Origin of the sequence: Paenibacillus senegalimassiliensis (assembly GCF_001486585.1) — a bacterium.
Taxonomy (GTDB): domain Bacteria; phylum Bacillota; class Bacilli; order Paenibacillales; family Paenibacillaceae; genus Fontibacillus; species Fontibacillus senegalimassiliensis.
The window spans coordinates 1038088-1095758 of sequence record NZ_LN909046.1 but is presented as its reverse complement, the minus strand read 5'-3'; the positions used below and the strand labels follow the sequence as shown (position 1 = coordinate 1095758).

The following is a 57671-nucleotide window of genomic DNA, read 5'->3' as shown; positions in this document are numbered from 1 at the left end:
TAATCCTGTCCGGAGACCATATCTATCATATGAACTATCGGCGTATGCTTGATTTCCATCTCACCAGCCAGGCGAAAGCGACCATCTCGGTCATGCCGGTGCCTTGGGAAGAAGCCCATCGCTTTGGTGTGATGTCGATGGATGACCAGCACCGCATTACTGAGTTTGTAGAGAAGCCTGCCCAGCCGGCAAGCAATCTCGCTTCCATGGGAATTTACATGTTCGAGTGGGAGTATTTGAAGCAGCACTTAGCGGCAGATGCTGAGAATGCCCGGTCCAGCCATGACTTCGGCAAGGATGTCATCCCAAGCATGCTGAAGGGCAGCGAGCCGCTTTATGCCTACCAGTTCAATGGTTACTGGCGAGATGTAGGCACAGTACGCAGCCTGTGGGAAGCACATATGGACTTGTTGGAAAATCACTCATCCTCCCTGCTCCATCAAGAGGAATGGCCTATGCTGACCAGAGAATTACCGACTAGTCTTAGTCTGGTTAGAAGACGTAGCCTGCAGCCCTCCTCTACGCTGATTCATGAACAATGCCTGTTTGACGGCCACGCGGAACGTTCGGTTGTATTCGCCGGTACAGAGATTGCCCGTAACGCCTGGGTGAAGGATAGTGTAGTCATGCCAGGCGCGAAGATTGGCAAGCATGCTCTTATCGAAAATGCGATTATAGGCGAAGGTGCCATCATTAAGGACGGAGCCGTAATCAAGGGCATCGACGGCGAGATTGCCGTAGTAGGACCAGGTGAAATTGTAGCGGCTAAACCTGCCTTGCGGCCACAGCCCTCCCGGCTGCTGCAGGAGGTTTATGACAACGCTCCGCGCCTGCGTGCCGAGGGATTACTCTCTTGAGCACCCGGTTTAAATGAACGGATAGTTTGAACGACAAAAAAAGAGCGGTGCAGAACGAATCTGATCTCATGATTCGTTCCTGCACCGCTCTTGTTCATTCTGGCTTGCTCTCGTTTATGAAATTATGGTCACCCTCGGCAAGATCGAGCAGTGGCAACGTGACCGAGACTTTGGTACCAACCCCAAGCTCGCTATGAATCTCCATCTCGCCTTGATGCAACTCAACGAGTTGCTGGCTGATGGCCAACCCCAGCCCCGTGCCACCTCCCTGATGATTAACCTGGAAGAAGCGGTCCCTTACCTTGTCCAAGTATTCCTCACTGATGCCAATCCCGGTATCGATGACCTCCACCAACGCCTTGCCGTCTTCCTTGCGACTGATCACCAGATGAATCCAGCTTTGCTCATGGGAGAACTTGATGGCATTGTCAACCACGTTGAGGAAGACCTGCTTCAACCGATTGCCGTCACCATGGATGATCACTTGACCTTCCGTCTTATCCTCCAGCTTCAACTGAATTTGCTTCTGTTCCGCCTTCGCCCAAACATTAAGCATTGTTTCCTGAAGCAATTCCTTGAGATTAACCTCGCCAATGACCAGCTTCATCTCATTTTGCTGGAGCTTCGAGAAGTCGAGGATTTCCTCAACCAGACCAATCAAACGGTCGGTTTCCTTCGCGATAATGCCTACGCCGATCTTGGTCTCCTCGGGATCAAAGCCACCGGAGGTTAAGGTTTCACTCCAACCCTTGATGCCGGTGAGCGGGGTTCGTAGTTCATGGGAGATCGAAGAAATAAAATCATCCTTGATCTGATTGCTTCGCACGATTTCCTCAGCCATGTAATTAAGCGTGGAAGCCAGTTCACCCAGCTCGTATTTGTAACTGCCCTTAATTCTTGCGTCAAACCTGCCCCGAGCCATCTGCGCCGATACATCACGAATATTATTAATGGGCTTAACAATTGAATTGGCCAAGCCAATGCTGAATAACGTAACCAGGGCGAGAACCGCACTGGCTACCCCAATGGACAGAAGGGTAAGGTTCAACAGCTTGGAGTTCACCTGCTCCATGGAGGTCACATAACGAACGATGTATTGCGTCTCTCCCTGGAACTGGAGCGGGCGCGACACGGCCATAACCGGTTCCCCGGTTGCCGGCTGGCGACCTACCCACTTCCCGACACTGCCGGCTACAGCCTGTGGAACATCGCTCGTCTGGATGGCTTTATCGGCTTGAAACGGATTGGTGCTGGCCTTGACCTCGCCTTTCCGATCCAGAATCATCAGTTCCGTATTGTCCAGTTCGAAGGTACGCAGCATTTGCGTAAAGTAATCAGGATCCCGCTCGGCATTCAAACGCACAAATTTCTCGAAGTAATCCGAGGCCCAGATTGAATGATTCGACATATGATTATAAATCGCGTCGTAATAATACATGCGAATGGCCAGCGTAAAGATGCCTTCGATCATGAACAAAGTAACGAATACGACGATGAAATAATGTAATACGATTTGCCGGCCAATCCCTTTCTTGATCATTGCCCCTCGCCCTTCCACTTATAGCCGTGTCCCCACACGGTTTGCAGGAAGGCCGGCTCGGACGGGTTATTCTCGATTTTTTGCCGCAATCGGCGGATGTTGACGTCCACGATTTTCGGATCGCCCATATATTCCTTGCCCCATACATGATCCAGCAACAGGTCCCGGCTTAGCGGGGTGTTCTCGTTCTCCAAGAAATACTGAATCAATGAAAATTCCGTAGGGGTAAGCTCAATCATCTGCCCCCCGCGTTTAAATTGCTTGGAGATCAAATCCAGGGAGAACGGGCCTGAACTGAACGTCACCTTCGCGGTACCTTCACGGTATACATTCACGCGACGCAACAACGACTGAATTCGGGCAATCAACTCTGTGGGGCTGAACGGCTTGCTAACGTGATCGTCCGCACCTACGGAGAGGGCATACACCTTGTCTTGCTCCTGAACCTTGGCTGTCAGAAAAATAATGCCAATTCGTTCATTGGTCTCCCGGATACGTCGGCAGACCTCGAATCCGTCGATACCCGGCACCATCACATCCAGCAGCGCGATGTCAATATCTGGCACGCTTTGCAGCTTGCTTAGTGCCTCATGGCCGTCTGCGGCCTCCAGAACATCGAACCCGTTGCGTTTCAGATTAATCACGATAAAACTACGGATGGACTCTTCATCCTCCAAGATTAGTACCTTACTCAATGTTAAAGCCCCCTCTTTTCCATTGGACCCAAGTTAACGCTTAATTTCGGTTTCGCCTTTATTCACCTTCAAGTCCGTATGACTGATAAACCCGATAACTCTATCAGCATCTCGTGCCAGCAGTTCCCAATCTGCCTTGTTCCGCTCCCATTCCGCTAAGGAGAAGAAGCGAATCTCTGCCACCGTCTCGTTGGTATCTACCTTGACGAACCAGAGATGTTCGTTCTTGTTCGACTTTGTATCGATCGTAACCGTGCCTCGCCATTCCTTCGGGAAGTTGAAATAGAATCGTCCGGACATATCCATGTACTGCTGCATCATGAATTTAAGACCTTGCGCTTCATCCCACTGATAATATGAGAACAACCAGGGAATTTCATCAAATGAAATATACTCCCACCCCTTAGGCTTCTCCAGCATCCCGATCTCCAGCACTCCGTCGTTGTTCACATCCCCGCTCATAATTGGATATCCCTTCAACGTCATATCCTGGGAAGGCAACAGGTTAACGAGTTGACCGTCCTTCATGACGATAACGGTTGAGAATGCGGAATGGTTACCCACACTAGCATCGAGAATGAGACCTTTCAGGTTCGGCGTAATATTGCCGCTAACGGCATTATAATATTCGCTGACCGGGTCATTTAGCTCCAGGTGGCTGAGCTCCTTAAACGATTCCTCATACTGGTATGTGGTAACTGTCGCCAACTGGTCACGCTTCAGGTTAATGACCGTAAGGTCAAGCTGATTATCCTGGTTAAGGTCATCCACCATAAAATAGCTGTAGGGCAAGGCCAATACCTTCTCTACCTCGTCTCCATCATAGGTATATACGGTCAAGCCCTTCTGAAGTTCCTCCGAGCCACTGGAGAAGCCGGCAATGATATCCAGCTTGCCATCGCCGGTAACATCCAGCAAATCGAAAGTCTCCAGCAACTGGCCTTCCCCGTCAAAGCGCGCCTTAAGCACCCATGAATCACCCTGCTGCTGCAGAATCATGCCGTGGATGCGTACCGCTTCCTCCGGCGTCTCGTAGAACACCACCGCTTCCATAACACCATCATTGTTCAAGTCCAGCGTACGAATAGAACTGTTGTTGCGGATATCGCGCGGCGAAATAATCTCTCCGCCCTTCAGCTCTCCCTTAATGATACTGATTAGCGATGCCTTATCCGAGGAAAGTTGCGGCGTCTCCATCATCGATTTGGGATCACTTATAAAATTGCATCCGCTCAGCACGAGCAGCAATAATAGCCCGGCCAAAGCAGGAAACCATCTTGTTATCATCAATGCTATCACTCATTTCATGCCAAATCGATTTGGCGTTTCTCCTCCGCAGTCAAACGGCGTCCATAAACGTCAAGTTCCAGCTTCCCCTCATGAATACCCCAAATACGTGTACAATACCGTTCGGCCAGCTCCAGTGGTAAAGCCACGACCACCATTTTGTCCTGCGTAGTGCAAAGCTCCTTGAGTGTATTCAGCACATGTTCGGCCGATTTGGGATCAAGCCCGATTACCGGCTCGTCCGCTGCTATGAAGTTGGCTCCATGAGCCATAGCCCGGCAGATGGCCACCCGTTGCCGTTCTCCCCCACTCAGCTTGCTAGCCTTGACATGAGCCTTGTCCAGCAGACCGTATTTCTCCAATTCATCCATGGCGCCCATGTAATCATCCGAGCGGACCATGCCAGTTAGACGGCGAAGAAGTGGCGTTTGGCCCACTTGTCCAATAAGGACATTCTTCAAGGCCGTCTTCTCGGGATACAAAGAAGGCGGTTGTTCCAGATAAGCGCATTGAGAGCGATATTTCGACGTCCCAGTGCCCCCACCCTCCAGTACCTTCTGACCGCTCCAGGTATAATCGCCACGATTCCAACGTTCGCGCAGGGCCAGGCAACGCAGCAGCATACTCTTGCCACTACCGCTGGCTCCCACTACGCCAATCATTTCTCCGGTGCTAAACTGGACGGAAATGTCGCGAAGCACCTTTTTCTTATTCCCATCCACTGATTTGTGTAAGTGGTTAATTCTGATCATAGTCCGATTTCTCCTTTTGAACACGTACTTAGCTTGAAGCTATACGAATCCTTTATCCTCTAGTTTATTGGAAAAACCATTTAAAATCCATTACAGCCTGTTCACATTTGCACTTTTTTTGTCATGTTCCCCCGAAATGCAAAGCCAAGCAGGGAAAATAGAACGTACGCCGCCCCCAAAAATACGAATAATAAAGGGGCTGCTCCCCATTGCATAGCCATTCCGCCCAGGTTAGGCCCGGCGATGCTGCCAAAATTAAAATGAAACGAAGCAATGACATTCGCCACCGGCAACAAGTGCCGGGGCAGCAAATCAGCCGCATAAGCGAGTCCCAGCGAGAAGAAGGAGCCTACCAGGCCTCCTGCGCCCATGAACAGCAGGAGAATGGCGACAAAATCATTCCCAGCCAACGGGACAGCCATAAATAACAGTCCTCCCGTCAGGCCAGCAGTCATCAACACTTTCTTCCGTCCAAATCGGTCACTTAGTAGGCCCAGCGGCAATTGCAGGAGCAGTCCGCCGATACCGAAGAACGGCAACAAGGAAGAGATGTCCTCGCTGCTCAGCCCGGAGCGCAAACCGTAAATAGGAAAATTACTATTCATGGAAGCTTCCATATAGCCATACAAGAGTGCAGGAATGAGAGCAAACCAAGCCAGGCGGTAGATGTGCAGCACTTGCCGCGGAGCCCCGGCCTGTTCTTTAGAGTCCATGCTCTCCGGTGAACGATTAGGCAGGTATACTACTACCAACACGACCATCACGAGAAAGAGCACACTCAGAATGACAAACGGAATGGCATGTCCGTAGGACAGCAGCCTTATTCCGAGCGGTCCGATGCTGAAGCCTAATCCGTAAGACATGCCGTATAACGAAATATTCCGTCCCCGCTTCTCGGGTGGCGATAACAGTAGCATCCACAATTGGGAGGTAAAGTGAATCGCGCTATCTCCAATCCCCACAAGAATACGCAGGACTAACCAAATTCGCACATCCGCCACAAGTGGAAACAACGGCAATGCGACCATCACCAGCACCACCCCGGACAACAGCAGCTTCTTGAACCCGGTGCGGCGCAGCAGGCGCTCAGCTACAAGCGACATGGCAAATGAGCCAACGTAAAGCGCGGCGGCATGTAAGCCATTAACAGAGGAAGATACTCCGCGCTGCTCCATAAAAATAGATAAAACCGGGAGTAATAGCCCTTGGCTAAGCCCGGCAATAATGATGACGCCAATAAGAATGACGGTAGGTGAAAAGATAGGTTTTAAGTAAGACGATGTTGTTTTCAATGATAACGCTCCTTTAATATAACCCTTCACTTGCATAATCCTTCAACATTATAGTGGACAACCCCTCGCCAAACAAGCATAATAAGTCTGAATGCAACGATTATTGGGAGGTTTATGATCATGGCCTATGACGTGAAAGTAGATGTCTCTCCGGTCTACGAACTCATCAGCAGCTTTATGATATATACGACGCGCAAATGGGTGAGCAGCCTGGATGTGGGTGCCGAATGGATTACCGATATTGAACAGCGATTCACACCGGAGCAGCGGCAGCAATTTGCCGAGGCAGCGCAATATCCGCTAACAGATTATGATGTGCTCTTTGCCTGGACCTTGGGTCGGCAGGACGGTGACGAGATAGCTCCTTTTTTGAACGAATTGGCACAAACGGATGCCGAGGCGCTTTACGCACGAACAAATTCCTACATTCCCTCTGTGAGTAATGATACTATTGCCCGGATTCGCAGTAGTTATATTCCGCTCCTGAAGGTATGGGATGAGCTTTATTTTCGGGAAGTAGAGCAGCGGCTTGTATCCTTGCTGCAAGAAGATTTTGACGAAAAAAGTACCCTACTGCAAAAAATGGACGCCGACGCGCTCATCGAATATGCATCCGGGGGGCTCGTGCTTGAACCACTGAAGCCCATTACAGAGGTCGTATTATGCCCTTCTATCCATTTCCGGCCGATTAATACATACGTCTTCTATGAAGGGGTGCTCTTCATTCAGTATCCGCTTGATCTGCCAGAGCTTGACGAAGATGAGCCTCCAATGGTGCTAAAGAGATTAACCAGGGCCTTGGCAGAGCCCCAGCGCTTGCGCTTGCTCCGCTGTGTAGCCGACAAGCCGAAGTCCATGCAGGAAATCATGCAGGACCTGGGACAACCTCAGGAGCAACTTCTGCACGATCTGCTATTGCTTCGCGTAGCCGGCCTTTTACGTATCCATCTGCTAGCCCAGAACACGGAGAAATTCAGCATCCGCCCCGACGGCGCAGCAGAATTGCAGATGTTCCTTGAATCCTATATAAGGTTGTCATGAACTCATGGCAAAGATAGGTAACTTGCTTTAGCCAAGCGCTTCTGCTTATGATAGGAACATACTTTATAGTGCGAGTTCAGCTACCTCTTATAGACAAGCGTGCTTTGGATAAAGGAGTGACCTAATTATGAATACAGCAACAACTCAACAGATTATTTTTGACCTGGATGATACATTGGTGCATTGTAACAAGTATTTTGAACTGATTCTTGAACAATTTGCCGATATGCTTACGGATTGGTTCAAGCCAAGCGGCATTACTATCGCGGAAATCCGTGACAAACAAACGGAAATCGACGTGGCCGGAGTGCATCAGATCGGCTTCGCCAGCATCCACTTTCCCGAGTCGCTGATCGATACGTATCGCTATTTCAGCAAGACTACAGGCCGTCAGCTTCAGTCTGAGGAGGAAGCCCTGCTCATGAAGCTGGGTCTCAGCGTATACGAGCTGCCGATTGAGCCTTATCCTGGCATGGTCGAGACGCTGAACCTGTTGCGTAGCCAAGGCCACGAACTCCACCTTTATACGGGAGGAGAATCGGTGATTCAGCAACGGAAGATTGACCAAATGAAGTTAAGCGACTATTTTCAAGACCGCATTTATATCCGCCGTCATAAGAATACCGAAGCCCTGGAGGACATTTTGCGATCCCGCCCCTTTGATCGTTCTCGGACCTGGATGGTGGGCAACAGCTTGCGTACAGATATCACTCCGGCGCTGACCGCTGGCATCGGAGCCATTCATATTCAAATTCCTAATGAGTGGCTGTACAACATTGTTGAATTGCAACAAGGCGCTAATCTTCAAATCTATACCGTCTCCTCGTTGGAGGAAGTTCCACGCGTTATTTTCGACCATGTTCATCAAGCACAACAGCAACAACAGACCTTGTAGGGTCGGTTGTTGCTGTTTTTTTGCCTAATTGCTTTCCGCTTCAAGTAACTCCAGCTTGCCGGTGATTCGGTCAGACAGCACCATTCGCGCCTTCACCTCTCCATCCGCCTGCTTGAAGGTCAGTAATTGAGTCTGCCCCTTGGCAAGCAAGGCGTTAAGCATCGATTGGGACACCTTCTTACCCTGGAATTCCTTCCAGATGACGAAGCCGCAGCCTTGCTTGTAATGTGTGCACCCGTAGCCCTTACGGCCCTCAATCAATTGACCACCACAACCCTCGCGTGGGCAAGGGGCCAAGGGCTGGAGCGAACCTGCGCTCTTGGCCTTCGCCGCGGTGGCTGTCGCCGTCCGTGAGCCTGCTGAGGCGCCGTCTCCTCCTTGGGTAGTTCTGGCCCTGCCATTTGCACTGCTGCTCTTACCGCCACGACTGGCGCCCTTCTCCGCTTCCTCCGTACCAAACACCGAAGCGTCCGCCTTCTGCTGTGTCCTTACTTTATCAATAATGGAAAGTGTAAAGCGGCGGACATTATCCATGAACTTCTCGCGGGCAGCTTCTCCCTTGGAGATTTGATACAATCGTCGTTCCCACTGTCCGGTCATTTCCGGCGAGGTGAGTAATTCAACCCCGGCACGGCGAATGAGTTCCACTGCGGCTCGTCCCTTTTGAGTCACCGTGATTCTCTTCCCTTGCATCGTAATGTATCCAACCTTCTTCAGCCGTTCGATGGTAGCCGCTCGCGTGGCCGGAGTGCCGAGACCCGCATCCTTCATAACTTCGCGTAGTTCCTCATTCTCAAGCTGTTTGCCTGCACTCTCCATCGCTTTCAGCAAAGTGCCTTCGGTGTAATGCTTGGGCGGCTGCGTTGCCTTCTCCTTCGCCTGAGCGTCGATACATTGCACGGGCAAGCTGCGATTGATATGAAAAGGCACGTCCGTCAGTTCCTCGGCGTCCTCTTCCTCGTCCTTTTTCTTCCCTTTTCCACGGCTCGACTTGGCCCCATCATCGCCAGGCAAGCAGACCTTCCAGCCGAGAGAGAGCAATTCCTTCACATTCGTCTTGAACGTTTCACTCTCGACTTCGGTTAGAACCGTATGCTGCTTGTACTCGGCTGCGGGATAGAAATGAGACAGAAAGCGCCGAATGACCAGATCATAAACGTTCTGCTCCTCCTTGCTCAAAGTTCCCGGTCTTCTCAGCGTAGGGAGAATGGCATGGTGATCCTCGACCCGCGACGGATTGCACACCGCCTTGTTGCCGATATGCACGAGCTTGGGGTTGCCCCCTTCGGCAAGCTGTTTGTAACCGGAAGACTTCAGCATATGAAGCACCTTGTGCATACCATCGATATTTTGCTCGGTGACATAGTTAGAGCTTGTCCGCGGATAAGAGATTACCTTATGCCGCTCATAAAGCGCCTGCGCGATGTCCAGCGTCTTCTTGGCCGAATATCCATACTTGGCGTTCGACTCCCGTTGCAGCAGGGTCAAATCGTACAGTTTGTAAGGGTACTCCTTGGTATCCTTAACCTCGTATTCGGTTATCCGTCCGGGCTTCCCTTTTACCTTCTCGGCAATGGCTGCGGCTTTATCTCCATCTGTCAGCCGATCGCCTTGCCAGCTTCCTGTATATTTGCGGGTCTCCTGCTCAAACTCCGCCTTAATCTCATAGTAAGTAAGAGAATCAAAGTTCTCGATTTCCTTCTGTCGATCATAGATCAAAGCCAGAACCGGGGTCTGTACCCGACCCACTGACAGCAGTGTGCGGTGCTTCGTCGTAAACGCCCGCGTGGCGTTCATACCGATGAGCCAATCCGCCTCACTCCGTGCTCTGGCCGCCATAGTCAAATTGTCGAACTCTGAGGCATCATATAACTCGGCAAAGCCTTTAGCTATACTTTCGCTGGTCAGGTCCGAGATCCACAAGCGTTTGACAGGTTGGGACAACTTCAACTGCTGCTGAATTAAGGCGAAAATATATTGCCCCTCCCTGGCGGCATCACAGGCATTAACAATGGCATCACAGCGTTTGGCCAAGTCACCAATCATTTTCAATTGATCTTTGGTTCTCGGGTTAGGCACAATTTTGAAGCTTTCAGGCAAAATGGGCAAGTCACCGAAATTCCAGCGTTTGTATTTATCATCATAAGCATCCGGCTCAGCTAGCTCCAGCAAATGGCCGATCGCCCAAGTAATGATATACCGTTCCCCCTCCAGGTAAGAGCGGTTATTTTTTGCTTTTGGTTCAATCACCGCAGCAATCGTTCGTCCCATATCCGGTTTCTCGGCAATAACGAGCGTCTTCATGCTTCCCTAGTCCCTCTTTCGTTTGTTGCTATGCTTCCATATCCGAAAAAAAAGAGCCGCGCTCTGCGCAGCTCCAGTAAGCTTTATTTGATTATAACACAATGCCCCAAAATGTTCCTGTAAATTACACCAGCACTGTCGAACCCATCAGATATTTATCTACTTCACGAGCCGCAGCCCGACCCTCATTAATAGCCCATACTACAAGACTTTGTCCCCGGCGCATATCTCCGGCAGCAAACACCTTGTCAACGTTTGTTTTGAACTGGCCGTATTTAGCTTTGACGTTGGTCCGGCGATCACGATCCAGACCTAGCTGGTCAGCCAGGGTTGACTCAGGACCGTCAAATCCGATAGCAATCAAGGCCATCTGAGCCGGGAAGACCCGCTCGGTTCCCGGAATCGGTTGATACACCTTACGTCCGGTTTCATCCACGATCCGCTGAATTTGTACCGTATGCAATTCCTTCAAATTCCCTTGCTCATCCCCAACAAAGCGCGTAGTCATAATGGAGAACTCCCGAGGATCGTTGCCAAACAATGCTTTCGCTTCCTCTTGAGCATAATCCAAAGTATAGACATTCGGAAATTGCGGCCAAGGGTTGTTAAGCGCATCGCGCTCAAGTGGTGCTTGATTATGTGTGCCAAATTGCGTAATGCTGCGGCAACCGTGACGCAGAGCTGTGGCTACGCAGTCGGAGCCGGTATCACCGCCACCAATTACGATCACATCTTTGCCTTCTGCGGACAGATACTGCCCATCGGTAAGATTAGAATCCAAATAGCTCTTGATCGTTCCGTTAAGGAACGGCATGGCGTAATGAACCCCATTCAATTGGCTGCCCTCAATATCAAATTGCCGTGGCTTTGTTGCACCGCCGCATAATACGACCGCATCAAACTCTTCAACCAATTGCTCCGCCTTGATATCTCTACCAATTTCGGTGTTAGTTACAAACTTTACACCTTCTGCCGCAAGCAGATCCACCCGGCGTTGCACTACGTCCTTATCCAGCTTCATCGTTGGAATGCCGTACATCAGAAGGCCGCCGATCCGGTCAGCCCGCTCATAGACAGTGACTTCATGTCCGGCTTTATTCAATTGAGCCGCGCAGGCAAGACCAGCAGGACCAGAACCGACTACAGCCACTTTGTGGCCTGTCCGTTTCTCCGGAGGTTCAGGAACAACCCAGCCCTCTTCAAATCCTTTATCAATGATTGCCTGCTCGATCGTCTTAATGGTTACTGGCTGCCCGATCAGGCCCACAGTACAGGAGCCTTCACATGGCGCAGGACACACCCGACCAGTAAACTCTGGAAAATTATTGGTCTTGTGCAGACGGTCCAGCGCGTCCTTCCAGAGGTCGCGGTAGATCAAATTATTCCACTCCGGAATCAGATTGTGCACTGGACAGCCCGATGTGCCGCCAAGCATATCGACGCCCACATGACAATAGGGTGTACCGCAGTCCATGCAGCGGGCCCCTTGATTACGCAAGTCCTCATCGGACATATGTTTATGAAATTCTTCCCAGTCCTTCACCCGTTCGGACGGGCTCCGGTCACCGGGAAGTTCTCGTTTGAACTCCATGAATCCTGTTGGTGTAGACATTGATCAGTTCCCCCATCCGTAATCTAAGCATCCGTGTATCTAGATGTTAGCATTCGGGAAAACTGTTATTAATGGATTAATAATATGATAATTTGCACTTATCCTCATTTTATTAACGACGCGTGTAAGTTAAAAATCGGTAATTGAAGGGGTTTTTCTCATCTTTGATCCCCTGCTCTTCATGGACTAATTCGAATTTATTCCAGTCAAAATGCGGGAAGAAGACATCTCCCTGAATATCTTCATCGATGCGTGTCACTAGCAAACGGTCTGCTAATGGCAAGAAATGCTTGAAGACCCCCGCTCCGCCGATGACCATCAATTCTTCATCTGCCGCAACCTTGCGAGCTTCCTCAATTGAATGCACAATTTCTGCCCCTTCGGCCACATAAGAGGTATCACCCGTCAATACCACGCTGTGCCGACCTGGAAGTGGCTTACTGCCCATCGATTCCCATGTTTTGCGTCCCATCAGGATCGTCTTTCCTATCGTTTGCGACTTGAAGAACTTGAGATCAGCAGGCAACCTCCATGGCAATTGGTTGTTCAGACCGATAGCGCCATTGCTGGACATAGCCCATATAAGGGTAATTCCCACGTTCACCGCTCCCTTTCCCTTCAGCGCCGTTTTATACAGCTACCGTAGCTTTAATGGTTGGATGATGTTGATAGTCAGTAAACTCAAAATCCTCGTAAACGTAATCAAAGATTGAGTCTGGCTTGCGCTTGATCACCAATTTTGGCAATGCATAAGGCTCTCGTTCCAGTTGGGTCTTGACCTGCTCTACATGATTGTTGTAGATATGGACATCACCGCCGGACCAGATGAACTCTCCGACTCCCAGACCACACTGCTGCGCAATCATGTGCGTTAAGAGCGAATAGCTGGCAATGTTGAACGGCAGACCAAGAAATGTATCTACTGAACGCATCGTCAGCATGCAGGATAATTTGCCATCCGCCACGTAAAACTGAAATACAAAGTGACATGGTGGCAGCTTCATTTGATCTACCTCAGCCACATTCCAGGCGCTAACAAGGTGACGCCGCGAATCAGGATTGTGTTTGATGGCTTCAACTACAGCAGCAATCTGGTCAATCTTCCGGCCGTCCGGAGCCTCCCAGGAACGCCACTGCGAGCCGTAGACCGGACCTAAATCGCCGTTCTCATCTGCCCATTCGTCCCAGATACGGACACCATTCTCTTTGAGATAAGCAATATTCGTATCGCCACGTAAGAACCATAGCAGTTCATGAACCACCGATTTCAAATGAACCCGTTTGGTCGTTACCAGCGGAAATCCTTCATTTAGATCAAAACGCAGTTGTCGTCCAAATACGGAACGTGTTCCGACCCCGGTACGGTCTTCCTTCGAGGTTCCCTTATGAAGCACGTCTTCTAGTAAATCCAAGTAATTTCTCATTGTTCTCGAACACCCCGCTACCTTAATCTATTCCTTCCCTATTATAGCCAGAGTTCTCCATAATGAAAAGGCAAGCCTTAATGAAACAAAATCAAACGTATGTTCTTATTTATATTGACAATGATAGTATGGAAGGTTATAGTAAAAGAACCAAATCCAAATAGATTCGCGAGTGAAGCACCTCGCAAGATAAGCGATATGAATATCGTTTTCTTGCAGGTGCTTTTTTGCGTGTCTACTGGGTTTTATTAAAAGTATTAGGAGTGAGTCTTCATGAAGTATAAGCCAATGATACGCTTGAACGTGCTGTTTCTCAGCATGCTGCTGCTCATGTCTGCACCAGAGGTCCAGGCCGCCAAGGCCGGAGAAGGATGGGATAGCGCCTTGAACAGCATCGACACCCTGTATGACGGACTGACAGCCGTACAAGCCGGTGTCAAGTTGCAAAGCGCCGAAGTTACCGCTTTGCGTAAGAGCAATAATGAGAGACTGTCTGCACTTAAAGCGAGAATCAAGGCTATCGACCAGCCGTTGATTACCCGTTTGACCCAGGAAAGTGAAGGACTGCAACGCAAGCACGCCTCTTTGCTGGATCAGTACAATGCTTTAGGCAAGCAGGCTACAGCCGCCAGGAAGCGAAAGGACAAGAAAGCGGTAGATCTGTTTGAACTGAGGCGCAACAAGCTAAAGCCTTCGGCAACCGCGGCCTCTTCGGAGATCAAAGCGAAGAAAGCTGCGCTTGCGGCCGCCAAGAAAGCCGCTGCAGCCAAAGCCAAGATGGTCAAAGATGCCCTCGTACCAGTTCAAAATCTGAAAAAACAAATCACTGCCGAGAATAAGGTCATCGCCGCCGCTCGCAAACGGCTGGCCGCGGCCGACAAGCGTTATAAAGCTGCCGTCAAATCCGGTGATGCCGTCTCGGCTATCGTTGAATTGAAGACGGTCTATGATCAGACCCGTCAGGTTCATACTTCCCTCAAGACGGTCCATGATTGGGAGAGCAAAATTGCCAAGTCTCTCACCGCAGCTACGGCCAAGCTACCATAGCACCATGAATGATAATAGAGGACGCTCCTGCCGTTATGGCAGGGGCTCTTTTTGTATGCTTTCTGGATTCATGTATAATCGGTAATATAATCCTTAAATCTAGATTGACTCTATAATCCTGAAGGAGTGGTTTTAGTTGAACGAACATATCCGTGTTAATAATGTAGAACGATTTAGCGGGTTTGGCGAGCTATATGACCGTAATCGTCCTAAAGCCCCGGAGGAAGTCATCAAGATATTGACGATGTATCTAGGGCATTCCCCACGCCTCGTCGCCGATGTGGGTTGTGGAACCGGCCTCTCCTCCTTCATATGGCTGAATCAAGCCGAGAAGATCGTTGGTGTTGAGCCCAGTGATGATATGCGTGCCGTCGCTCTGTCGCGATGGGAGCAGCAAGACAAGCCGGAAAGCCTAAGCTTTGTGCAGGCTCTGTCGCACGCCCTGCCTTTTCAGGATGACAGCGTCGATATCATTACCTGCTCTCAGTCCTTTCATTGGATGGAGCCACAGCCGACCTTGCAAGAATTTGCCCGTGTCCTGCGCTCTGGGGGGTTGTTCGCCGCTTACGACTGCGACTGGCCGCCAGTTAGCCTTCCTGAACTGGAACAAGGCTATAAGCGCTTGATTCGGCTTGCCGATGAATGGGCCGTCCAATTGGCCGAGCCTGAGAAGCAGGCCCATAAATGGCCGAAGGAAGGGCACTTACAGCAAATCCGTGAGTCAGGATGGTTTGATTTTACCCGCGAAATTGTGTTCCACAACTGGGAGACTTGCGATGCCGAGCGCTACATCAACATCGCCTTCAGCCAAGGGGGACTCCAAACGGCCTTAAAGCTAGGCACCAGTGAACTTCATTCGGATGCCGAACAGTTTCGCAATCAGGTGCAGGACATCTTTGCGGGAGCTACCAGAGACATTATGTTCAGCTACCGTATGCGTCTGGGAAGAAAAAAAGAGCAGGACCGATAATCGGCCCTGCTTTAAATATGCTTAGGAGTTAAATCCTGCTCTCGAAAGAGCGTTTGAACCGCTATTCGATTAGCGAGAGATTACGTGAATAGGATGACCTTCTACCAGTTCTGCTGTTTCCATAACGATTTCGCCCAAGGTTGGGTGAGCATGTACAGTCAGCGAGATATCTTCCAGAGTTGCACTCATCTCGACCGCAAGACCCAACTCAGCGATCAAGTTAGAAGCTTCAATCCCCACGATTTGCGCACCCAGCACCACGTTGTTTTCTTCGTTAGCAACAATTTTGATGAAGCCATCAGGCTGGTTCAGGGAAGTAGCACGGCCGTTGCCCGCAAACGGGAACTTACCAGCTTTAACCTTGAAGCCTTTTTCCTTCGCTTCCTTCTCCGTGTAACCAACGCTTGCGCATTCAGGATCCGTGAAGCATACCGCAGGCATTCCTTTGTAATCTACAACAGAAGGTAATCCGGAGATGACTTCTGCTGCAACCTTACCTTCGTAAGAAGCTTTATGTGCAAGAGCAAGACCTGGCACAATGTCGCCAATGGCGAAGATTTGTGGGTTAGTTGTGCGTCCTTGATGGTCCACCTTAACCAATCCACGATCAGTCAATTCAACGCCTGCGAGTTCAAGGCCCAAATCGCCATCTGTGTTAGGACGACGACCTACAGTTACTAACAAGTAGTCAGCCGTTACTTCTTTAGCTTCACCATTTACCGAATATTTAACAGTTACGTTTTTATCCGTTTGCTCTGCACTTTCCGCTTTGGCATTCGTGATAATTTCGATACCTGTCTTCTCCATGTTCTTCGCAACCAAACGAGTCATATCCTTGTCGAAGCCAGGAAGAACTGCGTCTGCGCCTTCAATGATCGTTACTTTTGTACCGAACTTGGAATACATTTGACCAAGCTCCGCACCGATGTATCCACCACCGATTACGATCAAGCTGGATGGAACTTCTTGCAAGTCCAATGCTTCTGTTGAAGACAAGATGCGTCCGCCAAATGGGAATGGCTTCAATTCGATTGGGCGAGAACCCGTTGCAAGAATACAGTTCTTGAACCGGTAACGCGGCGATTCATGATCGTTAAATGCACGAGCTTCTGTGTTGTTAATGAACATCACTTCGCCGTGGAAAATTTCGATCTTGTTGCCTTTAAGCAAACCGTTAACACCTTGGGTCATTTTTTTAACGACACCATTTTTGAAATCTTGTGTTTTTGTAAAATCGACTTTTACATTTTCAGCACTAATCCCGAAAGCTTCACCATGAGAAGCATTTTCGAATTGATGCGCCGCAGCAATCAAAGCTTTGGATGGAATACAACCGCGATTCAAACACACGCCACCAAGCTCCGATTTATCTACGATAACAACCTTTTGTCCAAGCTGAGCTGCACGAATTGCAGCTACATAACCACCAGGACCAGCACCTACGACCAATGTATCAATATCAAGAGAAGCGTCTCCTACTACCATTACATTACACCTCCATTACAAGCAGCTCAGGATTAGCGAGCAGTTGTTTGATGTAGTTCATAAAGTTTTGTGCCGTTGCGCCGTCGATCAGACGGTGGTCAAAGCTGAGGGACAGAGCCATTACAGGCGCTACAACAACTTCCCCATCGCGTACAACCGGCTTTTCACTAATCCGGCCTGTACCCAGGATAGCTACTTCAGGGTAGTTAATGATCGGTGTGAAGAACATGCCGCCAGCAGAACCGATGTTGGAGATGGAAATGGTGCTGCCTTTCATTTCGTTAGCGCTAAGCTTACCTTCACGTCCACGAAGAGCCAGGTCAGAGATGGATTCAGCAATCATCCAAATGCTCTTACGATCAGCATCCTTGATGACAGGAACGATCAAGCCATTATCTGTATCTGTAGCAATACCGATATCATAATGCTTCTTGTACACAATTTCGTTGTTCACTTCATCGATGGAAGCATTCAGTGCCGGGAATTTACGGGAAGCAGCTACCAGTGCCTTCACGATAAACGGCAGGTAAGTTACTTTAATGCCCTTCTTCTCAGCGACTGGTTTCATACGAGTACGGAAGGCTACCAGTTCGGTAACATCTACTTCATCCATAATCGTAACATGTGGTGCGGTATAAGCGGATTTAACCATCGCGTTCGAGATCGCTTTACGGATACCCTTAAATGGTACGCGTTCTTCGTACGATCCTTGCGGGATTTCAGTAGGAGCTGCCGCCGGAGCCGATGTTGTCGTAGCAGCCTCTGCTGCTGGAGCTGCCGCGGAAGACGCTGCCGGAGCACCACCGTTCTTGAAGGCTTCTACATCTTCGCGAGTAATTTTGCCCGCTTTACCTGTACCTGCAACCTGCGCAATATCAATGCCTTGCTCGCGAGCAAACTTGCGAACGCTTGGCGTTGCCAATACTTCGCGGTCAGAAGCTACCGGTGCTGCTGGTGCCGAGGCACTTGCCGCAGGCGTTGCTGCTTCAGCAGGTGCCGGAGCTGCTGCTTCGGGCTCTTCATGTGCCGGTGCATCACCTTGATCAGGAATATCGCCTTCAGCATCGATGACAGCTACTACCTGCCCTACACGGAAGACTGCTCCATCAGTACCGAGCACCTCTTGTACTGTCCCGTTAACCGGACATGGTACTTCTACAACCGCTTTATCGTTTTGAACTTCCATGATGATATCTTCATCTGTTACGGTATCACCCGGTTTGATATGCATTTTGATAATTTCGCCTTCATGCAGACCTTCCCCGAGCTCAGGAAACCGGTATTCAAATTTTGCCACAGGAATTACCTCCCATTTTTTGTCTAATTAAAATTCAAGAACTTTATTGACGCCTTCAATGATTCGGGCTGGAGACGGGAGCCATTGATCTTCGATTTGCGCGAACGGATAAATCGTATCCGGTGGCGTAATACGAAGCACAGGAGCTTCCAGATGTAAAATAGCTTTTTCGTTGATTTGAGCAATAATTTCAGCGGCAATACCTGCCGATTTTTGAGCTTCTTGTACGATAATGACGCGATTCGTCTTCTTGACAGAAGCTACAATCGTATCAATATCAAGTGGTACCAGCGTACGCAAGTCGATAACTTCGGCTTTCACACCGTTCTTCTCCAACTCGTCTGCAGCCTTCACTGCCGTGTGAACCATCATACCGTAAGAAATAATCGTCACATCAGAGCCTTCACGAACGATGTTCGCCTTACCCAATTCAACGGTGTATTCCCCTTCTGGTACTTCATCACGGAAGGCATGATACAAGTTCAAATGCTCCATAAAGAATACTGGATCATTATCGCGGATTGCCGAGATCAGCAAACCTTTAGCATCATAAGGATTTGAAGGGATAACCAGCTTGATCCCTGGTGTTTGAGCAATCAAACCTTCAAGAGCGTCAGTGTGCAACTCAGCCGCTTTTACTCCGCCGCCAAACGGTGTACGGAATACGATTGGTGCATTGTAACGACCACCGGAACGGTAGCGCAAACGAGCCGCTTGTACCAAAATTTGATCCAGTGCTTCAAAGATAAAACCTACGAATTGAATTTCTGCAATTGGACGGAACCCTTGAATACCAAGGCCCACAGCCATACCGCCAATCGCTGATTCCGCCAGCGGCGTATCCATTACGCGATCTTCACCAAAATCCTTTTGCAAGCCTTCTGTAACGCGGAATACCCCGCCGACATTCCCTACGTCTTCACCGAAAATAATAACGTTCGGATCACGTTCCAATTCGACGCGCATTGCATCCCGAATTGCTTCTTTCATATTCATCTGTGCCATTGCTTGTATCCTCCTCTATAGAACGATCAGACTATTTAAATGTTCAGCTTATTTAAAATCGGCTTTTTGCTCTTCCAGATGTTTTGGCGTGTGCTCGAACATGCTGTCGATCAGGCCTGGGATGGTCATTTTCTCAGTTTGTTCCGCTTTTTTAATTTGTTCGTTGACTTTCGCCTTGGCTTCATCCTTCACGCGAGCCGTGTCTTCATCCGTCCAGAGGCCTTTCTTATTCAGGTACTTGGCCAGACGATTAATTGGATCTTTCTCGCCCCATTCGCCTTCCTCTTCTTTTGTCCGGTACTTGGAAGTATCGTCAGACAAGGAATGCGGACGGAAACGGTAGGTCACAGCTTCAATCAGTGTAGCCCCTTCTCCGTTACGGCCACGCTCAGCGGCTTCTTGTACAGCGCTGATGACGGCAAATACGTCCATCCCGTCGATCTTCACGCCACGAATTCCGGCAGCAACTGCTTTATGAGCAATCGACAAAGCGGCAGTCTGTTTGGAGAATGGTGTCGTAATGGCATAACCATTGTTTTGCACGAAGAAAATAACAGGCAGCTTGTATACTCCAGCAAAGTTCATTGCTTCGTAGAAGTCGCCTTCGGAAGAACCGCCGTCACCAGTATAAGTAATAGCTACTTGTTTTTGTTTCTTCAATTTATAACCCATAGCAATCCCCATCGCATGCAGCACTTGCGCACCGATGATGATTTGTGGCATAAGTACATTAACACCTTCAGGAATTTCACCGCCGTGTTGATGACCACGGGAATACAGGAATGCTTGATAAAGCGGAAGACCGTGCCATACAAGCTGAGGCATATCGCGATAGCCTGGGCAAACGAAATCCCCTTTCTCCAAAGCAAATTCACTACCTACCATAGTCGCCTCTTGGCCAGATACCGGTGCGTAGAAGCCCAAACGACCTTGACGGCCCAGGTTAATCGCACGTTCGTCCCAAGTACGGGTAAATACCATACGGTACATAAGTTCTTTTAATTGATCGTCGGTCAAAGCCGGGACTTTATCTTTATTCACAATCTCGCCATCCGGCGAAAGCACGGTTAAAGCTTCAACTTCTTCCGTATACACTTCATAAGGAATCTTGCTCATTTTTTTCACCTCGACTAAATATTTGATTATCTTGTGCCTCTGTTATAGAATTATTATACAACTGTTTCACTCAATAAGTCAAAGGATTTCAGGTTAATTGTGTTATATTTTTATTTTTGTTTATGTAACAGTTTATTCGAATTAGTATAACACCTTCCTTTTTTCAGGGAATGTCTACGACCCATTTCTCACGATAAATTCTATCTGAATCCAGTATTAAAAGCAAAATTTAAAGGAACGGAGCGTGTTTGAACCATGACTGATTCACGTTATCTCAAACGAACCATTATTAAGGAAGAAATCGAAAGTGAGTTTTTAGGAGAAAAGCGCTATCTTCGTGTTTACCTTCCTCCAGGCTACAACGAAATTATCAGCTATCCTGTCGTATATTGTCAGGACGGTGAGGAGTTTTTTAACTTTGGACGAATTGCTACCCATGCTAACCAACTTATATTAGATGAAGGAATTGATCCCTTTATCATCGTTGGCGTAGAAGTGAACACCACTATACGTACTGAGGAATACGCTCCATTTGGCAACCGCTTCGAGGCCTACACAAGCTGTTTTACGGAAGAAATTATTCCCTTCATTGAACAGAAATATCCGGTTCGCCGCGAACCGGGGGAACGGATTCTAGCCGGCGATTCACTGGGAGCGACTGTTTCCCTTCATTTAGCCTTGAAAAGACCGGATTTGTTTGCCAAAATCATCAGCTTGTCAGGGGCCTACTATGAGCCTTCATTGAAACTGCTGGCCCAAGAGACTGATCTAGCCGCTCTATCGCTCTTTATGATCGTTGGCCTACAGGAACAGAACTATACGACTGATACGGGCACCTATAACTTTGTTGAACTGAACCGCAAAGCCAAAGCGTTGCTGGAAGAGCGTGGTGCCAAGGTTACTTATTTTGAGAAGGATGGCAAACATTTGTGGGGCTTCTGGCAACAAGAGCTCCCGGATGCGTTAATCCATTTCTTGAAATAGCGCTTACATCTTTTCATTCGAACAAGGCTGCCCTGAAAGCGATTAAAGCTCGGGACAGCCTTGTTCATTTTCCTATTCTGCCGCTGAAGGGGTTTGATCCCTCACGACAACCCGTTCTGTGGTCCCCTCGGTTAGCCCGGATTCTGTCCCCATATGAATGTTCCCCGTTTCCAAAGACCGGCGAGGCAACTTCCATTTGTAGTGCACCGAAAGCATACGAAAGAAGACAACGAGAACAAACAAGAGGATAAGTTCGACAGTGGATTGAAACCAACCGAACCCCACCGCTAAACCGGCCATCATTGCCCATACGGCATAGATTTCCTCCCGAAGTACCAACGGCTTGCGCCCGGCAAGTAAATCGCGAATGATTCCCCCACCAATTCCCGTCAAGACCGCCGCAACCAGCACCGCGCTGAGTGGGTGCTTCATTTCTGTGGCATAAAGCGCACCTTGGATAGCAAAGGCGGACAAGCCAATGGCATCAAACAGCACCTCCGTCCGCTTCCAATGCCGAATCCACGGCATCGGCAGGATGAAGGCAATTAATACAGACAATACGGCCAGTAAAATTAAATCCCCCTGCGCCCATAAGGTAGTGACCGGAACACCAATTAGCACATTGCGGATAATTCCGCCGCCAAAAGCTGTGACTAGGCCCAGCACCACTACCCCGAGAATGTCATACTTCTCCTCCATCGCCACGAATGCGCCAGACATGGCAAAAGCAATGGTTCCAATGATGCTGAAAATATCAAATATGTGCATGTTCCCGTCCTTCTCTGCCTCTTTCTGTTAGCTATTTTCTATCATTCCTCATTGTAGGCCCTCAAGATGAAATTGTGCAAGCCTAAAATCTGAATTATACTAATTTAATGAACCGATTTATGTACGAAAGGAAGATTGAAACATGACTAACAATCGGGTACTCATTTTTGCCGGTGGACGTATTGACCCGGCCCTCGTCCAAGAGATTCGTGAAGACGACTACACTATCGGGGCTGATCGGGGCGCCTTGTTCCTGGTGGAGCATGGCATCAAGCCGAATTTGGCAGTAGGTGACTTCGACTCCGTCAGCGAGGATGAATTGGAAATCATCCGGAATAACAGCAGGGAGCTCACAACCTGCGACGCGCTGGACAAAGACTTAACCGATACCGAGCTTGCCTTTGATCTGGCCATTCGTCTTCAGCCGCAAGAAATTATCCTTGTCGGAGTCCTCGGCACTCGTATGGACCACACTCTTGCCAACATACATATTTTGCTGCGGGCCGTTCAGCATCAGATTGCTTGCAGCATCTGGGATGAATACAATCATATTACGCTGACTGGCACAACTGCCCAGGTTGAAGATCGGGGTTATACGTACGTCTCCCTGCTTCCAATCACTCCAGAGGTTACAGGTATTACCCTGGATGGTTTCCTATATCCTCTGGATAAGGCTACTTTGAAAATGGGACAATCGCTAGCCGTCAGCAACAAACTTATTGCTTCAACGGGTACGGTTAAAGTTGAAAGTGGTTGGCTCCTGATTATTCAGAGTCGGGATTAGCTTCGTAAATAAAACAAAATTGTAATCATTCAAAAAAAGCCCATAACCCCTTGTTACTCAAGGGATTATGGGCTTTTTACTCATTGTCGTTTATCCTTTTCCTAGAAAAAAAGCAATTTTTAATCGTTTTTTAATAATCTGCCCCAAAGCTTTGATAGACAAGGCATTGAGCCTCATATACCAATTTTTAGAAGATTACAAACCTGTTATACTTCATTACGAACCAAATTAACAAAATTTTGGAGGTACTACAACAATATGAATAAACGCAGCATTTTCCAAAAGGTATTGACAGTCGGACTAGCTTCCGCCATAGGATTCGGCACTTTACTTACCAGCGGAGTTGGAACGGTACAGGCAGCAGAATCTGCAGAGAGCACCGCCGTATCCACTGGAACCAGTGTGGTAAACTATGGCAAGAAGTTTTTGGGAACACCTTATAAATTTGGAGCTTCCACCTCAACCAGCCGCGTATTCGATTGCTCATCCTTTATCAAATATATATTCAAGAAATATGGAGTTGATTTGCCACGCACCTCGTCAGCTCAGTCCAAAGAAGGCTATGCTGTATCCAAGGCCAATCTCAAGGCTGGCGACCTCGTGTTCTTCTCTAGCGGTAGCCGCGCTACCGGTAAGAATGTAACTCATGTGGCCGTTTATATGGGGAGTGGAAAAATTCTGCATACCTATGGTAAGCCGGGAGTAACAATCTCTGACTTGAACTCCGGCAACTGGAAGAAGACTTATCTCAAGGCACGTCGCGTCCTGTAATGGACAGGCCATACTTATTTTAACATATAGCCTGTGCCGTGGATCGTATACAGTAGCTTGGGTGTACGACCACGGTCCAGCTTTTGACGTAAATGGCGGATGTACACATCCACCACATTAGTCCCCGTTGCAAACTCATACCCCCATACCTGCTGCAAAATCATTTCGCGACTGCAGACCTTACCGGCCCGCCTGGCTAAAAATAAGAGCAAATCGAATTCCTTCGATGTCAGCATTATCTCCTCGCCATCCCGGTAGACCTTGCGGTTGCGAAGCTCCATACGTAACGGCCCGTAGCCCAACTCCGTAGCAGAGCCATCGCCAATCTGCTTGTAAAGGGAGAGCAAATGGCCCATTCTAGCGTAGAGCTCAGCCATGGGAACTGTAACATTTACACAATCATTAACCCCACTGGCGAATGCTTGCACCACGGTTTCCGAGTTCCACTCATGAAGTAGCAGAATAATGGGAAAGGGGGCGAACCGACCGATCTGCTCTAACACTCGCTCCCATTTTTCTTCGGTAAGATCGGTCCCGAGCAAGACCAACTCCGGCAATTCATCATTTAAACGATGGATTGCCTCATCCCCGCTTTGACACCATCCCACTTGGTAACCGACTTCCTCAAGGCCGTCTTTGATTCTAGTCCCTTCCCCTCCATTCTCCAGCACCAGCAGTATATATCTTCGCATCCATATGACCACCTTACTTGCAATTACCAAGCTGAAAACTTAACTTTTTGAACATGCATTTATAAGATGTTCAATCTGGCTGCAAACCATTCTCCAGCGTATGTCATTCCAGCCATCGGCATTGTGATGCGAAATATCCCTTCGCCGCTGCTGCCTGCTCACTGGAGAACACCTCTTCAATCAGGTAACGGCCATCTTTCACAGTTGCACAGGTATCCCGCTCGTAATACTTCATCCCCGTTACCAAATCAACAATGCCAAGAATGGTCGAGGACCGAACCAGCCGCCCGCCCCCAAGCGCATAGTTATTGTAGTAACGATCACCAACAGGAATCCCTTGTAGAAAAGCAATGATGCCAACATCATCCAATGTATTGTTCCATTCCTCCTGCGAGATGGTTGGAAGCGTGAAGGTATAGCGCACTCCCTGTCTAGCAGCATAGTCATTATGGAGGTGAATGGCTTGCTCCAGATCCTGTTCAATACTATGTACAATCGCCGAGCGGCGTACCGCTTCAAATCTTAAATTGTCCTGAAGCAACGGGATGACCGTCTCATCCTTTAGTTCACCCTGTCTTCCGCTTAGCCAGCGCTGCTCAGCCGCATCATACACCGTTACATAACTATCTAGCGTAAACGCGATACTGTTCCCTCCAGCGTCGGCATAAACATAAGGCTTCTTGTCTCCCCAACGGTGAATTAGGGACGATTCTTGGTCGTATTCGGAACCAGCCCTGGTTGCATATACATAATAACCGTCGTAATCAATTACAACCACCGCCGGAATGAACGCAAGCAAGGCCTGTTGACCTACCCAATCATCAGCCACATCAAAATTGACATACATCGTTCGCAGGAAAGCAGCCAGAGCTTGTTCCTTATCAGCCCGCATCCATTTATCTGATCCGTAGCCGTTCTCAAATCTCTGCAGCTCGTTTCGATTAAGCGCCTGACCCCCATCCTGCGCAGATGTCTTCAATGCCGTTGTATAGCGAATGTCCAGTCTGTTCATCTCCCGAGCATTTTCAATATGTAAGCTTCCCAGCCACAGCATGGGGGTTACCAGAAGTACAAAGATGATCGCCCAGTCAGTAATCTTCATTCAAGACCATTCCTCCATATGTCATTAAGCCAGAAATCTCCGGGGCAGGCCCACCATATAAAAAATCAGAGAAAATATCCATCGGTCCACGCGAATGATCTGTCAATGTTACCGAGAAATAGTCGCCTGTCTGAAGCTTGTATGGCCCTCTCTCCTTCGGCAAGCCACCCTTATCCTCTGGAAATAATACAGACAAAATTTCGGGGGAATAGTAGGCATCATATACAACACTGAAATCATTCAAGAACGTATTCGGATTGGCTGGATCGCCATACTCGGGGTGGTACTTCTTCCGTCGATGCTCCAGTTCCACCTCATGTATTCCACCCCCTACTTCCAGTTGTCGAATAAATTCTTCGTACATCACTGGGGATACATACCCCTTGCTCCTGACTGCGTCAGCGAATTGAACCATGGCCTGATAAGCGGCCAAATAATGAATGTCCTCCTGCCGCTGAGCCGTCTGCAAGGCTGGATAAGCAAACAATAACAAGACAGCCAGCAGCGCAGCAGTCATCTTGGACAGAATATCGCTCACACTTTCATCTCCTACCTTTGATAGAACAACATATTCTGAATGTTTCCATCTGCATAGTAAGTCCGTTTAGCCATATATTCAGCATTCAAATCAAGCACAGTTAGCGCAATATTGCGACTTTCCTCCAGTACGTCCAAAGAGTCCGTAGCCCTACCAGTTGTCAGTGTCCACCCATCTACGATGACCACCTGTCCCTGGATACACCATTGCTTCAAGCTATGTATAATCTGTAATCCGGTATACATGTCCAGATCCCCGCTAGCTTGGGTATCGCTGTACATAGCAGTCAATCCCGAGCCTTGTGCCGCCCCCATCCGCGTATACACACTGCGAACGGAGCTATGCGAATTCATGGCAAGATGGTCTATCGTCGAATGCTGGCGTTGGTCAAGGCCCAGAGTCAAGCTGGCTGCCGCCAGGCAAAAGCTGATAGAGAACAGCAGCCACATCATTCCTCTTACGTGATTCATAGACATTCGCCCAACAACTGCACAACAACAATCAAGGAATCACCGTGGTTTGAGTAAATACCACCCCACGCACGACGTTTGACTTATCTTTGATTACTCTCGCCTTGAATTTTCCACTTGGGTTGACATATTCGTTCAGAATTTCATTCCATGAATTCCCGATATCTGCATTGCTTGGTGCTATGACCGAACCGTATTTCTCTGAACCTTCCGGATCACTCAGATTGAGAATATCACCATACCATTCGCCTCCACTGTTCTTCCCCGTCTTCACCAATACACCGAACTGCTGGCGGTCATTAAATTTCCGCAAAGCGTTAGTAACCTGGGAACCGCTAATAGTCGTATCGTCATAAACTGTAAATGAGGCTTGGGACAATTCCGTTTGAATATCGGAAAAATGATTTTGTGCGGTTTTCGTCGCCTCCTGTGCTGATACAAATAAAATCACTACTATTGTAATCAAGGCAATGGTCAGAAAAATTCCTGCCGCTACTTTTAATGCGGATGATGCATTGTTCATAATTTATTGTTCTCCTTTAATTTATAATTTTTGGATTTGCTCAAAGTACAAGCCCATCTGCTCAAAGCTCATCCAGATTAACGGAATAACCAAATACGCAAATACAAGCGAATACATAGGGGTAAAGCCGATAATTCGTCCCAGTCCCGCCTTGGTATCCAGCGACTTCTCGTAATCAAGACGACGACGTTCGAAGTGATACGCCATTTCTGTATCCAAATCATCGAAGGCATCGGCAATGGTGATCTTCTCAGTGGCCAATATCAATTTGTCTGCCAAACGCTGGAATTCATCCAGGTTCACCTCGTCCTTCAGCTCCTGCAGGGCTTGCTCAGCCCCATGCCCGTAATTGAGCAAACATCGCTGCAATGGGGTACGGAAAATCACTGCATAAGAGGCCAGCCAATCCAGGATTTCCTCTACGGAAATTCGCTCCAGTTCACGCAAGATAGCGATCATCGTCTGGAATTGGTATACCTCGTGCTTCATGTCCATCAACCGCATAAAGCGTTGAAATTGCAAAGCCCACAACGGAAAATAATATCCAGTTAGCCCGGCCATCAAAGCTAGGCCGATTTCCCACCATTTTAAATACTCACCATTCCATCGTTGCAGTTTATCAATGATTCGGTTCGTAGCTGCAACAATATCCTCAGAAGAAACTATGTTGCCTTCTTGATTTAGCTGCGCTTTGACCGATTGAGCAATGACATCATAAGTCAACTGCTCCTTCATACCGATTTCCTGCATGACAGCCGCATCTAGTTCAGCCTCTTGTCGTCCTGCTTGCATCCTATCCTGAGGCACGGCTCCGAAAAACACAGTTTCCCTGGGAGGCTCCGTCATAATTCGTTGCTGAGAGAGGAAATGCAAGGCTACGGCAAAGCCCAGGGCCAGAAGAAAGCAGAAGATAAAGCTACATATTCTTCTTATCTGGAACCACTCCACGCGTATCCGCTCATTTGTATCCTTAATTAGCCGTGCCAAACGGTAATAAGTCATTGAGTCAGGAGACGGAACAAAGCAGCGCCATATCCAGGCTAATCTGCCATACTCGAGCACAACCGCTTCCCATGGTTTATTCTCTGGTTCTGCCCGGTAGGAGGTCTCCACCTCACTCTTCAGCTTTTGAAGCAGCATATAACAAAGCAAGATAATCAAAAAAATGCCTAGCTTGATGAGAATTCCGGCTTTGCTTAAATAGAACTGATCCATTAACGGAAAATTCCCTCTGGCCCAAATTTCAATAGGCTTAGTGAAAAACACTGGCAACAATGCAATGATATGTAGTCCCTTAAGCAAATAATCAAGCCGGTTCTTACGAGTAAGCTCAAGTTGTATTTCTCCCGTCAAGCTGCTGATTCCGCGTAAGTAAAGTGAGCCACGTTCACGCTTGCGGTCCCCATACTCTAGTACCAATCGGGAAATACCGGCAAAGGCCTTCAAGAAACGATTGGGCGCCGTTTCGTAGTATTTATCCAGCGCCTCATCCGGGCGGGAATTCTCTAGCGCTTCACTAATCAAATGAGCATGTACCCCAACCTCATGCCCCGTCTCTTCGCCCGCTTCTTCAATGGCATCAGCCACCATCCCATGTCGGTGGTAGGCATGTCTTACAGCAGTAAAAAAATCAAGCATTTGTTCCAGCAGCTTCTTCTCCAGTTGATTGACATAACCGTCCAGCAGCAAGCCCTGAATGACAGCAGCGGCAAGCAATAATAATAGAAAGAAACTCCAGCTTGGATTCAAGAGCGTTAACAATACAATTCCAAGGGTAAATGAACCGATGGTTCCAAAAACAAACTTCATGGTTTGCCGCCTGAGCTCAAATTCGTTATAACGATGAATGATGGCTAGCCGAGTACGAACCTTCCAGATATAAAGCTTAAGTGGCGGGCACTTCATGCCTAGCGCATAGGACTTTAACAAGAAGGACGAGAGGACTGTGCCAAGCCAGCGTAGAGACTGTCCCTCGACGGCATCAGCTTCTACGGGTCCATCTGCCCAGAGAGATTGCTCCTTCCTTCCCGCATACCGTCCAGCAATATAGAGCAGTAGCCCACCAGCTAAAGACAAGATGAGGATAAACAACAGAAACGTCTTAAGCTCCAATCGTCTCCCCCCAATACGTGCTGGCAAATTGACCGAAAGCAGCCGCATCCTTGGGCAGCATTTCCCTTATCATGGCTTGCCGGCAACGGCTTGAAATAGGCTGCACAGCGACATATCCTCCGTCACGATACTCAACGATGATTCGTTCAGTATATCCATGGCGAGTTGATCCAACCTCGCCATCGATAGCTGCTTCACTCGGCTCTAGCCGATAGCATTCGGTAATGCGTTCAATATATCGATTGCCCTCCATATCCCGGCGAAGGTGTATATCAAAATCAATAACGGAGGCCACCTGGAGTTCCGCAATGTTCTCATCCCTGAACACGCCAGTCTTAAGCAATGAATTGCGTAACGACTCAATCAGATCCCTGAACGTCTTGGCGTGGTGCGTAAAGATCGTAAACAAGCTTGCAACCTGAGCCATCTGCACCATCCAGGCTGCCACCTCATCCGTAGCTACCTCCCCTAGAATGTTGACGGTCCCGTCTGTTTTCTTCTGCAAATCCAACCCCGCTTGGCCGCTTACATAGTCCGTTTCCCGGAAGCTTAAAATATTTCGTCCGCTGTACAATCGCCGTAGGTTAAGCTCGAAGGACATCTCTTGCACACGTAGGGTATAAGCTGCATAGATATGCTTGACCATGGCCATCAGCAGGGTAGTTTTTCCCGATCCTTGCGACCCGGTAATTGAAGTAATTCGACTGCCCTTCATCAAATATTTGAGCAACTGCACCGGGAGCCCCGCATTGTTGCCCTGAATTAACTGTTCAAGAGCAGCGTTCTGTACATCAAACTTACGGACGAAGAAAGCCCAGGTCTCGGCAAAGGGGGGCCTTACTACCACAACCCGCGAACCATCCTTCATTTCATTGACTTTAAATCCGTTTGCTTCGGATAGTTGTCCGGGCAGGTTGAACTTATAAATATTTTGACAAACCCGCTTTAACTCAGCTTCACTGCCAAAGGACAGAAAGGATAAACGCAGGCTTTTACCCTTATAGAAGATCCAGACACTTTCCCAGAAGCTGACAACCCGTTCTCCATCCTCATCCAATGGAAAGTCTGGAACTGAATGCATCCATGCATCCTGTAGATGATCGTCTGCTGCAAAGCCGCCCGAAACTCCGCTTACCCCTCCGCTAACGCCATCAATTCGCATTTCTCTTAGCTCGTCGATGACTGAAAACCCCTTATACCCTTGATATACACGCTGAACCACGATATCGAGCTTCTCCTGGAAGGAGAGAGAGCGGTATTCCAAATAAAATACCCGATCGACATCTTGTCCGTTGATTTCAAAAACCGGGGTACCATCCCCCGCCTTAGGTGGCTTGGCTTCATCCAGAGCATAGTCTTCAATCATTCGGCACAAGCCTTCCGTGCCATGACGCAAACGGTAAAGATAAAGAATGATATCGAACCGATCCTGAGATGTCAGCAAATCACGACGCTGAAAAGGAATAACGTTATCTATATTCCCTTCATGAACACCGCAGCTTCCGGTCAAGATATCACGGATAAATGATTTGACATAACGCTTATCCCGCAAGTCTCCGTAGGTACAGCCCCGCAATGCTTGCCGAAGTTCTGTCCGTGCTTTGACCCGCCGACTCCAGGCATCCTCACCGATTCCCCAATCGTTGCTATGCGGGCGGCTCAGCTCGTGCAAGCCCTCCTTCACCTGATTGATCAGCACTGTAATACTATAGGGATCCTGATTACTTCTTCCTTGCCCTATTCGGTCAGACGAGGTGCGGACCTTTAACCAAAGGTATAGCAGAACAAGCAGCAATATTAGCGCAATCATCAAACCGTTGGTCAACTTGTTCAATTCCTCAGGCCCCCTTCTCTTGCCTTGAACCGTTGTGGGCCTTAACCTCCGCAAGCTTGAGCAGCTTGCCTCCAAGACGATAAAATTGATCCAATAACTGCTGATGAGCATTTTTGGGCTTGGGCACCCATTTGTATTTACGGAAAAAGGATAAAATGTCCTGATCATTCCAGGTATCGCTGAACTCCGAATGATGCGGGATGCCAAATATGGGCAAGCTGGATTTATAGCGGCGTTGAATATTGGCCAGATTCCAGTGGGAGTTTGCATCAAATGAAGAGATAACTACACAGATGCCTGGGTGCTGTCTAACCAGGTACGGGGCCACATCAGCGAAGAACAGCTCCAACTGTGCTCTCCGCTGCGGAAGTACCGCAATCATAATGTCCCCTTCGTGCCGGGAACGCAGGGCCTCACTCAGTCGTCGACGGCCCTGAAGGTGCATCACGACCAGATCATAAGTCTGTTCGGCCATTTGCAACATAGCCGTAACCTCTCGATCACTCTCCCCACCCAGAGCCAATCCGCCATGTTGTAGCCCGCCAGCCAAATCAAGCCTTCCCCGGAGCAGAGGGAGCGTGTAGTCAGCGAAATTCTCGGGCTTTAACCGCCCGCTGGCTGCCATACGTAATAAGGCATCCACGCCGAATTCAGCCAGTGACTCATCGGCCCTCCCAGCCTGATGGCGCAGTATGGATTGCCTTAAGCCCTCCTCAGGCCCGCTTGAGACCCGGCCTTGATTAAGCAGCAATACCCGCTTTGGATAATGCAGGCCCAACATGATTGCACAGGCAGTGGCGATTTCAGCAGCTACGCCTTGACCTCCGTCCCAGAATAACAACCGGCTCATGCCTGTCTCCTTTCCGCCTGACGGAGTGCTTTCCTCGCTACAGTCGACTCCCAACCCGCCAATTCATGCAATAGCTGACGCAGAGCCCTTTTGTAAGAACGGGACAGATGGGCAAGATGCAACCGGCCCGCATGCTCGTTCTCCAATTGAACAGCCAGATTCAATTCGTTCCAGGGAATGCGAATCGCCTCCTCACGCCATTCCAAAGCAAGTCCATCCATAAAGCTCATAATGTAATCGCTGTTCAGGTAGCAGTCCACGGTGCGGATATATACTGGACGAATAGTCATCCCCCGCAACTGAGGCCACAAATGCAACAAAGTACGGAACCACTGTGCACTTGCCTCCACCTCATAACGGTCATACGAGGTTACCCATACGATCTCATCCGCAGTGGCAAACCACTCAGGCCCAAGACCACTTAATGACTCCAGATCATACAGCTCGTAATCATAACCATTATCGATTTTCCCATCTGACCTCTTCACAGAGACCTGCGCAGCCGTCAGCGGGCCTGTAATAACATCGAAGCCACAAAATTCAGTCACGGCTAATCTCGAATCATTGCCCCCCAGCGCATAGCGGTACTTTCCGTTCTCAGTGCCATCCGCCAGCAATACCTTTAAGCCCGTTGCTGCCAATGCACTGCATAGATACAGCAACAAATCACGTTTATCACTTTTGCCTACAAACAACCAACGTTTCACATCAAGGCCTCCTTTATTTCACCCTACTTCGCCGCATCCAATTGAAAGCTGTCTTCTGCCGTTACCTCTCCAGCTCCTACTGAGCCTGATTGAAGAGCTGAGCTTGTTGGGTAACTGGATGTTTGGGTTTGACGGCTGGAGAATTCGGCCGCACGTTGTGGCGACATCGTTAACAAATCACTTTCCAGTCCCTTCCGTGCATTGGCGCTAAGCACCGCTTCTGCCTGCTTCACGATGTTAGGGTCCTTCTTGATGAGTTGCATGACAGCCTCATTGGACGGATAGGTTGGCACGGGCTTCTTTTGCAAATAGGGCTCAACATAAGCTAGTGCGTAAATTGATGCTTTATGTAAATAGGCGTCTACTATGGCGCTGGAGAGCGATAAGATTTCTGTCTCTCCAATCGTAAGGGTGACCGTCCCCGAAGCTAACTCTTCAACCTTCTTCTTGGATAGCAAAATGTAATCCTGACCGGTCGGGAACTGAATCCGTATGTCGACAACATCACTTCTCTCCAATAGTGAGGGTAGCTGTACAAAGGACATTTCTCTCCAGCGTAAATCATCCGGTGTAGGCTCTTCCTCATAGAGCAGCGTTTCCGTTAACAGCGTACGGGGCTGCAACGAGACCTTGGCATATTTACCTGTAATCTTCTTCTCCGCACTCAGGACATCGGCCGGAATACTATCTACCGGCAGCTTGACCAGCTTCAAATCCTCCTGCTTGACAGGATGACCCGCTACAATTTCACGAGTGACCACCCAACCTTCGGCCATCTCCTTGCGAGCAACCTCCCTTAAGTCTTCAAGTTGCTCTTCATATGCTTGTGACAACGCTTGTTTGGCTGCACGTTCCCCCCTTTCCTGGATCAGAGCATATCCAATGAATAACGCCCCGACAGCAGTGGCTCCAATAAGTCCAGCAATAAGCATTTGCTTTGTTTTCTGCCTAAGTCTTGGCATGTTTCAGCTTCCTTCCCTACCTCTTCGGCTTAATCAAATAACTTGACCTATGCATGATGCGTTGCAGGGCCGTTCCTGTAGCCCCGCCATAGCGCGGTAACAAATCAGAGCAGATCATTTCCATCACCGCAGTGCTATCCGCTCCCGGTTCAAAGGGCTCCTGCTCGGGAGGCAGCCCGTAGACATTTTTGGTATGCAGCAATTTACCCAAACGACGGATTGTTGATGGCGCAGCGAAAGGAATGCAGAACCGCAAGTCCAGGGGTAGCTTTCCCCCAGCCTTCGTCGCTTCTTCGAACCGTGTCAATTCTTCACTTCTCCACACCGCGCCAGACCCTACTACAATGGACAAGTCAGCACGCTGGAATTCCTCCAACAACTCGCTGCCTCTTGCAGCACCCAAATCGCAGACCACGCAATCCAGCCCTTGGGTTAGCAAGTCGATAAATTCGGAACGAGCGCATGGCTTGGCGTAAACGACACCGAAAATACGAAATGTACTGCTCGAAGTGGATCTCGTCGATAGACCATCATCCTCACTCATATGAGCAAGACGTTGAAACGCCGTTGCTCTGGGGTCCATCTCTGCCATCGCTACCCGCTTGAAATGCCTCGATAGCACATGGGCCAAGGTGATAGCCGCACTTGTCGTGCCCACCCCGGAAGATGCACCCATCAGAGCTAGGACGAGCGTACGTCCGTTGCGAGGGTGAACAACAGAACTTGCTTGATTTGGCCTCCTAGATGTCTTTGGGTAATTGTCCGCGGCGCCAGGCACCGCCTCTCGTAATGCCGAGATTACCATTTCTGCCGAAGCATACCTGTCCTCAGGATTCTGCATAAGCAGGCGACTTACAATAGAAAGCAAAGGGCCGTGTCCCTGGGTACGAAATATACTCGCCGCCTCCTGCGACCAAACGCTAAATCGGCAACCGCTCCCCAAATAGAGCATCACAGCCCCAAGCGAGTACAAATCAGAACGAGGATCACTTTGCCTACCCCCGTATTGCTCGGGTGCAGCAAACCCTACCGTCCCAAGCTGCACAGTATCCTCTGTTTTGCTCTCCGCGAACATACGAGCAATGCCAAAATCGACAAATTTCAGTTGCCCTTTGCCGTCTACCAGCACGTTAGATGGCTTGACATCCCGATGAATGATTGGAGGTTGATGGTTATGCAAGTATTGCAATCCCTCCAGCATCTGCAAGCCAAACCGGGCTAATTCTTCCACCTTGAGCCCTTCGGTTCTTGTGCCCACATAGCGATCCAAGTGAACACCTTCCATAAAATCCATCACGATATACGAATACCCATCCTGATCAGCATCAATAAAATCTACGATTCGGGGTAACCGATGATGGTTGAGAGAAATAAGTAACTCCGCCTCCCGGGCCACCAGCAAGGGCTCCCCTGGGCGGGTGAGACATTCCTTGACAGCCCACACCTTCCCTCGCAGCTTCAAATCTGCGGCCAGATAGACCCTGCTCATTCCACCCTGCCCCAGCAGTCGCTCCACCCGGTAACGCTCGGCGAGTACCTTCCCTGGATCCAGCTTGGAAACGAAGCGCATTTGTTAACCTCCTTCCCTGACCGCACGCAAAAAAGGGAAAGCCTCCATATCGTCGCTCTAGCCGTTAGGCCAAAAACGATGACATGGGATGCTTTCCCTTTGTACGGTCGATGTATAATTTTGCAATCAGTATAAAACAACTGGGTAGTAAATGTAAAGCTCTATTTTCGAAAAACACTTCTCAGCCTATAATTAATCACATTAATATTTAATCATATATAATGTAATTTCATCGCGATTATGGAACAATTGCTTGGCTTGCTGGACTTGCAACCGGGCCTCCTGGAACATCCCGGTAACTTCTTGAATCAAAGCCATCGGCTTCTTGGTTAGCAGCTTGACAGTCACAACGACTGTTCCGCCTGGCGCCAGAGCATACAACAGCTCAGTAACCAACCTGGCCGTCAGCTTTGGACTCCAACTCATATCGCAGACTAGCAGATCGAATTGATTGTCCTTGAACTTTACGTTGTTCGCGTTCCGCTGCAAGAAGGTCAACTTCGGTGAAGACAATAAAGATGCATCCAACTTAGCGGTATCTACTGCCGTAACTTTGAGCCCCCGTTCTAGTAGAAATGAGGTCCATCCTCCCGGAGCCGCGCCGATGTCTAGCGCTTCACGGAACGAAGCAAACGGAATACCAAAGGCAACCTCTGCCTCTAACAACTTGAATTTGGCTCGGGATATTTGCCCGTCCTCCTTGCGGAAACGGATGGCTCCACCGTTCCAGTCCGACAAGTTATCCTGAGGATGGGACACCCCTGCGTATATGCTATCTCCGGAAGCAAACAACGAGATAATCCAATCGGCCTCTCGCACAACAAATTCAGCTCCCGCTACATCCTTCAATTCTTCCTGCAAGCGGTCTTTCAGCTCCGCTGCCGACCCTGGCCAAAGTGATTGCTCTGATTTCCGGGCCTGTATGGCTATCTTGGCTGCCGGTAAGCGGAAATCAGCCATAAGATATTTACGCAGTGGAACAAGCCAGCTTTCCTCTTGGTTAGTCTCTTGCTCTGCCGGAGACCACTCCCAATCCACCAGGAACGTATGACGTAGAAAGACTGGCGGCGCTTGGACCAGCCGGTGATGGACATCCTCCGGTATGGCCTGCAATGTCGCAATAAACGCTTCACCAGGCACCAGCATCGTGCTCTTGACACTTCCAAAGGTACGGCGCAATTCCTCCTGCGCATAGGGAGCAAAGCCATGATTCGCCGTACAAATCCATTTGGACTCAGGCGGCACCTTGCAGTTCTTGGCAATGTCCTCCAGACGCTCAAATGGTATCGGTCCATTATGCAACTTCACCTGTGGCGGAAGATTTGGATATAAAATTTCGTACATGCTCTTCTTGCCCGCCATGCTGGAGGTATGCAGATAAATTTCGCGCGGGAACTTTCCTTCACGAACCAGGGCTGCTGCCATTTCCGTTCCTGTCGGTTCACCCAGTCCCATATCATAATCAAGCGATAAAATATCAACCTCCGTCAAGCGGAACAGTTCCAGACACTCTTCGACGGTGCGCGCCAACGTAAATCCTTGCGGACACCTGCGAAAATCGTCCATATATACATGAATCAATAGTGTTCTTCCTTTCCCGCGGTATTCAGCACTAGGCTTCCACCCACCGCCTCACTCGCTCCAAATCCTCTCTATAGGTCCCGTCTTTCCCGGTTTCGCTCTCCATAATCAGTGGCGACTTCCGGATGGCATCCATCTGCAGAAGGCGACGAAAGCCCTCTTCTCCGATGTAGCCTTGACCGACACGGGCATGACGGTCCTTGCGTGAAGATACCGGATATTTCGAATCGTTTAAATGAACCACGCATAAGCCATCCCAATAGCCAAGCTGCTCAGCTTTGTCGGCAAATTTCTTATCCGTAGCTCCCTGCCACATCCCTGACGCAAAGGCATGACAAGTATCCAGGCAAAAGCCAATGTGTTGCTGATGGTCACATAGCTTGCGAACCTGCACCAATTCCTCAAGCGTCATCCCCATGGAGCCATGATCTCCTGCCTGGTTTTCAATTAACAGCTTTGCCGATCCTTTCCAGTCAGAGAGTACATTATTTATACATTGTATAATATTTTGATAACCTTGTAAGGGGCTTCCTTGCTTAAATGTGCCAAAATGAACAACGATCCCAATTGAGCCGCAGGCCTCAGCAATCTCCAGATCATTGCGCAGCGAGTCCACAACCTGGCGAAATAACATCGGCTCTGTCTCTGAGCTAACCGCCAAATTGCTGGGATACGGTGTATGTGCGACGGAGATCAGACCTTGTGCGGAGCAGAAGCTCCGACAGCTTTCAGCATCCCTTGAGTCAAAGGATTTCAGCTTCAGGCTGCGCGGATTTTTTGGGAAAAACTGAAACGCTCCTGCCCCCATGCGAAGGGCTGACTTAGCAGCACCGAGGTAACCATCCCGAATGCTGACATGGCCACCTAATTGCAAGCTCATCGGTCATGCTGGCAGCCCGGGCTGTAGAACACTTTGCGCCCGTTCATCTCACCCTTAACGATGCGGTCCCCACATCGCGGACAGGTCTCCCCCTCCCGGTCGTATACCCGGCACCAATCATTCGCTCCCCCAGTCAGCTTATCATCGGGAGTCAGCGGCATTTCCATGTATCCGCCCACCTCTGTCGCCTCCGTAAGCACGTCACGAACGGCTTGGTACAAGTGGGAGAAGTCTTCATCGCTTAAACTTTGAAGCTTGACCGTCGGCAGGAGACCAGCCGCAAAGGCAATTTCATCTGCATAGCAATTGCCGATACCGGCTACTACGTCCTGGTTCACCAGTGTCGTCTTCAAGCTGCCGCGCCGTTTGCGCAGAAGGGCTGTGAACCGCGCTTCATTCATCCTCCGGTCCAGCAGCTCCGGCCCCAAATGAGCCAGTAAATCCTCGGCCTCCTTGGCACTATGTAGATGCAAATAACCAAGTCGCAATCCAATAAAGTAAAGCACCAAATCATCGCCAAAAGTAATTTCGATTTGGGTGGTCCGATCGGGTTGGTCGTCCTTACTGCTTAAATAAAGCAGCCCGCCAAGCATCAAATGAAGCAGCAGTCTTTTTCCGTTATCGAGGTGAAAAAGCAGATGCTTCGCCCGACGCTCAACGAAAATGACCTGTCTCCCTGTCAGTTCCCGGATAAAAATATCGGCGTCCACATTGACCGACTTCTCACGATTAACAACTACCTTACTTATAGGCGTATCCAGAATTTGTTGTGATAGCTTTATTCGGTAATTTTCCATCTCCGGCAATTCCGGCATGGTTCATCGTTCCCTTCATTCATAAGAGTAATGTATTAGTGGCTGCTCTGCTTAATTCGCTCCGCAACCTCTTCCAGCGTATGACAGACGACATCCGGATGTACGCCAGCGGACTCAATATAGCCAGGCAAATTATCAGCCGTCGTCACCCCGGTTAGTGCCAGGATTGTACCGCAACCAGCACGAACCCCTGCTGCGATATCGGTATGCATATTATCTCCAATTACGGTCACCTCTGCCGCCGTCAGTCCCAGACGGGCAATGGCATAATTCATTAGCGGTGCTTCGGGCTTGCCAATGATAACCGGCTTCACCCCTGTTGCTGCCTGAATGGCCGCACCTAGCGTACCGGCCCCCGGCATCAAACCATCTTGTGAAGGCAAAAGCAAGTCGGGATTCGTCAGCACATACCCGGCGCCTCCGCGAATCCAGCGTGCCGCACGAGTCAATGTCTCATATGTAAACTGCCGGTCAATGCCCTGGACCACGACTTCCGGTTGCTCGTCATCCAGCGTAAGCCCAGCTTGCCGAACCGCCTCCAATAGCCCATTCTCCCCGATTACGGCCACACGCCGCTGCCCCATCTCCGCAGCAATGTATTCCGCAGCCGCCACTGCCGAAGTACAAACCTCCTCCGGCTTTGCCGGAATTCCCATCCTTTGCAAATGCTCTGCGACCTCTGCTGGAGTACGGGAGGAATTGTTGGTTACGAAGAGGAAGGGAATAGCCCTGCTTCTCAGCAAAGAGATCAGGTCATCCGCTCCCGGTATCATTGTCGGCCCATGGTATAGCGTACCATCCAAGTCAATCAGAAAGGCCTTCCAAAGCTGTGGCAATATGTTCATCCTTCCCATGATGCAATGTCTCTATTATTGTACCTAGTATACATACGCTCAGGCAAACTTTTCCGTTGCGCTTTATTGAAGGGTTAAAATACATTCCAGAAACAGCGCACATTCGCCAAGCATTCCGTCGAACCCTCCCGAACACTTGCACAGCCCTGTCATTTCCTGCGCTTTCCCGGAAAATATTTATTATAATCGTCTCTGGATAGGATACAGCACATGCTCCTGAGCCAACACCGCACCTGGGAACACCGCCTCCGCTTCTTGCTGCAAACGCAGCAACTGATCATCGGATTTGTAGCGGGAGCTGAAATGCGTGAGCAACAACCCCTTGGCACCGGCCTCTTTAGCCGCAATCGCCGCTTGATAAGCCGTACTATGATGATACTCATGGGCCGTCTCCACAAGCTCCTGCAAGAAAGTGGACTCGTGAACAAGCATATCCGCGTTTTGTGCAAGTTCCCCTACGGCTGTGCAAGGACGAGTGTCTCCAAGAATCGTGACGATCCGTCCTGCCTTGGGTGCTCCAAGCACATCCCGAGCTTGCAAGACATAGCCATCGGGAGTTGTAATGCTCTCCCCCTTCTTCAAATGTCCGTATAAGGGACCTGGACGAACCCCGTGCCGAGCTAATACAGCCGCATCCAGCTTACCCGGCAAATCCTTCTCAATAACCCGGTAGCCATAGCTATCAATGCGATGCTCCAGCAAAGCCGACTCCACCCGAAAGGTATCATCCTCGAAGATAACGCCACCGTCATGCTCCACGATATCCAGCTTGTAACTAATTCGGGATTCACTTATCGCAAGCACCGTCTCTACGAATTTCTTCAAACCTTTTGGCCCGTATATGACCAGCGGCGTATCTCCGCCCTGATAAGCACGGCTGGAGATCAACCCGGGCAAGCCGAATAAATGGTCACCGTGCAAATGAGTAATAAAGATACGTTCCAATCTGCTCAGTTTGAGCGGGGAGCGCAGAATTTGATGCTGCGTGCCTTCGCCGCAATCGAACAGCCAGAGAGAACGTCTTTCTTCAAGCAGGCGTAAAGCCACTGAGGTCACATTCCGCTCTAACGACGGAACACCTGCATTAGTCCCCAAAAAATAAAGTTCCATGCCGATCGTCCTTCCGCTTGATAAATTAAACCGCTGAAACCCTCCGAGTTTCGGAGGGTTTCCAAAAAGTATACTTAAGCTTTCTCTACATTGAAGTATTGAGCCTCCGGATGGGCGAACACCATGGCCGAGACTGAAGCCTCTGGCTCCATCATGAAGCCCTCAGTTAAGGTGATGCCGATATCTTGCGGCTGCATTAATTCAAATAGCGGCCCTTGATCCTCCAGATCCGGACATGCCGGATAACCAAAGGATACGCGAATGCCTTGATAACGCGCCCCATGGCGCTGCTTCATTGTCATGGTTGCCGGGTCCGGGAACCCCCAGGTATCACGCATCATATGATGGACCCGTTCTGCGAGCGCCTCAGCAACCTCCAAAGCAACGGCTTGCAGCACGTGGGAGCGCAGATATTCTCCCTGCTCCTTCCACTTCTCCGACAACTCGCGAATGCCTTGACCTGCCGTAACGACCAGAAAGCCCACATAGTCCATTACGCCGCTATCCACAGGCTTCAGAAAATCCGCCAAACATAAGAACGGCTCCACCTTTTGCCGGGGGAAGCTGAATTTCTTCAGCACTTTACTGGTATCTGCCGGATCATAAATAAGGATATCATTGCCGGATGACTGCGCCGGGAAGAAACGATACATCGCTTGTGTGCGTACGATTCCGTCCATCATGGCCTCCAGCAAAATCTGATCCACCGTTTCCTTAAGCTGCACCGCCTTGGCATCTCCGGTGGCCAACAGTTGCTCCACAGAACCACGTAAGCCAAGATGATGCCCCAGCAGCATCTGCATATTAATATAAGGGGTAATATGTCCAATAGGATATTCCCGCAGGACGTGCCGATCTAAATCGGGTGGAAGATACACAGGCCCATCCGCTGAAATCTTGGATCGCTCAACGCGGGTTAATACAGGCAGAGGCTTGGCAACAGCCACGACACTGTCTGCTTCCTTCTCCGCTTCCATATCCAGACGCATTTTCTCACGGGCAGCGGGGTCCATTAGCTTGTTAGCCAAATCCAGACCATCCATCGCATCCTTGGCATACACAACCATCCCGTTATATTCCGGACGGATCCGCGTCTTGGTAAATTTGCGTGTCAGTGCTGCGCCTCCCACCATGATAGGCACATCAATACCGGCATTGCGCAAATCCTGCGCAGTCGTGATCATTTGCTGAGCCGACTTTACCAGCAATCCGGAAAGGCCAATAGCATCCGCCTTCTCTTCCCGATAAGCTTCAATAATGCGCTCCGGTGGTACTTTTATACCCAAATTCACAATATGGTAACCATTATTGGACAAGATGATCTCCACCAGATTTTTGCCGATATCATGTACATCGCCCTTCACCGTTGCCAGCAGTATTTTCCCTTTTACACTGCTTTCGTTCTTCTCCATAAACGGTTCCAGGTAAGCAACCGAAGCCTTCATCACCTCGGCGCTTTGCAAGACCTCCGCTACGATCAACTCGTTATTGTTGAATAGACGTCCAACCTCTTCCATCCCGGCCATCAAGGGGCCGTTAATGACCTCTAGTGCGGTGTAGCGGTTCAGCGCTTCCTGCAAATCAGGAATCAGCCCTTCCTTGGTGCCTTCGACCACATAGGAAGCCAGACGTTCCTCCAACGTCAAGTCCACGGCCTTCTCTACCTTCTCCACTTTCTTGTTACGGAAAGCAGCAACAAAGGCAGCCAGCGTCTCATCGTTGGTGTTATAGATCAGTTCCTCCGCCAAGCGGCGTTCTTCCTCAGAGATCTTGGCGTAACGCTCCAGCTTCTCCGTATTCACGATAGCATAATCCAGCCCGGCCTTCGTGCACTCGTACAGAAATACCGAGTTCAACACTTCACGGCCAGCCTCAGGCAAGCCAAACGATACGTTGCTGACACCCAAGACGGTATGCACCTGCGGCATGGCTTCTTTGATCAGACGGATGCCCTCAATCGTCTCCTTGGCAGATCCGATATACTGCTCATCCCCTGTTCCAACGGGGAAAACAAGCGGGTCGAAAATCAAATCCTCCGCATTAAGTCCATACTTATGAACAAGCAGATCATGCGAGCGCTTGGCTACCTCCAGCTTGTCCTCCCGAGTGATGGCTTGTCCACGCTCATCAATCGTCCCTACAACGACGGCACCGCCATATTTATGAAGAATTGGCGTTACCTGCTCGAACTTCTCCTCGCCGTCCTCCAGGTTAATGGAGTTAATGATCGATTTGCCCTGACAATATTGCAATGCTAAATCAAGCACCTTCGGATCGGTAGTGTCGATCATCAGCGGTACCTTAACCTTCTTGACCACAAGCTCGAGGAATTTCTCAATATCCTCCGCCTCATCACGATCCGGGTCTTGCACGCAGACGTCAACGACCTGAGCGCCATTTTTAACCTGGGCACGGGCAATTTCAGAGGCTTCTTCATATTTGCCTTCCACAATCAGGCGTTTGAATTTCCTCGATCCCAGAACGTTTGTTCTCTCTCCGACAAGGTAAGGACGATTGGCCGATTCAATGTATACGGGCTCGATGCCCGATAAGGCCGGTAAATGATCTCCATCCAACTCACGCGGACGATATTCACCAAGTGTTCTAGCCAGAGCTTCGATATGCGCCGGGGTTGTTCCGCAGCAGCCGCCCGCAATGTTTAACCAACCAGATTCGGCAAAAGCCGACATTTTACGGGCAAGCGAATCCGGTGATTCATGATAATGTCCGTTCTCGTCGGGAAGCCCCGCATTAGGATGACAGCTTACCGCAGCTTTAGCGATACTGGACAATGTACGGATATGATCGCGCATAAATTCCGGTCCGGTCGCGCAATTGAGTCCAATCGAAATCGGCTTCAAATGCTCCAACGAAATGTAGAAGGCCTCTATGTTTTGCCCGGCCAGCGTCGTGCCCATCGGCTCAATGGTTCCCGATATCATGAGAGGCAGAGTAATCCCCGTCTTGGCAAAAGCTCGCGTAATCGCGATACTCCCCGCCTTCACATTAAGTGTATCCTGCGAGGTCTCCAGCATAAGCGCATCTACCCCAGCTTCGATTAGGGCAATAACTTGCTCCTCGTAGCTGTCCGTCAAGCCGTCAAAGGTAACGCCACCGGTAACGGACAAGGTCTTGGTCGTTGGTCCCAAAATCCCTACCACATAACGTGGATGCTCCGGTGTGCTATACTTCTCCGCAGCTTCAATCGCCAGCTTGGCGGCTGCCAGATTAATTTCGCGGGCTCTACCCGCTATATCGTATTCAGCCAGCACGACAGATGCCGCGCCAAACGTATTGGTCTCAATCAAGTCGGCTCCAGCCGCCAGGTACTTCTCGTGAATTCCCCGTATAATGTCCGGACGGGTGAGCACGAGCATCTCATTGCAACCATCCAGGTCTTCTCCACCGAAATCGGCAGGAGCCAGATTTTCCTGCTGAATCATAGTGCCCATCGCACCATCAAGGATTAAAATTCGTTCTTTTATTCTTTCAAGCAGGCTTGGTTTACTCATGATCATGTCCCTCCCGTAAAACGTTAAGATTTAGTTTAACAGAATGAAGCGTTGAAGAAAAGAGGTGCGGCCTTATCACTTCGGGAGAACTCACTTGCTCTGCTCCTGTCTGCTCATTCCATATTGGCTTTGCGTTTTGCGCCCAAGCTACTATAATGTAATAGCACGCGCTTTACCAGCGAATTGAACCATAAGAAAGCCAGGTGATCTGATTGATCAGCATCATAATGGTGGCCCTTGTAGCCATCGAGCATATTTATATTCTTATTATGGAAATGTTCCTATGGACAAGTCCACGTACCATGAAGACTTTCGGCACCACCCCAGAGCTTGCCCGCGCCACCAAGCCGCTAGCTGCCAACCAAGGACTCTATAATGGGTTTCTTGCCGCAGGGCTTATTTGGGGGCTGCTTCATCCTAATGCACAGTTCGCCACCCAGATTCAAATCTTCTTCCTTGTATGTATTGTGGTTGCCGCGCTATATGGCGGAGCTACAGCTTCACGATCCATTATTCTGAAGCAAGGAGTCCCGGCATTGATTGCTTTGCTGCTGGTGATCTTCTCCTAGCCATCGGCTTTGTTAAAGTAGTCAGATAGTCAAACAACAACGGCGGTGCAGGATAAAATGATCCTGCACCGCCGTTTGTTAATTAGGATTATTTAGATTATTGGACCGTAAATGACTTCGAAGGCATTGAGTGCTGATCCCGAGCTGTCACATGAGAGATTACTTTGTAGGTACCCGGCTCATCAAACGATTGCTCCAGCACATAAGTGCCGTTCCCAGCAGAGGTTACGGTAACTTGACCGTGCTCCCCTTCCGTATCATCTTCCCGCCAGAATTCAAAGGTCACCTCATCGGCATCGTCTACAATCTGCTCTTGATGGGTAACCGTAGCCGTGAAGGTCACTGTCTCCCCAATTTGTACAGGATCAGGGGTTACTTCGAGTTGAACCTTGATCGGTGCCAGAGAGAAATTCTCCATGGCCGTTGATTCCGTACGCGCACAACCGCCAAGTAAAGTCAGCGTCAGGATAAAAGCGGCCAACAACCACCCGCTTCTCTTCATGAACGATTCCCCTCTCTACGATCGCCTATGCTTTCAGGTGCGGGTATCTTGAAGTTGATCTATTATTTTAGCCCGGCGATAATATCGTATAGCTCCGTTAAACGGGCAATTTCATAATTAGGTACAATGTCATCATTGCGTGATTTATGCTCACGGTTCACCCAAACCGCGGTCATGCCAACACTAAGCGATCCCTTAATATCAGTAGTTAGCTTGTCTCCGACCATAAGCCCTTCACTTGGCTTAATGTCCAACAATTCCATCGCATGCTGAAAAATAGAGGGATCAGGCTTCCCCTTCCCAAAGCTACCGGAAATCAGGATCTCATCAAAGTAAGGTGCTAATTCCGGCACGCCGTCAAGCTTCTCCTGCTGGAGCGCTGGACAACCATTTGTCAGCAGCAACAGCTTAACCTTCCCTTGCAGTTCCTTAAGCACCTCAAAGGTTTCTTCATAAATATGAGGACGGGACCGACGCTCGCGTCCAAACTGTTCTGCCAGTTCCTCTGCCAGCACCTCATCCTCAACCCCGAGAGCCAGCAGACCTCTTCTCCATGACTCTTTGCGATACACGGGAGCCAGTTGCTCCAATTGCCGAAACTCAGGCTGTTCGCCAGCAGAGAACGTAGCCCATAGTCCCTCAAACGGGTTAATTCCAATCATGGTCGTGAACGGGTAGGTCTCATAGGATTCATACAACCCTCTCGCCTCACGGCGAACAGCTTCTTCAAGCTGCTCGGCTTGAAGCTCTGCGCCAGCCTTCTTTACCGCACTTTCACAGGTTGCCGCGAAGGCCTCCTTTACACTGCGGTCATCCCAGAGCAATGTGTCATCCAAGTCAAAACAAACCGCTTTGATCGTCATCCGTTCCATGTCCCCCCGGTTCTCTCCTCTTATAGTAGAAGACTATTCTCTCTCAAGCTTGACATGATGCGTATTAGCATATAGCTCCAGCCGTGCAGCCATCGCTTCAACATCAAACCGGTTACGATTCCGGTAAAACACCCATTTAGGCTCACGCGTCTTTGGTTCAATCACGATCTTGCTTGCGCTAACCTTGATTTTATTAATGTTCCCTGCGTCCAGCATTTTGTCACGGTTGAATTTTGACGTATACAGCCAGCTCTTGTTAATTCGCAGATACGGTTTGCGAAGATAGAGAGCAACGGCAAGCACCATGTACAAAATGATGGTCGTCCAGTACAAGAATGAGCTTACTTGTTCGGGCCCGCTCATCAGTCCAACTGTAGCGTACATCAAGGCTAACAAGAACAACACAACAGGTAAAATAATGTTGCGTCCCTTGAATACATCCCCGTCCCCATTTGCTCCCAAAGAGCTTCGGGAACTTGGATTGCCTTGTCCGCGTCCTACATTCGGACCTTTTCCTTTCTTGTTCATTTTCACTCGATTCCGCTCTACTTTGCGGTCAAACGAAGCCATCTACATTTCCTCCCTATTTATCTACAATCTCAATGGAATCAAGCTGCTGCCGAAAGTTCTTGCGCACGTTCTGCAGGTAGGTTTCCCGAAGTTGGGCTCTTTCCAGCACCTCATCCTGCGTCAGTCCTTCCGTTTTATGCTTGCGAGCCAGTTCATTGATTCGTTGTACCAAAGCATCAATATCCATAAATTCCTCCTGCTTGTTTGTTTGCGGTATGTCCCTCGTGACGATTAAAATACACTAGATACTTTGATATCATACAGGGCATTAATTCCTACTTTGACATGAGAAAAAGAGCTTGTCAAGGCGCCCCGGCTCACCACCAAGACTCTCTCCTACAAGCTCCTAACAATAGATGTATACTCCAGTTATATATCCCTGTAAAAATCCACTTTGCCACGTACCTTCTGACTTACCTTCTGAATAATGTCAATGGCCTTATCGGGCAGGCAGCAGAAGGACATCTCCCGCTTGAATTTTACTAGTTCCCAGACCATTTATCCGCTTCAACTTCTCTACATAGATTCGCGTATCCTGATTTGCCGGTTTATGTTCTACAGCAATTTCCCATAGCGTGTCTCCCGACATAACAATCACCTGGGCAAGCTCGGTCTCTGCTAACTTATCATCTGATGAAGCGGCTAACGCCGTTACGACACCGGTGCAAGTAACAACCAAAATGACCAGTAAAGTAATCATTTGAAAGAAACGGCGATTAGGCCAAGTGCTCTTATGTAAAATTCGCTCGACGACGGGACGACGGAAGGAAGGCTGCTCATAGATGCTCTGATAGGAACTATATTTCAACATAAACTCATACCCCCAAACAAATGTTCTCATTTCATATTTTGACTATATCACGAACGTTTGCTTGATTCAATAGTTTATTGCGAACATTTGTTCTTTTTTTAATTTTCATTACATGTTAGAACTAATGTTTGTACGAACGGAAGTTCTATGTTATAATTTTTCCAAACGTTACTAAATGGGGTTGATCCGAAAATGTCAAAGGTATCAAGCCGTCAGCAGGCTATTCTTGAATTCATAAGAAATGAAGTGCGGGCTAAGGGATATCCTCCTTCCGTCCGAGAGATCGGTGAAGCTGTTGGACTGGCCTCCAGTTCGACTGTTCATGGACATCTGGACCGGTTGGAGAAGAAGGGCTTTATTCGGCGCGATCCGACCAAGCCTCGGGCCATCGAGCTTCTGGGACAGGATGACTCGGAGAACTACAACTTGTTCTCTCATAGCGTGGCGCGTGTCCCCGTCGTAGGGAAAGTCACCGCCGGGATGCCGATTACCGCAACAGAGAATATTGAGGACTACTTCCCACTCCCCGAGCATTATGCGGGTGGCGCAGAGATCTTTATGCTTTCCGTCGTCGGCGATAGCATGATTGAAGCAGGCATACATAGCGGAGATTACGTCATTGTCCGCCAACAGCAAACGGCTAACAACGGAGAGATTGTTGTAGCTATGACGGAAGAAGACGAAGCTACCGTCAAGACCTTCTATAAAGAGAAGGACCACATTCGTCTCCAGCCGGAGAATTCCACGATGGAACCGCTGCGGTTGAAGCATGTTACAATTCTCGGCAAGGTCGTCGGATTGTTCCGCGATTTGCATTGAACAACAAATAGGACAAAACGTGATAACTTATCCGTTTTGTCCTATTTGTTATAGAACGCATACAACCTCATCCTATGACCGTCCTCCCCATATTCATTCATCCCAGCGGAGATCCAGCATCTGAGGCGTATAACCGGTCTTTTCCCGTCGTCCTCTTGTACTCCATCCTAAGCCAGAGCGTTCCGATATCCACCACAACTTCAATCTGGAGCGCCGCCGTTGGTATTTCTTCAATTCACTTACCGCCATAGCTACAACCCTCCTTAAATATAAGTTGCCCATCTTTGAATAAATCATGTAAACATTTAGCATTTTCAGAAATCAAAAATTTACCTGTCGCACAATGGAACGCAAATCCTCTTTTGTACAACAGCTAACTAAACAAAAAAAATCCCCTGACGACCTTATCCAGGCCCTCAAGGGATTGTCTTAATTTTAGTACAACGTCATATATTGATCCCGTTCCCAAGCGTGAACTTGCGTACGGAAGATATCCCACTCGATTTCCTTCAACTCATAGAAGTGAGTCAAAGCATGTTCGCCGAGCGCTTCGCTTACTACTTCACTGCGCAGCATTTCGCCAAGCGCTTCCTTCAGATCCGATGGCAAGCTAGGAATTCCTTCCTCTACACGTTCCTCTTCGGACATGATGTAAATGTTCCGGTCTACAGGATCAACCAGTGGAAGCTCTCTACGGATACCGTCAAGCCCTGCTTTGAGCATAACAGCCAGTGCCAGATAAGGGTTGGCCGCCGGGTCCGGATTACGAACCTCAACGCGAGTGCTAAGACCACGGGAAGCCGGAATACGAATCATCGGGCTACGGTTACTGGAGGACCAAGCCACATAGCAAGGGGCTTCATAACCAGGAACCAGACGTTTGAAAGAATTGACTGTCGGATTAGTAATCGCCGCCATAGCACGGGCATGCTTCAGGATACCAGCCATGTAATAACGGGCTTCTTCGCTAAGACCAAGCTCATCGCTCTCGTCATAAAATGCATTGACATCGTCTCTGAACAGGGATTGGTGACAGTGCATTCCCGAACCGTTAACGCCAAACAACGGCTTAGGCATAAATGTAGCATGCAATCCATGATGACGCGCTACCGTTTTAACTACCAGTTTGAAGGTTTGAATTTGGTCAGCCGCTTTGATCGCACTGGCATATTTGAAGTCAATCTCATGCTGGCCTGGAGCTACTTCATGGTGAGAAGCCTCAATTTCAAAGCCCATTTCCTCCAAGGTCAATACGATTTCGCGGCGACAGTTCTCACCCAAATCGGTTGGCGCCAGGTCGAAATAACCACCTTGGTCGTTAAGCTCAGTAGTTGGGTTCCCCTTCTCATCCGTCTTGAACAGGAAAAACTCAGGTTCCGGACCTACGTTCATCGACGTGTATCCCATCTCTTCCGCTTCCTTCAAGACGCGTTTCAGAATACCACGCGGGTCCCCAGCAAAAGGCGTACCATCAGGCATGTACACATCACAAATCAGACGGGCCACGCGATCTTCAGTAACCCAAGGGAAGATAACCCAGGTATCCAGATCCGGGAAAAGATACATATCGGATTCCTCAATCCGGACGTAGCCTTCAATGGAGGAGCCGTCAAACATCATTTTATTATCCAAAGCTTTCTCCAATTGGCTTACCGGGATTTCCACATTCTTGATGGTCCCTAGCAAATCCGTAAACTGCAGGCGGATAAAGCGTACGTTCTCTTCTTTGGCAACGCGTAAAATGTCTTCTTTGGTGTATTTCGAGTAACTCACACGAACCTCTCCCAACATTTAAATTATTTTTTGAAAAAACGGGACAATTCTCCCTGAATCAGAGACACCTGACCAGGTTTGCTTCCTGTAACCAATTGCTGCTTTAGCATACGATAGATTTGCGAATCCGTCATCTCCCGACGTTTCTCTTCCGTATCCTTCGTAATCACGGTTGCTTCCTGAGACTCCCGGGACATCGGGTTCATCACCTGCTTAATGCCTGCGATATTGACACCTTTATCGATGAGTCCTTTAATTTCAAGCAAGCGTTCCACGTCATTCAGGGAAAACATCCGCTGATTCCCCGACGTGCGGGCAGGCACGATAAGCTCATGCTGCTCATAGTATCTAATTTGTCTTGCGGTTAAATCCGTAAGCTTCATCACAATACCAATAGGAAACAAGGCCATATTTCTGCGAATTTCCTCACTCATCGCTATCAACCTTCCAGTTAAGTTATCATGAACCTATCATATGTCAGTTATCCTGACATGTCAATAGATGTGTTAGGATAACTTACAACAAGTTACGGTCCTTCATGGTCTGCAGCGCAGTGAGCAAGCCAAATTTGACATGTGAGTAGGTTAACCCGCCTTGCATATAAGCAATGTATGGAGCACGAATCGGGGCATCCGCCGAAAGCTCCAGACTTCCTCCCTGAATAAAGGTCCCGGCGGCCATGATGACCGGATGTTCATACCCAGGCATATCCCATGGCTCTGGAACCACATGACCGTCTACCGCTGCCGCCCGCTGAATCCCTTGAACAAAGGCAATCAATTGCTCTGATTTGGTGAAGGCAATGGCCTGAATTAAATCCGTTCGCGGGTCATTCCATCCCGGCCTGCTCTCAAAGCCCGCCCGCTCGAACAGGGCCGCTGCCAGAATGCTGCCTTTGACCGCTTGTCCCACAATGGTCGGGGCCAGGAATAACCCCTGATAGATTCCACGCGTAGTTCCAAGCATCGCCCCTACCTCGCCGCCGATCCCTGGCGCTGTCAAACGGTAAGCGGCAAGCTGTACAAGCTGGCTACGTCCGCAAATGTATCCCCCGGTCTCAGCCAGACCTCCGCCCGGATTTTTGATCAATGATCCGGCAATCAAGTCGGCGCCAACCTGTGTAGGCTCCTGCTCCTCCGTAAATTCGCCATAGCAGTTATCGACGAATACAATCAGATCGGATTTAATAGCTTTTACCCGTTCCACCATCTCGCCAATCTGTGCTACCGTAAAGGAGTCACGCCAGTCATACCCCCGGGACCGCTGAATACCGATAACCTTGGTCCGTTCATTTATGTTCGCTTGAACAGCGTTCCAATCCACTTCTCCAGTAGGCAATAGGGCAGTCTCATTATAAGTAATGCCAAAATCCTGAAGCGAGCCACTGCCATCGCCGGGTGCGCCTATCACCTTATGTAACGTATCATACGGGCGTCCTGTAATGTAAAGCAATTCATCACCAGGACGCAGCACGCCGAACAAAGCGGTCGCTATTGTATGTGTCCCAGAGGCAAAATGCGGCCGGACCAGCGCCGCCTCGGCGCCAAATACGTCCGCATATACCAGATCGAGCACCTCACGCCCGCGATCATTATAGGCATACCCCGTAGAGCCTGCAAAATGATAGTCGCTAACCTGATGGCGCTGGAAAGCCTCTATTACCTTCCATTGATTCTGATCAACGATCCGGTCAACATCCCTAGAACGTGATTCTACCTGCCGTTCCGCGGCTTCCAGCCAATGTACGATTTCTTCTGCAAATACTGCCATGCTTAAGTTACCTCTCCCTCAACCGGTTCGTTCTTGTTGCTATGATTCGTTCACCCTATAGGGTTTGATGATCCATTTTTCTTGTCCAGCTTCATATCCTCGGTACGAATGGTCATCAGTTCCAGCCTTCCCGGCGAGCCGCCGGCATACTGGTTCAACAGGCGTACCGCTTGCTGCCGAACAGAGCGTTCTATAACATTACGAACATAGCGGGCATTGCTGAATATCTGCTCGCTCTCACACTTCTCCCGCAATAAATGCTGCTTTAGCTTGAGTATCGCCTGCGGCATCAGAATATAGTCGCGTTCCTTGGCCATACCTTCGGCAATTTGGATAAGCTGATCAATGGTGTAGTCGGGAAAATCCATTTGAATCGGAAAGCGGGAGGGTAGGCCCGGATTTGTCGACAGGAAAAAGTCCATCTCATCCGAATAACCGGCCAAGATCAGAATGAACTGATTCTTATGATCCTCCATGGCTTTGACAAGCGTATCGATCGCTTCCTTGCCAAAGTCCTTCTCTCCACCACGCGCCAGGCTATATGCTTCATCAATAAACAAGATACCGCCCAGCGCCTTCTTCACCAGGTCACGCGTCTTCTGCGCCGTATGGCCGATATATTCGCCCACCAAGTCCGCTCGTTCCACTTCAATTAAATGGCCCTTGCTGAGCACGCCCAGGCGCTGAAACATCTTGGCGACAATACGTGCCACCGTAGTTTTACCCGTTCCCGGATTCCCTTTGAATACCATATGATAAACCTGCGTCCCCGACAGCAGTCCTGCGTCCGAGCGCATTGATGCAATTTGTAGCAAGGCATAAATTTCATACATCAGGTCTTTTATATGGTCCAGGCCAATCAAGTGATCTAATTCTTTTTGAATTTCTGCAAAGAGACCTTGTTGTGGCGAGGGCTTTGCTGCAGGCTGTGGTTCACTGTCAGGAACTGCTTGGGAAACGACCGGCGGTTCGCTACTGCGCAAGATGACATTAATCTGCCGGGAAGGTCTCTCCTCAGGGGAGCCGCTTCTGGCCATGACACGCCCAGACATAGTAATCACCTCTTTATAAGGGTAGGGCTGAATAAATTCAGTAGATGCTCCTACTTAAGAGCACACTTTTAAATGTATTCTCTCTCCCTGTCCGTTATTAGAAGTTTTGCTATTTCAGGCCAACCAGTAGTGCCAGTTGGTCCAGCTTCCACTTTGAATAGGCCAGCACCTCTCTGAACGTGTTGGGAAACGGCTTTAACACCTGGGATTCAATCACAGACATTTTAGGATTGGCGTAATCCAGTGCGTTCGCTACTTCCAGCGCCCGATTCCCGTGAAAGGCATGCGTGATAATCAAAGCCGATGAGAAGCCTTGTTCCTTCATAATCTCCTGACTGAACTTAAGGTTTTCATAGGTGCTGGTAGCTTCGTTCTCCAGCAGCATCTTCTCTCTCGGCACGCCTTGCTGCTCCAGATAATTGGCCATCCCCTCCGCCTCCGTAAAGCTGGACTCCGGGGTGTCCAGACCGCCAGTCAACACAAACAACTTAAACCTGCCTGCTTTATAATCCTCCAGGCTTTGATCAAGGCGCTCTTTCAAACCAGGGCTGGGCACGTCTCCCCATAGCGATGCTCCGAGGACAATCCCCACATCTGCGGGTTCGGCAAGCTGTGAATTCACGGCCGCATTGCGTTCGATACTACCGATTTGCGCCAGAACAAACAATATCCAGCAGATGCCCAGCACCAGCACGAGCAGTGTCCAGCGAAGCAGACGCTTACGCTGGCTGCCTCCTCGCCTTCCGGTCGGAGCCATGGAATATCCCATGCTCCGCCTTCTTCCCCGCATCATTGACTTCCTCCCGGCTCAAAAGGCTCTGATGTCATAAAGCCGCTGCGATAATGCTCCAGAGACAGGTCAAAATACGGGAAGCGCTGATTCTTAATCGCATGAAGCAAACGCTCTGCGGTCTCCGTAGCCAGATCATAATCCTTAACGGTAATCAAGCCTTTGGTTAGCGCCTCATCCAGCTCATCCTCGTCCAGCAGGAAGGTTTCACGATTCTTCAATACGACAATGTCCAGGTACAGATCATCAAACCAAGGCACGCCTTGATCCGTAATCCCCTGCGTCTTGCAGATATCAATGTACCATTCTACGATATCTCCATGATCATCAAACATGGCCGTAACGATGAAATGCTCGCCTTTCGGATAATACTGCAACCAAGTAAAGCCCTTGTCCGCGATACGAAACGTATGCCCTCCGTATGTCTTCCATAACGGATCCCGCAAGGCGGTGATGCTGTACAACGTCACGTGACCCGTAAATATGCCGCTCTCCACGTATCTGGATTTGAATTGACGCTGGGTCACACGGCGCCAATTTGCGCGGTCTCCGAATTTTCGCTTCATACATATTACCCTTTCAACACAGTGTAATATCAGCTTACCATATTTGAAAAAGAGTCACAAAAAACATTTTTCACCGCATTATGCAGCAGAAAGACCCCCGGCTGCACCTTATGTGCCACCAGGGGTCTCCGTATAACCTCTTCACCTTAGCAGGCCAAGAGTTTAGCCGCCATTTCCAGGAGGAGTATTCAGAACCTCGCCCTGAATGCTGCCTCCTTCCTCAACTTCGCCTGCAGGGGGAGATATGCTCTCCCCATCATCTCCATCCATTGGATCGGAATCGTTGCCGGCTCCGTTCTCAGACCCGTTCCCTTGACTGCCGTTGCCGCCAGGGTTCGTGCCTTCCTGACCGTTGCCACCTGTGCCACCCGAATTCTCGCCATTTCCAGGAGTCGTGCCGTGGTTGCCTCCACCGTTATTCTGGCCGCCATCTCCGTTCCCCGGATAATTAGGCGTTTCTGGAGGTTCCTGTCCCGGATCAATCGGTTCTTCGCCTTCAGGTGGACTCTCGGCTTCAATCAAGACCTGAGCGTTATTAGATGGATCGCTCTCCACAGCATTGATTGGATCATAAGCCGTCACATAGTAGATATAGCCCGTACCCGAAGTAACGCTAATATCCTCGGCTTCCGTCGTAACAGAATCCATAATCGGACTGAACTGTTCCTCCGTAGCTTCGCGACGGTATATGCGATAGACAACATCCGCCTGCTCCACAGGATTCCAACTTAGCGATACTACGCCCGTATCTACATTATAAGAAGCACTTAAGCCTGTAGGAGCAGTTGATTCCGGTTCTTCCTCCTGCTCTGGCTGTAAATTGTTAGGAACCGGGAATGACTTCATCGGTACTCCTTTCAACGCTTCGTTCATGACGGCAGCGAACAAGGCCGCGGTCTGACCACTGCTGCCGTTCAGCAAATGGTTCTTATCCGCCTTATCGTAACCCATCCATACGGCCCCGGTCCATTCCGGTGTGTACCCGACGAACCAGACATCACGGTTCTTACTACTCGTAAGTCCCGGAATACCGTGCTGAGTCGTTCCCGTCTTACCAGCCACCGGACGATCCAGCTTCGCACGCTTCCCGGTCCCCTCATTTACGACGTTCTGCAACATCGAAGTCATGTAGTAAGCGGTCTGCTCACTAAGCACACGCTTGGGCTTGGGTGCATTATATTTATATTTCTCAACGCCGTTATGATCTACAATCGTCTTGATGGAATACGGCGGGTTATAAGATCCGCCATTGGCAAAGACACTGAAGGCTCCCGCCATTTCAAGCGTATTGGTCCCATGGGTCAAGCCACCAAGGGCAATCGCCAGATTACGATCATCCTTATCCATGGTAATGCCCATCTCTTTGGCATATTTCACACCGGTGCCAACGCCAACTTCATTGAGCAGCCACACCGCCGGAATATTTTCCGATTTGGTCAGAGCCGTACTTAAATTAATACTCTTCGAATAGCCATGCAAGTTCTTCGGACAGTAGTCGCCGAAGCACTGTTGCTCGTTGCTGATCTGTGAATTCGGCGTAAATTTGCCGGATTCAAGGGCCGGCGCAAAGGATACGATCGGCTTGAATGCCGATCCTGGCTGACGACGGCTATCCAGACGACTAAAGCCTTTACGTTGGTAGTCACGCCCGCCAAGCAGAGCGACCAGGCTGCCGTTCTCATGGTTCATGATAACCATAGACGCCTGCACTTGCTGCTCGTCCTTGCTCTTCTCGAAGAAATCTTCATTATCAAATGCCTTCTCCAGCGCCTTCTGCGCCTTAGCATCCATCGTTGTATAGATTTTGTAGCCTCCACGGTTCAGTTCATCTTCCGTCAGGCCAAACTTCTCTTCTGCTTCTTCAACAACATAATCTATGAACGCAAGATAGCTTTGATTTCTGGCCGGAGGCTCATAATCGTAATCTACGGCCTTGGCGTGATCCCGCTCTTCGGCGGTAATGTAGCCCTCTTGATACATCAACTCAAGCACGACAGCCCGCCGTTCCTTAGACAAATCCGGGTTCTTGAGCGGATTATAGCGCGAAGGAGCCTTAGGCATCGCTGCCAGTGTAGCCATTTCCCATAGTTCCAGCTTATTCAGATCGCTCTCCCCAAAATAACGAATGGAGGCAGCCTTAATGCCATAAACGGTTCCCCCAAAGTTAATGCGATTGAGGTACATAGTAAGAATCTCCTCTTTGGTCTCATGCCGTTCAAGCGCCATCGCAATCGACATTTCCGTCGCTTTACGGAAGAACGTTTTATCAGCACTTAAAAAGATGTTCTTCGCCAACTGCTGGGTAATCGTACTCCCCCCTTCGACCAGGGAACGAGCTACGATATCCTTAACGGCCGCACGGCCGATGGACCACAAGTCTACCCCGTTATGCTCAAAGAACCGCCGGTCTTCCGTAGCAACGAACGCTTCCCGAAGCAGTTCAGGGATTTGCTCATGGTCCACGGGTTCACTCTTGTCAATCGAGAGTTCTCCCATCAGGACACCGGTTCGATCGTAAACCTTGGTCGTTTCATACACCGTCAATTTATCCTGGTTCTCCAGCAAAATCTTCTCGCCGCTGACCGTGATATACATGTAACCCGCAATCGCACAAAATATCGCAAACGCAATCGTAAAAAACGAAGTCCATAATACCTTTCTAACCGATAGCCTTCTCTTTTTCTTCGCCTTTGGTGATTTTGACGAATTTGGCTTTTTCTCGGTGTGACCGCTTCTTTGCAGTCTTGAAGGATCTTTACTAGACATGTTTCTGACTCCCTTCCTGCCAATCTGCCTATCCAAGGTTGTTCAAAAAGTGTTAATTAATGATGAATCTACAAATAGCTACCGTTAATTGGATGAAGCAACTTTTTGAACTTCACTTAAAGGCTTACGCTTATTCAGGTGCATGGAAAGAAAAGAACAACCCGAATCAGGTTGCTCCTTTCTTACCTATACTTTTAACGTATTGAAATCAAAAAAGTTTCAGCTCAGCTTAGTCCTCGCTCGGCTGCTCCTGCATCAGCGATACATTACGCTGCGGCTGGAAGGTCGAGATTGCGTGCTTGTACACCATTTGCTGGCGTCCATCGCTATCAATTACGATGGTGAAATTGTCAAATGCCTTGATTGTCCCTCTGATCTGGAAGCCGTTTGTCAAAAATACGGTGACCGGAATGCTCTCTTTGCGTAGTTGATTTAGAAATGTATCCTGGATGTTAATGGTCTTATTCATAGCCGTACCCCCAATAGGAATCAATTAGTGTTTTGAATTATATTCAAGATCAGCGGGAAACTTTCCTGCTATTATAGCATGGGCCTCCGCTAAAATCCCGGAAAAATTTTCACCATCGCCGACGTCAATCCAGGCAATATCCTTCATGTGGCGGAACCAGGATAGCTGCCTTTTAGCAAAACGGCGGGTGTCTCGCTTCAATTTTTCCACAGCCAGCTCGAGCGGCAGTCCGTCTTCTAAATGCTCGATGATTTCCTTATAGCCAAGTCCCTGCATCGAGATAAGTTCACGGGTATACCCCTTA

At 49.3% G+C, this 57671-nt stretch carries 56 protein-coding genes and 1 pseudogene (2 of these 57 only partly in view); 10 read left to right on the top strand and 47 right to left on the bottom strand.

Going from position 1 to position 57671, the window contains the following annotated elements:
* Positions 1–857, top strand: the 3' portion of a protein-coding gene (locus BN3279_RS19130) for a glucose-1-phosphate adenylyltransferase (protein ID WP_059053027.1). The gene continues 364 nt to the left of window position 1, outside the view; the window shows 857 of its 1221 coding nt (coding positions 365–1221); its start codon lies beyond the left edge, outside the window; its stop codon occupies positions 855–857.
* A 94-nt stretch (positions 858–951) separates the two neighbouring features.
* Here BN3279_RS19130 and BN3279_RS19125 read toward each other — a convergent pair whose 3' ends face one another.
* The 5 genes from BN3279_RS19125 to BN3279_RS19105 all read right to left on the bottom strand — a co-directional run bounded on the left by BN3279_RS19125 (position 952) and on the right by BN3279_RS19105 (position 6423).
* Complete coding sequence (locus BN3279_RS19125; RefSeq protein WP_059053025.1) at positions 952–2397, bottom strand: sensor histidine kinase; 1446 nt, start codon at positions 2395–2397, stop codon at positions 952–954.
* A complete protein-coding gene (locus BN3279_RS19120; protein WP_059053023.1) occupies positions 2394–3092 on the bottom strand; it encodes a response regulator transcription factor in 699 nt (232 codons plus the stop codon). Before BN3279_RS19120 ends, BN3279_RS19125 begins: the two co-directional genes overlap by 4 nt.
* 33 nt (positions 3093–3125) lie before the next feature.
* A complete protein-coding gene (locus tag BN3279_RS19115) occupies positions 3126–4379 on the bottom strand; it encodes a hypothetical protein (protein ID WP_059053022.1) in 1254 nt (417 codons plus the stop codon).
* A gap of 17 nt (positions 4380–4396) precedes the next feature.
* On the bottom strand, positions 4397–5131 hold the full coding sequence (locus BN3279_RS19110; protein WP_059053020.1) for a phosphonate ABC transporter ATP-binding protein: 735 nt from the start codon (positions 5129–5131) through the stop codon (positions 4397–4399).
* A 101-nt stretch (positions 5132–5232) separates the two neighbouring features.
* Positions 5233–6423 carry an MFS transporter gene (locus tag BN3279_RS19105; protein ID WP_059054573.1) on the bottom strand — a complete coding sequence of 397 codons (1191 nt, stop codon included), beginning with the start codon at positions 6421–6423 and terminating at the stop codon, positions 5233–5235.
* A gap of 120 nt (positions 6424–6543) precedes the next feature.
* Here BN3279_RS19105 and BN3279_RS19100 point away from each other — a divergent pair, with 120 nt between their 5' ends.
* Together BN3279_RS19100 and BN3279_RS19095 are read left to right on the top strand one after the other, a co-directional pair.
* A complete protein-coding gene (locus BN3279_RS19100) occupies positions 6544–7464 on the top strand; it encodes a hypothetical protein (RefSeq protein ID WP_059053018.1) in 921 nt (306 codons plus the stop codon).
* Positions 7465–7591: 127 nt separating this feature from the next.
* Complete coding sequence (locus BN3279_RS19095) at positions 7592–8359, top strand: HAD family hydrolase (protein ID WP_059053016.1); 768 nt, start codon at positions 7592–7594, stop codon at positions 8357–8359.
* A gap of 24 nt (positions 8360–8383) precedes the next feature.
* On the opposite strand, the gene BN3279_RS19090 is transcribed toward BN3279_RS19095, so the two are convergent.
* From BN3279_RS19090 to thyA, 4 genes are all read right to left on the bottom strand, one after another.
* Complete coding sequence (locus BN3279_RS19090; RefSeq protein ID WP_059053014.1) at positions 8384–10663, bottom strand: type IA DNA topoisomerase; 2280 nt, start codon at positions 10661–10663, stop codon at positions 8384–8386.
* 124 nt (positions 10664–10787) lie between these two features.
* Positions 10788–12275, bottom strand: a complete 1488-nt coding sequence (locus tag BN3279_RS19085) for a glutamate synthase subunit beta (protein WP_059053013.1) — start codon at positions 12273–12275, stop codon at positions 10788–10790.
* A 112-nt stretch (positions 12276–12387) separates the two neighbouring features.
* The gene (locus BN3279_RS19080) at positions 12388–12873 is read right to left on the bottom strand and encodes a dihydrofolate reductase (protein WP_059053011.1); all 486 of its coding nucleotides are present in this window, start codon (positions 12871–12873) and stop codon (positions 12388–12390) included.
* A 31-nt stretch (positions 12874–12904) separates the two neighbouring features.
* A complete protein-coding gene (gene thyA / locus BN3279_RS19075) occupies positions 12905–13699 on the bottom strand; it encodes a thymidylate synthase (RefSeq protein WP_059053009.1) in 795 nt (264 codons plus the stop codon).
* A 273-nt stretch (positions 13700–13972) separates the two neighbouring features.
* Between thyA and BN3279_RS19070 the strand changes: the two genes are divergently transcribed.
* Together BN3279_RS19070 and BN3279_RS19065 are read left to right on the top strand one after the other, a co-directional pair.
* On the top strand, positions 13973–14746 hold the full coding sequence (locus BN3279_RS19070; RefSeq protein ID WP_059053008.1) for a hypothetical protein: 774 nt from the start codon (positions 13973–13975) through the stop codon (positions 14744–14746).
* A gap of 136 nt (positions 14747–14882) precedes the next feature.
* Positions 14883–15716, top strand: coding sequence for a class I SAM-dependent methyltransferase (locus BN3279_RS19065; protein WP_059053006.1), 834 nt, complete (start codon positions 14883–14885; stop codon positions 15714–15716).
* 69 nt (positions 15717–15785) lie between these two features.
* On the opposite strand, the gene lpdA is transcribed toward BN3279_RS19065, so the two are convergent.
* The 4 genes from lpdA to pdhA are packed head-to-tail and all read right to left on the bottom strand — an operon-like array spanning position 15786 to position 20619.
* Positions 15786–17201, bottom strand: a complete 1416-nt coding sequence (gene lpdA, locus BN3279_RS19060; RefSeq protein ID WP_059053004.1) for a dihydrolipoyl dehydrogenase — start codon at positions 17199–17201, stop codon at positions 15786–15788.
* Positions 17202–17205: 4 nt separating this feature from the next.
* Positions 17206–18498: a dihydrolipoamide acetyltransferase family protein gene (locus BN3279_RS19055; RefSeq protein ID WP_059053003.1), complete on the bottom strand. Its 1293-nt coding sequence runs from the start codon at positions 18496–18498 to the stop codon at positions 17206–17208.
* 27 nt (positions 18499–18525) lie between these two features.
* On the bottom strand, positions 18526–19503 hold the full coding sequence (locus tag BN3279_RS19050; RefSeq protein ID WP_059053001.1) for an alpha-ketoacid dehydrogenase subunit beta: 978 nt from the start codon (positions 19501–19503) through the stop codon (positions 18526–18528).
* Positions 19504–19551: 48 nt separating this feature from the next.
* Entirely contained in the window at positions 19552–20619 is a 1068-nt protein-coding gene (pdhA, locus tag BN3279_RS19045; protein WP_059052999.1) for a pyruvate dehydrogenase (acetyl-transferring) E1 component subunit alpha, read from the bottom strand.
* A gap of 255 nt (positions 20620–20874) precedes the next feature.
* Here pdhA and BN3279_RS19040 point away from each other — a divergent pair, with 255 nt between their 5' ends.
* On the top strand, positions 20875–21603 hold the full coding sequence (locus BN3279_RS19040; protein WP_059052997.1) for an alpha/beta hydrolase: 729 nt from the start codon (positions 20875–20877) through the stop codon (positions 21601–21603).
* A 72-nt stretch (positions 21604–21675) separates the two neighbouring features.
* Here BN3279_RS19040 and BN3279_RS19035 read toward each other — a convergent pair whose 3' ends face one another.
* Complete coding sequence (locus tag BN3279_RS19035; RefSeq protein ID WP_059052995.1) at positions 21676–22371, bottom strand: trimeric intracellular cation channel family protein; 696 nt, start codon at positions 22369–22371, stop codon at positions 21676–21678.
* A gap of 142 nt (positions 22372–22513) precedes the next feature.
* Between BN3279_RS19035 and BN3279_RS19030 the strand changes: the two genes are divergently transcribed.
* A complete protein-coding gene (locus BN3279_RS19030) occupies positions 22514–23155 on the top strand; it encodes a thiamine diphosphokinase (RefSeq protein ID WP_059052993.1) in 642 nt (213 codons plus the stop codon).
* Positions 23156–23413: 258 nt separating this feature from the next.
* Positions 23414–23926 carry a C40 family peptidase gene (locus BN3279_RS19025; RefSeq protein ID WP_059052991.1) on the top strand — a complete coding sequence of 171 codons (513 nt, stop codon included), beginning with the start codon at positions 23414–23416 and terminating at the stop codon, positions 23924–23926.
* Between the two features lie 14 nt (positions 23927–23940).
* Here the strand turns inward: BN3279_RS19025 and BN3279_RS19020 are convergent, their stop codons facing one another.
* The 18 genes and pseudogenes from BN3279_RS19020 to metH form a co-directional block, all read right to left on the bottom strand.
* On the bottom strand, positions 23941–24618 hold the full coding sequence (locus tag BN3279_RS19020) for a winged helix-turn-helix transcriptional regulator (protein WP_059052989.1): 678 nt from the start codon (positions 24616–24618) through the stop codon (positions 23941–23943).
* Positions 24619–24721: 103 nt separating this feature from the next.
* Positions 24722–25720, bottom strand: a complete 999-nt coding sequence (locus BN3279_RS19015; protein ID WP_059052988.1) for a hypothetical protein — start codon at positions 25718–25720, stop codon at positions 24722–24724.
* The gene (locus tag BN3279_RS19010; protein ID WP_059052986.1) at positions 25707–26258 is read right to left on the bottom strand and encodes a hypothetical protein; all 552 of its coding nucleotides are present in this window, start codon (positions 26256–26258) and stop codon (positions 25707–25709) included. Before BN3279_RS19010 ends, BN3279_RS19015 begins: the two co-directional genes overlap by 14 nt.
* A gap of 11 nt (positions 26259–26269) precedes the next feature.
* Complete coding sequence (locus tag BN3279_RS19005) at positions 26270–26728, bottom strand: hypothetical protein (protein WP_148466880.1); 459 nt, start codon at positions 26726–26728, stop codon at positions 26270–26272.
* 31 nt (positions 26729–26759) lie between these two features.
* A complete protein-coding gene (locus BN3279_RS19000) occupies positions 26760–27251 on the bottom strand; it encodes a hypothetical protein (RefSeq protein ID WP_059052982.1) in 492 nt (163 codons plus the stop codon).
* Positions 27252–27272: 21 nt separating this feature from the next.
* A complete protein-coding gene (locus BN3279_RS18995; protein WP_232436889.1) occupies positions 27273–29390 on the bottom strand; it encodes a hypothetical protein in 2118 nt (705 codons plus the stop codon).
* On the bottom strand, positions 29353–31173 hold the full coding sequence (locus BN3279_RS18990) for a P-loop NTPase family protein (protein ID WP_059054571.1): 1821 nt from the start codon (positions 31171–31173) through the stop codon (positions 29353–29355). The genes BN3279_RS18995 and BN3279_RS18990 overlap by 38 nt, the downstream gene beginning before the upstream one ends.
* 28 nt (positions 31174–31201) lie before the next feature.
* Positions 31202–32047 (bottom strand): hypothetical protein, encoded by an 846-nt coding sequence (locus BN3279_RS18985; RefSeq protein ID WP_059052978.1) that lies wholly within the window; start codon positions 32045–32047, stop codon positions 31202–31204.
* Complete coding sequence (locus BN3279_RS18980) at positions 32044–32754, bottom strand: hypothetical protein (RefSeq protein WP_059052976.1); 711 nt, start codon at positions 32752–32754, stop codon at positions 32044–32046. The genes BN3279_RS18985 and BN3279_RS18980 overlap by 4 nt, the downstream gene beginning before the upstream one ends.
* A gap of 23 nt (positions 32755–32777) precedes the next feature.
* Positions 32778–33716 (bottom strand): SAF domain-containing protein, encoded by a 939-nt coding sequence (locus BN3279_RS18975; protein ID WP_059052974.1) that lies wholly within the window; start codon positions 33714–33716, stop codon positions 32778–32780.
* 16 nt (positions 33717–33732) lie between these two features.
* Complete coding sequence (locus BN3279_RS18970) at positions 33733–35286, bottom strand: serine/threonine-protein kinase (protein WP_059052972.1); 1554 nt, start codon at positions 35284–35286, stop codon at positions 33733–33735.
* Between the two features lie 201 nt (positions 35287–35487).
* Positions 35488–36558 (bottom strand): SAM-dependent methyltransferase, encoded by a 1071-nt coding sequence (locus BN3279_RS18965; protein ID WP_059054569.1) that lies wholly within the window; start codon positions 36556–36558, stop codon positions 35488–35490.
* A 66-nt stretch (positions 36559–36624) separates the two neighbouring features.
* Positions 36625–36852 (bottom strand): annotated as a pseudogene (locus BN3279_RS24075) (cyclic-phosphate processing receiver domain-containing protein); the annotation flags it as partial.
* Between the two features lie 46 nt (positions 36853–36898).
* Positions 36899–37747: a deoxyribonuclease IV gene (locus BN3279_RS18960; protein ID WP_059052970.1), complete on the bottom strand. Its 849-nt coding sequence runs from the start codon at positions 37745–37747 to the stop codon at positions 36899–36901.
* Complete coding sequence (locus BN3279_RS18955) at positions 37744–38562, bottom strand: Fpg/Nei family DNA glycosylase (RefSeq protein WP_059052968.1); 819 nt, start codon at positions 38560–38562, stop codon at positions 37744–37746. The genes BN3279_RS18960 and BN3279_RS18955 overlap by 4 nt, the downstream gene beginning before the upstream one ends.
* A gap of 35 nt (positions 38563–38597) precedes the next feature.
* Positions 38598–39407, bottom strand: coding sequence for a TIGR01457 family HAD-type hydrolase (locus BN3279_RS18950; protein ID WP_059054567.1), 810 nt, complete (start codon positions 39405–39407; stop codon positions 38598–38600).
* 189 nt (positions 39408–39596) lie between these two features.
* Positions 39597–40526 (bottom strand): ribonuclease Z, encoded by a 930-nt coding sequence (gene rnz / locus BN3279_RS18945; protein WP_059052966.1) that lies wholly within the window; start codon positions 40524–40526, stop codon positions 39597–39599.
* 74 nt (positions 40527–40600) lie between these two features.
* Complete coding sequence (gene metH / locus BN3279_RS18940; protein WP_059052964.1) at positions 40601–44038, bottom strand: methionine synthase; 3438 nt, start codon at positions 44036–44038, stop codon at positions 40601–40603.
* Between the two features lie 227 nt (positions 44039–44265).
* Here metH and BN3279_RS18935 point away from each other — a divergent pair, with 227 nt between their 5' ends.
* Positions 44266–44607, top strand: coding sequence for a DUF1304 domain-containing protein (locus BN3279_RS18935; protein ID WP_059054565.1), 342 nt, complete (start codon positions 44266–44268; stop codon positions 44605–44607).
* Positions 44608–44704: 97 nt separating this feature from the next.
* Here BN3279_RS18935 and BN3279_RS18930 read toward each other — a convergent pair whose 3' ends face one another.
* From BN3279_RS18930 to BN3279_RS18915, 5 genes are all read right to left on the bottom strand, one after another.
* Positions 44705–45109 carry a FixH family protein gene (locus BN3279_RS18930; protein WP_059052963.1) on the bottom strand — a complete coding sequence of 135 codons (405 nt, stop codon included), beginning with the start codon at positions 45107–45109 and terminating at the stop codon, positions 44705–44707.
* Between the two features lie 62 nt (positions 45110–45171).
* On the bottom strand, positions 45172–45972 hold the full coding sequence (locus BN3279_RS18925) for an HAD family hydrolase (protein ID WP_187377844.1): 801 nt from the start codon (positions 45970–45972) through the stop codon (positions 45172–45174).
* 42 nt (positions 45973–46014) lie between these two features.
* On the bottom strand, positions 46015–46551 hold the full coding sequence (locus BN3279_RS18920; RefSeq protein ID WP_059052959.1) for a hypothetical protein: 537 nt from the start codon (positions 46549–46551) through the stop codon (positions 46015–46017).
* 13 nt (positions 46552–46564) lie between these two features.
* On the bottom strand, positions 46565–46738 hold the full coding sequence (locus BN3279_RS23515; protein ID WP_082673137.1) for a DUF896 domain-containing protein: 174 nt from the start codon (positions 46736–46738) through the stop codon (positions 46565–46567).
* Between the two features lie 252 nt (positions 46739–46990).
* The gene (locus tag BN3279_RS18915) at positions 46991–47362 is read right to left on the bottom strand and encodes a LysM peptidoglycan-binding domain-containing protein (RefSeq protein ID WP_059052957.1); all 372 of its coding nucleotides are present in this window, start codon (positions 47360–47362) and stop codon (positions 46991–46993) included.
* A gap of 192 nt (positions 47363–47554) precedes the next feature.
* Here BN3279_RS18915 and lexA point away from each other — a divergent pair, with 192 nt between their 5' ends.
* Positions 47555–48181 carry a transcriptional repressor LexA gene (lexA, locus tag BN3279_RS18910; RefSeq protein ID WP_059052955.1) on the top strand — a complete coding sequence of 209 codons (627 nt, stop codon included), beginning with the start codon at positions 47555–47557 and terminating at the stop codon, positions 48179–48181.
* 93 nt (positions 48182–48274) lie between these two features.
* Here lexA and BN3279_RS24070 read toward each other — a convergent pair whose 3' ends face one another.
* The 10 genes from BN3279_RS24070 to miaA form a co-directional block, all read right to left on the bottom strand.
* Positions 48275–48430 carry a hypothetical protein gene (locus BN3279_RS24070; RefSeq protein ID WP_187377820.1) on the bottom strand — a complete coding sequence of 52 codons (156 nt, stop codon included), beginning with the start codon at positions 48428–48430 and terminating at the stop codon, positions 48275–48277.
* Between the two features lie 186 nt (positions 48431–48616).
* Positions 48617–49972, bottom strand: coding sequence for a type I glutamate--ammonia ligase (glnA, locus tag BN3279_RS18905; protein WP_059052953.1), 1356 nt, complete (start codon positions 49970–49972; stop codon positions 48617–48619).
* Positions 49973–49977: 5 nt separating this feature from the next.
* Positions 49978–50388 carry a MerR family transcriptional regulator gene (locus tag BN3279_RS18900; protein WP_059052951.1) on the bottom strand — a complete coding sequence of 137 codons (411 nt, stop codon included), beginning with the start codon at positions 50386–50388 and terminating at the stop codon, positions 49978–49980.
* A gap of 82 nt (positions 50389–50470) precedes the next feature.
* Positions 50471–51724 carry a methionine gamma-lyase family protein gene (locus BN3279_RS18895; RefSeq protein WP_059052949.1) on the bottom strand — a complete coding sequence of 418 codons (1254 nt, stop codon included), beginning with the start codon at positions 51722–51724 and terminating at the stop codon, positions 50471–50473.
* Between the two features lie 50 nt (positions 51725–51774).
* Positions 51775–52776, bottom strand: a complete 1002-nt coding sequence (locus BN3279_RS18890; RefSeq protein ID WP_059052947.1) for an AAA family ATPase — start codon at positions 52774–52776, stop codon at positions 51775–51777.
* A 109-nt stretch (positions 52777–52885) separates the two neighbouring features.
* Positions 52886–53566, bottom strand: a complete 681-nt coding sequence (locus tag BN3279_RS18885; RefSeq protein WP_082673136.1) for a YdcF family protein — start codon at positions 53564–53566, stop codon at positions 52886–52888.
* Complete coding sequence (locus BN3279_RS18880; RefSeq protein ID WP_059052945.1) at positions 53566–54132, bottom strand: ribonuclease FAU-1 family protein; 567 nt, start codon at positions 54130–54132, stop codon at positions 53566–53568. Before BN3279_RS18880 ends, BN3279_RS18885 begins: the two co-directional genes overlap by 1 nt.
* A gap of 162 nt (positions 54133–54294) precedes the next feature.
* Entirely contained in the window at positions 54295–56898 is a 2604-nt protein-coding gene (locus BN3279_RS18875) for a PBP1A family penicillin-binding protein (RefSeq protein ID WP_059052943.1), read from the bottom strand.
* A gap of 229 nt (positions 56899–57127) precedes the next feature.
* Positions 57128–57367, bottom strand: a complete 240-nt coding sequence (gene hfq / locus BN3279_RS18870; RefSeq protein WP_059052940.1) for an RNA chaperone Hfq — start codon at positions 57365–57367, stop codon at positions 57128–57130.
* Positions 57368–57391: 24 nt separating this feature from the next.
* Positions 57392–57671, bottom strand: partial view of a tRNA (adenosine(37)-N6)-dimethylallyltransferase MiaA gene (gene miaA, locus BN3279_RS18865; RefSeq protein WP_059052938.1) — the 3' portion only. Its footprint extends 695 nt past the window's final position; the window shows 280 of its 975 coding nt (coding positions 696–975); its start codon lies beyond the right edge, outside the window; the stop codon is at positions 57392–57394.

Excerpts from the sequence above, each read along its gene's own strand:
- BN3279_RS19115 (WP_059053022.1), bottom strand. The coding sequence starts at position 4,379 with ATGATAACAAGATGGTTTCCTGCTTTGGCCGGGCTATTATTGCTGCTC.
- BN3279_RS19020 (WP_059052989.1), bottom strand. The coding sequence starts at position 24,618 with ATGCGAAGATATATACTGCTGGTGCTGGAGAATGGAGGGGAAGGGACT.
- BN3279_RS19030 (WP_059052993.1), top strand. The coding sequence starts at position 22,514 with ATGACTAACAATCGGGTACTCATTTTTGCCGGTGGACGTATTGACCCG.
- BN3279_RS19005 (WP_148466880.1), bottom strand. The coding sequence starts at position 26,728 with ATGAATCACGTAAGAGGAATGATGTGGCTGCTGTTCTCTATCAGCTTT.
- BN3279_RS18975 (WP_059052974.1), bottom strand. The coding sequence starts at position 33,716 with ATGCCAAGACTTAGGCAGAAAACAAAGCAAATGCTTATTGCTGGACTT.
- BN3279_RS19095 (WP_059053016.1), top strand. The coding sequence starts at position 7,592 with ATGAATACAGCAACAACTCAACAGATTATTTTTGACCTGGATGATACA.
- BN3279_RS18880 (WP_059052945.1), bottom strand. The coding sequence starts at position 54,132 with ATGAAGCGAAAATTCGGAGACCGCGCAAATTGGCGCCGTGTGACCCAG.
- BN3279_RS18930 (WP_059052963.1), bottom strand. The coding sequence starts at position 45,109 with ATGAAGAGAAGCGGGTGGTTGTTGGCCGCTTTTATCCTGACGCTGACT.
- hfq (WP_059052940.1), bottom strand. The coding sequence starts at position 57,367 with ATGAATAAGACCATTAACATCCAGGATACATTTCTAAATCAACTACGC.
- BN3279_RS19100 (WP_059053018.1), top strand. The coding sequence starts at position 6,544 with ATGGCCTATGACGTGAAAGTAGATGTCTCTCCGGTCTACGAACTCATC.
- BN3279_RS24070 (WP_187377820.1), bottom strand. The coding sequence starts at position 48,430 with ATGGCGGTAAGTGAATTGAAGAAATACCAACGGCGGCGCTCCAGATTG.
- lpdA (WP_059053004.1), bottom strand. The coding sequence starts at position 17,201 with ATGGTAGTAGGAGACGCTTCTCTTGATATTGATACATTGGTCGTAGGT.
- BN3279_RS18960 (WP_059052970.1), bottom strand. The coding sequence starts at position 37,747 with ATGAGCTTGCAATTAGGTGGCCATGTCAGCATTCGGGATGGTTACCTC.
- glnA (WP_059052953.1), bottom strand. The coding sequence starts at position 49,972 with ATGTTGGGAGAGGTTCGTGTGAGTTACTCGAAATACACCAAAGAAGAC.
- pdhA (WP_059052999.1), bottom strand. The coding sequence starts at position 20,619 with ATGAGCAAGATTCCTTATGAAGTGTATACGGAAGAAGTTGAAGCTTTA.
- BN3279_RS19125 (WP_059053025.1), bottom strand. The coding sequence starts at position 2,397 with ATGATCAAGAAAGGGATTGGCCGGCAAATCGTATTACATTATTTCATC.
- BN3279_RS19070 (WP_059053008.1), top strand. The coding sequence starts at position 13,973 with ATGAAGTATAAGCCAATGATACGCTTGAACGTGCTGTTTCTCAGCATG.
- BN3279_RS18875 (WP_059052943.1), bottom strand. The coding sequence starts at position 56,898 with ATGTCTAGTAAAGATCCTTCAAGACTGCAAAGAAGCGGTCACACCGAG.
- rnz (WP_059052966.1), bottom strand. The coding sequence starts at position 40,526 with ATGGAACTTTATTTTTTGGGGACTAATGCAGGTGTTCCGTCGTTAGAG.
- lexA (WP_059052955.1), top strand. The coding sequence starts at position 47,555 with ATGTCAAAGGTATCAAGCCGTCAGCAGGCTATTCTTGAATTCATAAGA.
- BN3279_RS19015 (WP_059052988.1), bottom strand. The coding sequence starts at position 25,720 with ATGAAGATTACTGACTGGGCGATCATCTTTGTACTTCTGGTAACCCCC.
- BN3279_RS18925 (WP_187377844.1), bottom strand. The coding sequence starts at position 45,972 with ATGACGATCAAAGCGGTTTGTTTTGACTTGGATGACACATTGCTCTGG.
- BN3279_RS19035 (WP_059052995.1), bottom strand. The coding sequence starts at position 22,371 with ATGCACATATTTGATATTTTCAGCATCATTGGAACCATTGCTTTTGCC.
- metH (WP_059052964.1), bottom strand. The coding sequence starts at position 44,038 with ATGAGTAAACCAAGCCTGCTTGAAAGAATAAAAGAACGAATTTTAATC.
- BN3279_RS19050 (WP_059053001.1), bottom strand. The coding sequence starts at position 19,503 with ATGGCACAGATGAATATGAAAGAAGCAATTCGGGATGCAATGCGCGTC.
- BN3279_RS18900 (WP_059052951.1), bottom strand. The coding sequence starts at position 50,388 with ATGAGTGAGGAAATTCGCAGAAATATGGCCTTGTTTCCTATTGGTATT.
- BN3279_RS19025 (WP_059052991.1), top strand. The coding sequence starts at position 23,414 with ATGAATAAACGCAGCATTTTCCAAAAGGTATTGACAGTCGGACTAGCT.
- BN3279_RS18895 (WP_059052949.1), bottom strand. The coding sequence starts at position 51,724 with ATGGCAGTATTTGCAGAAGAAATCGTACATTGGCTGGAAGCCGCGGAA.
- BN3279_RS19040 (WP_059052997.1), top strand. The coding sequence starts at position 20,875 with ATGACTGATTCACGTTATCTCAAACGAACCATTATTAAGGAAGAAATC.
- BN3279_RS18920 (WP_059052959.1), bottom strand. The coding sequence starts at position 46,551 with ATGGCTTCGTTTGACCGCAAAGTAGAGCGGAATCGAGTGAAAATGAAC.
- BN3279_RS18955 (WP_059052968.1), bottom strand. The coding sequence starts at position 38,562 with ATGCCGGAATTGCCGGAGATGGAAAATTACCGAATAAAGCTATCACAA.
- BN3279_RS18915 (WP_059052957.1), bottom strand. The coding sequence starts at position 47,362 with ATGTTGAAATATAGTTCCTATCAGAGCATCTATGAGCAGCCTTCCTTC.
- BN3279_RS18935 (WP_059054565.1), top strand. The coding sequence starts at position 44,266 with ATGGTGGCCCTTGTAGCCATCGAGCATATTTATATTCTTATTATGGAA.
- thyA (WP_059053009.1), bottom strand. The coding sequence starts at position 13,699 with ATGAGAAATTACTTGGATTTACTAGAAGACGTGCTTCATAAGGGAACC.
- BN3279_RS19110 (WP_059053020.1), bottom strand. The coding sequence starts at position 5,131 with ATGATCAGAATTAACCACTTACACAAATCAGTGGATGGGAATAAGAAA.
- BN3279_RS18890 (WP_059052947.1), bottom strand. The coding sequence starts at position 52,776 with ATGTCTGGGCGTGTCATGGCCAGAAGCGGCTCCCCTGAGGAGAGACCT.
- BN3279_RS19085 (WP_059053013.1), bottom strand. The coding sequence starts at position 12,275 with ATGTCTACACCAACAGGATTCATGGAGTTCAAACGAGAACTTCCCGGT.
- BN3279_RS18970 (WP_059052972.1), bottom strand. The coding sequence starts at position 35,286 with ATGCGCTTCGTTTCCAAGCTGGATCCAGGGAAGGTACTCGCCGAGCGT.
- BN3279_RS18985 (WP_059052978.1), bottom strand. The coding sequence starts at position 32,047 with ATGAGCCGGTTGTTATTCTGGGACGGAGGTCAAGGCGTAGCTGCTGAA.
- BN3279_RS19090 (WP_059053014.1), bottom strand. The coding sequence starts at position 10,663 with ATGAAGACGCTCGTTATTGCCGAGAAACCGGATATGGGACGAACGATT.
- BN3279_RS23515 (WP_082673137.1), bottom strand. The coding sequence starts at position 46,738 with ATGGATATTGATGCTTTGGTACAACGAATCAATGAACTGGCTCGCAAG.
- BN3279_RS18950 (WP_059054567.1), bottom strand. The coding sequence starts at position 39,407 with ATGAACATATTGCCACAGCTTTGGAAGGCCTTTCTGATTGACTTGGAT.
- BN3279_RS19000 (WP_059052982.1), bottom strand. The coding sequence starts at position 27,251 with ATGAACAATGCATCATCCGCATTAAAAGTAGCGGCAGGAATTTTTCTG.
- BN3279_RS18990 (WP_059054571.1), bottom strand. The coding sequence starts at position 31,173 with ATGATTGCGCTAATATTGCTGCTTGTTCTGCTATACCTTTGGTTAAAG.
- BN3279_RS18885 (WP_082673136.1), bottom strand. The coding sequence starts at position 53,566 with ATGCGGGGAAGAAGGCGGAGCATGGGATATTCCATGGCTCCGACCGGA.